We start from the raw sequence: 57,671 nt of genomic DNA, 5'->3' as shown, positions 1-57,671 counted from the left end.
CTGGTGCTGAGTTGCTGGAAGGTGCACACGTTGGTAACTTCGTTGAGATGAAAAAAGCGCGTCTGGGTAAAGGCTCGAAAGCCGGGCATCTGACTTACCTGGGCGATGCGGAAATTGGCGATAACGTTAACATCGGCGCGGGAACCATTACCTGCAACTACGACGGTGCGAATAAATTTAAGACAATTATCGGCGACGATGTGTTTGTCGGTTCCGACACTCAGCTGGTGGCCCCGGTAACAGTAGGCAAAGGCGCGACCATTGCTGCGGGTACAACTGTGACGCGTAATGTCGGCGAAAACGCCCTGGCGATCAGCCGTGTGCCGCAGACTCAAAAAGAAGGCTGGCGTCGTCCGGTAAAGAAAAAGTAATTCTGGCTGGGAAATCCGGTCATATGGGATGAGGAGATAACATAATCTCCCGCCCACAAGCAGTAACTATAAAAATAACCCCACTCTCTACAAGGCTCGGGGCGCCCGAAAAAACGGGCATACAGGTTGACCGACAACGATATAAATCGGAATCAAAAACTATGTGTGGAATTGTTGGCGCGATCGCGCAACGTGATGTAGCAGAAATCCTTCTTGAAGGTTTACGTCGTCTGGAATACCGCGGATATGACTCTGCCGGTCTGGCCGTTGTTGATGCAGAAGGTCATATGACCCGCCTGCGTCGCCTCGGTAAAGTCCAGATGCTGGCTCAGGCAGCGGAAGAACATCCTCTGCATGGCGGCACCGGTATTGCTCACACTCGCTGGGCGACCCACGGTGAACCTTCAGAAGCTAACGCGCATCCGCATGTTTCTGAACACATTGTGGTGGTGCATAACGGCATCATCGAAAACCATGAACCGCTGCGTGAAGAGTTAAAAGCGCGTGGCTATACCTTCGTTTCTGAAACCGACACCGAAGTGATTGCACATTTGGTGAACTGGGAGCTGAAACAAGGCGGTACTCTGCGTGAGGCTGTTCTGCGTGCTATCCCGCAACTGCGTGGTGCGTACGGTACAGTGATCATGGACTCCCGTCACCCGGATACCCTGCTGGCGGCACGTTCTGGTAGCCCGCTGGTGATTGGTCTGGGTATGGGCGAAAACTTTATCGCTTCTGACCAGCTGGCGTTGCTGCCGGTGACCCGTCGCTTTATCTTCCTTGAAGAGGGCGATATTGCGGAAATCACTCGCCGTTCGGTAAACATCTTCGATAAAACTGGCGCGGAAGTAAAACGTCAGGATATCGAATCCAATCTGCAATATGACGCGGGCGATAAAGGTATTTACCGCCACTATATGCAGAAAGAGATCTACGAACAGCCGAACGCGATCAAAAACACCCTTACCGGGCGCATCAGCCACGGTCAGGTAGATTTGAGCGAGTTGGGACCGAACGCCGACGAACTGCTGTCGAAGGTTGAGCATATTCAGATCCTCGCCTGTGGTACTTCTTATAACTCCGGTATGGTTTCCCGCTACTGGTTTGAATCGCTGGCAGGTATTCCGTGCGACGTCGAAATCGCTTCTGAATTCCGCTATCGCAAATCTGCCGTGCGCCGTAACAGCCTGATGATCACCTTGTCACAGTCTGGCGAAACCGCGGATACCCTGGCGGGCCTGCGTCTGTCAAAAGAGCTGGGTTACCTTGGTTCACTGGCAATCTGTAACGTTCCGGGTTCTTCTCTGGTGCGCGAATCCGATCTGGCGCTCATGACCAATGCCGGTACGGAAATTGGCGTGGCGTCCACTAAAGCATTCACCACCCAGTTAACCGTGCTGTTGATGCTGGTGGCGAAGCTGTCTCGTCTGAAAGGTCTGGATGCCTCCATTGAACATGACATCGTGCATGGTCTGCAGGCGCTGCCGAGCCGTATTGAGCAGATGCTGTCTCAGGACAAACGCATTGAAGCACTGGCAGAAGATTTCTCTGACAAACATCACGCGCTGTTCCTGGGCCGTGGCGATCAGTACCCAATCGCGCTGGAAGGCGCATTGAAGCTGAAAGAGATCTCTTACATTCACGCTGAAGCCTACGCTGCAGGCGAACTGAAACACGGTCCGCTGGCACTGATTGATGCCGATATGCCGGTTATCGTCGTTGCACCGAACAACGAATTGCTGGAAAAACTGAAATCCAACATTGAAGAAGTTCGCGCGCGTGGCGGTCAGTTGTATGTCTTCGCCGATCAGGATGCGGGTTTTGTAAGTAGCGATAACATGCACATCATCGAGATGCCGCATGTGGAAGAGGTGATTGCACCGATCTTCTACACCGTTCCGCTGCAGCTGCTGGCTTACCACGTTGCGCTGATCAAAGGCACCGACGTTGACCAGCCGCGTAACCTGGCAAAATCGGTTACGGTTGAGTAATAAATGGATGCCCTGCGTAAGCGGGGCATTTTTCTTCCTGTTATGTTTTTAATCAAACATCCTGCCAACTCAATGTGACAAACCGTCATCTTCGGCTACTTTTTCTCTGTCACAGAATGAAAATTTTTCTGTCATCTCTTCGTTATTAATATTTGTAATTAACTGAATATAAACGCTTATTTAAATCAGACTGAAGACTTTATCTCTCTGTCATAAAACTGTCATAAACCTTACATATAACTGTCACCTGTTTGTCCTATTTTGCTTCTCGTAGCCAACAAACAATGCTTTATGAATCCTCCCAGGAGACATTATGAAAGTTATGCGTACCACCGTCGCAACTGTTGTCGCCGCGACCTTATCGATGAGTGCTTTCTCTGTGTTTGCAGAAGCAAGCCTGACAGGTGCAGGTGCAACCTTCCCTGCGCCGGTGTATGCCAAATGGGCTGACACTTACCAGAAAGAAACCGGTAATAAAGTTAACTACCAGGGTATCGGTTCTTCCGGTGGCGTAAAACAGATTATCGCTAATACCGTTGATTTTGGTGCCTCTGACGCGCCGCTGTCTGACGAAAAACTGGCTCAGGAAGGCCTGTTCCAGTTCCCGACCGTGATTGGCGGCGTGGTACTGGCGGTTAACCTGCCGGGTCTGAAATCAGGCGAGCTGGTGCTGGATGGTAAAACTCTTGGTGACATCTACCTCGGCAAAATCAAGAAGTGGGATGATGAAGCCATCACCAAACTGAATCCAGGCTTAAAACTGCCGTCACAGAACATTGCTGTAGTACGCCGCGCAGATGGCTCCGGGACGTCCTTCGTCTTCACCAGCTACCTGGCGAAAGTGAACGAAGAGTGGAAAAACAACGTTGGTACGGGCTCTACCGTAAAATGGCCGATTGGTCTGGGCGGTAAAGGTAACGACGGTATCGCCGCGTTCGTTCAGCGTCTGCCGGGTGCAATTGGTTACGTTGAATATGCTTACGCGAAGCAGAACAACCTGGCGTATACCAAACTGATCTCCGCTGATGGTAAACCGGTTAGTCCGACCGAAGAAAACTTCGCTAATGCAGCAAAAGGCGCAGACTGGAGCAAAACATTCGCTCAGGATCTGACTAACCAGAAAGGCGAAGATGCATGGCCTATTACCTCAACCACGTTCATTCTGATCCACAAAGATCAGAAGAAACCAGAACAAGGCACCGAAGTGCTGAAGTTCTTCGACTGGGCATACAAAACCGGGGCTAAACAGGCGAACGACCTGGATTACGCCAGCCTGCCGGATAGCGTAGTTGAACAGGTTCGTGCTGCGTGGAAGACCAATATTAAAGACAGTAGCGGTAAGCCGCTGTACTAATAAAACTCCAGGCCGGGTACGGTGTTTTACGCCGCATCCGGCATTACAAAATGACTTTGTAAACGCGTTTAACTGAAGAGTAACTTATGGCTGCAACCAAGCCTGCTTTTAACCCACCGGGTAAAAAGGGCGACATAATTTTCAGCGTGCTGGTAAAACTGGCGGCGCTGATTGTGCTATTGATGTTGGGTGGCATTATTGTCTCTCTGATCATCTCCTCCTGGCCGAGCATTCAGAAATTTGGTCTGGCTTTCCTGTGGACCAAAGAGTGGGATGCGCCGAACGATATCTACGGGGCGCTCGTGCCGATCTACGGTACGCTGGTGACCTCGTTTATCGCGCTGCTGATCGCCGTCCCGGTGAGTTTCGGTATCGCCCTGTTCCTGACCGAGCTTGCGCCTGGCTGGCTGAAGCGCCCGCTGGGTATCGCCATTGAGCTGCTGGCAGCCATTCCAAGTATCGTTTACGGCATGTGGGGCCTGTTTATCTTTGCGCCGCTGTTCGCCGTTTACTTCCAGGAGCCGGTTGGCAATATCATGTCGAATATCCCGATTGTTGGCGCGCTGTTCTCCGGCCCGGCCTTTGGTATCGGTATCCTCGCGGCAGGCGTGATCCTCGCCATCATGATTATTCCGTACATTGCGGCGGTAATGCGCGATGTGTTCGAGCAAACCCCGGTAATGATGAAAGAGTCGGCCTACGGTATCGGTTGCACCACCTGGGAAGTTATCTGGCGTATCGTTCTTCCGTTCACCAAAAATGGTGTTATCGGCGGCATTATGCTGGGTCTGGGGCGCGCGCTCGGTGAAACCATGGCGGTGACCTTTATCATCGGTAACACCTACCAGCTCGACAGCGCCTCGCTGTACATGCCGGGCAACAGTATCACCTCTGCGCTGGCCAACGAATTTGCGGAAGCGGAATCCGGTCTGCACGTTGCCGCACTGATGGAACTGGGCCTGATCCTGTTTGTGATTACCTTCATCGTCCTCGCCGCATCGAAGTTTATGATTATGCGCCTGGCTAAGAATGAGGGGGCACGTTAATGGCTATGGTTGAAATGCAAACCACTGCGGCGCTGGCAGAATCCCGCCGCAAAATGCAGGCGCGTCGTCGCCTCAAAAACCGTATTGCACTGACGCTCTCAATGGCGACGATGGCCTTCGGCCTGTTCTGGCTGATCTGGATTTTAATGTCCACCATCACTCGCGGTATCGATGGTATGTCGCTGGCGCTGTTCACCGAAATGACGCCGCCGCCAAATACGGAAGGCGGTGGTCTGGCGAACGCCCTGGCGGGTAGCGGCCTGTTAATTTTGTGGGCCACGGTATTCGGTACGCCGCTGGGCATTATGGCGGGGATTTTTCTGGCGGAATATGGTCGTAAATCCTGGCTGGCAGAAGTGATTCGCTTCATTAACGACATTCTGCTCTCCGCACCGTCGATTGTGGTTGGTCTGTTTGTTTACACCATCGTGGTGGCGCAGATGGAGCACTTCTCCGGCTGGGCGGGCGTGATTGCGCTGGCGCTGTTGCAGGTGCCGATTGTTATCCGCACCACCGAGAACATGCTGAAACTGGTGCCAGACAGCCTGCGTGAAGCGGCTTATGCGCTGGGTACGCCGAAGTGGAAGATGATCTCCGCGATCACGCTGAAAGCGTCGGTGTCCGGGATCATGACCGGTATTCTGCTGGCGATTGCCCGTATTGCCGGTGAAACCGCGCCGCTGCTGTTTACCGCGCTCTCCAACCAGTTCTGGAGCACGGACATGATGCAGCCGATCGCCAACCTGCCGGTGACGATCTTTAAGTTTGCGATGAGCCCGTTTGCGGAATGGCAACAACTGGCCTGGGCCGGGGTGTTGATCATTACCCTGTGCGTCCTGCTGCTGAACATTCTGGCGCGCGTTGTTTTTGCGAAGAATAAACACGGTTAACACTTTGCTGGATGCGGCGTAAACGCCTGATCCGGCCTACGGTAAGCCTGATTAGCGAAGAGCATCAGGCACGATGAGGAAAAGATTGCAATGAGTATGGTTGAAACTGCCCCGAGTAAAATTCAGGTTCGTAATTTGAACTTCTACTACGGCAAATTCCATGCCCTGAAAAACATCAACCTGGATATCGCCAAAAACCAGGTTACGGCGTTTATCGGGCCGTCCGGCTGCGGTAAATCGACGCTGCTGCGTACCTTCAATAAGATGTTTGAACTGTACCCGGAACAGCGTGCGGAAGGTGAAATTCTGCTCGATGGCGACAACATCCTGACCAACTCTCAGGATATCGCCCTGCTGCGTGCGAAAGTGGGCATGGTGTTCCAGAAACCGACGCCGTTCCCGATGTCCATCTATGACAACATCGCCTTTGGTGTGCGTCTGTTTGAGAAGCTCTCCCGTGCCGACATGGACGAGCGCGTGCAGTGGGCATTGACCAAAGCCGCATTGTGGAACGAAACCAAAGATAAATTGCACCAGAGCGGTTACTCTCTCTCTGGTGGTCAGCAACAGCGTCTGTGTATTGCGCGTGGTATCGCCATTCGCCCGGAAGTGCTACTGCTCGACGAACCATGTTCGGCGCTCGACCCTATCTCTACCGGGCGTATTGAAGAGCTGATCACCGAACTGAAGCAGGATTACACCGTAGTGATCGTCACCCACAACATGCAGCAGGCTGCGCGTTGTTCCGACCACACGGCGTTTATGTACCTGGGCGAATTGATTGAGTTCAGCAACACGGACGATCTGTTCACCAAGCCAGCGAAGAAACAAACAGAAGACTACATCACCGGTCGTTACGGTTGATTCAGGAGTGCGTTATGGACAGTCTCAATCTTAATAAACATATTTCCGGCCAGTTCAATGCCGAACTGGAAAGCATCCGCACGCAGGTGATGACCATGGGCGGCATGGTGGAGCAGCAGCTTTCTGACGCGATCACCGCAATGCACAACCAGGACAGCGATCTGGCGAAGCGCGTCATCGAAGGCGACAAAAACGTCAACATGATGGAAGTGGCGATCGATGAAGCCTGTGTGCGCATTATCGCCAAACGTCAGCCGACGGCGAGCGACCTGCGTCTGGTTATGGTGATCAGTAAAACCATTGCCGAACTGGAGCGTATTGGCGATGTGGCGGACAAAATCTGCCGTACTGCGCTGGAGAAATTCTCCCAGCAGCATCAGCCGTTGCTGGTAAGTCTGGAGTCGCTGGGCCGTCATACCATCCAGATGCTGCACGACGTGCTCGACGCGTTCGCGCGGATGGACATTGACGAAGCGGTACGTATTTATCGTGAAGATAAAAAAGTCGATCAGGAGTACGAAGGTATTGTTCGTCAACTGATGACCTACATGATGGAAGATTCGCGCACCATTCCAAGCGTACTTACCGCGCTATTCTGCGCACGTTCAATCGAACGTATCGGCGACCGCTGCCAGAATATCTGTGAGTTTATCTTCTACTACGTGAAAGGTCAGGATTTCCGTCATGTAGGCGGTGATGAGCTGGATAAACTGCTGGCCGGAAAAGACCCGAAAGAGTAACGCTAACTGTAGGTCAGATAAGGCTTTTACGCCGCATCTGGCAATCAGCCCGGTCATACATAGTTACCGGGCTGATAAACTTTCTCCCTGAAATATTGCCACACAAACTCACCTCGAAACTCTCCCCAGTGCAATGCAAATATATTATTTCATTTGGATTATTTTACTTTTAATGTAGTGCCCCGCTATAAAAACATTTTTATTATTCCTTTCATTTATATCGCTGCCTGCACAGAGAATGGAAAAGAAAACAAAAACCAGGGTAAAAGCCCTATATCGAAACATAAAAAATGAGCGATTTTTTACAGTATTCATAGGTGGTTTAGTCATAATCGTAGCAAACCAACACCCAAGTATGCTTTTTTAAGACAAATCGGCAATGTGTTGTGCTCGGGCGAATAAATATTGTGTTCAGGAGAAATGATTATGGCTATATCATCATATAATACAGTTACAGATAATTTTTCTACGCTGACTAAAATGACAGATGAAAATAATAGATTACAAAAAAAGTCAGAAAAATTTTGTTTGTCTGTTGGTAATGAGGAGAAGTATTCAATAACCCATAAAGATATAACAAACCTTATAACTGGTGATAGACAATCTTTTCTTAAACTCACTCTTTGGGAATTTATACTCGATCTCTTTCCCATGTATCATATTAAGGAGGCTAAAGAAACAATTGTAGAATTTGTAACGAAAACTGAGGACAAAGTTAAGAGATTTGAGAGAATTAAATATCTCGCCATTCCAGAAGAAAAATGGCGCTTTAGTGCGACTACAGAATTTACAGTAGATGAGAATAAAGATATTATTGTTAGTAGAGTATTTAAAATAAATATTAACTCGAAAGATCATCATAATGAAGCTGAAGAAAATAAAATACATTCTGTATTTTCAGAAGTACTCAGCTTGGATATTTATAAGCATGATATACAATTTGACGAGAAGGCTTTACAATCAGGGATATTGAAAATGCAGTTCCCTAATGATAATGAAAAGCTAAGCGTATATTTAAAAAATAAAATCCCCTTTGAAAATATGACAATTGATTTATCTGCACTGAAAAAAGATGTTCTGGTATCGCTAAAACAGTGTCACTTTAAAAATATGACATTCACTGGTAATATATCTTACGAGAACCTTAATGGCCCAGTATTTGAAAATTGTTTTTTTGATAGTTGTAATTTCGAGAATGTGTCCCTTGTTGGCTTTGATAAAGTGACCTGTGAAAGCTATGACGTTCTTTGTAACGTAAGACCAAATAATAAAATACCGATTTACGGTATGTTTAAAGGGTGTTTTTTGTATCAATGCGAAATGAAAAATTTCAAGATAGAGACATCAAAAATATACTCTATAAATCAAGATCCCCAAAAAGGGGGTAAGAAAGTCGGTGCATATCTGTTTATGCAGTCATTTGTATATGAAAGCAATCTTCAAGATGGAGACTGTAAAGAAGCAAGTGTTATTGCAAGTGGATTATTATCTTGCAAGATAGCAAAGCTTAATGGTGCTGGAATGGATTTCATAGAAACTTCGTTTTATAGAAACACTAGAGATCGTTTTAGTAATAGTAATAATTTTTATGATTGTAATTTTCGTGATGTTAATATGACATGCAAACGAGATGGAATTCGTGAAGATTTACGAGATTATGATCCCAGAAAATATTTCGGAAAAAGTGAAAATAAACTTAATCTGGATAAACATCTTTTAGATGTAATCCAAGAAAATATTTTCCAAAATATGAAGACTCATTATAATATAAATGACGATATAGATAATCATCTAGAACTTAGTAATTGCTGTTTATATGGTGCTTGTTTGGGCGAGTTAACCGGTGGAAATCCATTGCATGATTGTGCTATTAATCTTTATACCAGGTTAAGTGGTAATCTTGCTGCAAACACTCAGGTTAAAATTCCTGTTTATATGTCCTATAGAGGAGCTATAGCTGAAAATGATATTTTACCTTTCATGAAAAAGTTAACGAACATTTATTCACGGATAGAAGATATTAATGAACATAGCGATAATTTGAAGAATAATTACAAAAAGGCACTAGCCGATTTACAATCCTTATTAGTTAATCTGCATAACATCATGCCTGGTGATGATGTAAAAGATTTTCAACTTAATGATGAAACTATAAAATATATTATAGATAATGTTTTGTACAATAGAAAAAAAGATATAGCTAGTGAAATAGATACTAATAAAGTGAATTTCATGCAGAAAATCTATAATAACCTTGATTGGTATAGACGTTTCGATGAAAATGGGAAAATAAAAACATATCGTTCTATTAATCCAAATGGCAATAGATTTTACTTTGATTTTAATGATTTGCAATTTCTTTACTACGATCATGAGAGGAAGAATGGTCATAAAGTGGAGGATTTTGTGAAAATGCAAAATGTTTTTTTAACGGTGAAAAACTTTAAGGCAGAAGAAAAAATAAACCAGGAGCAGTATACAGAAAAACCAGCAGATGTAGCCCGTGAAATTGCGTCATTCTTTGACATTGAACAATATTTACTGGGGGTCATTGATGACTATTATAATTATATAAATGAAGTGTTTACTTATAAAATGAAAGATTTAGCCAATCTTTCTGATGCAAGAAATACTCAACTCAAAATAAAGCTTGATTTGGACGGAAAGAAGATTAATTTAAATGATAATGATATAAAAGGAAAAGGCAAAATCCAAAATGAGATAGAGGAAATAGATGAGGAAATAAAAAAAATAGATGAGGCGATCCGGGTTCTTAATAATGAAATAGAGAGCTTTAAGTTAAACTATGAACCAGGAAATATACTTAATGATGTAATTATAGGTATCAGTCGTTGGCTAAAAGAAAATAAAAATATGGTGGAGGCTATTAAGGGAATTTTTCCAGAGGTAATAAATAAAAATATAGAAAATATAGATAAAACGGTTTGAATTCTTAATGATGTAATTTAATGTATCAGTCGTTCCTGTGACAATGATGTTATACGAAAAAGACGCTTACGCATTAGAAATCTGGTGTGCTTTAATTAAACCAGTGTAGCTGATGTGTAAGCGTTGACGTTAGGAGACGATAAAATTGTTATATCACTGCTACGCCCTTTCCAGACGGCGTATAATAGTGCAATATGTTGAGTTTTCCGAGTGAATGGTGCATTTTACTAACCGGGTCAGTTGAATGATTCAACGCAATAAAACAGACTGGAATAATAAGTCTGTATTTATTATTCATCGCAATCGCACTCTACGGTTTTATCCTGCTGAAATGAGACTGCTTCCAGCGGTTGTGGATTATCCTTGGGCGATAGTCATTGTCTGGTGTCAGGATTCACAAATGACCTGTTTCCTGACATGGGTATAAACACAACATAGAGTGCGGTAGTTAATCTGAATAATCTATAGTCGGCTATTCAACACAAAACAACACTATTGATTCTTTATAATAAAGAATCTCGCCATCATTTTTATATAAATCATTATTAAGAAAATCCAGAAGCTCTTGCCTTACACTATAAATATTAGCCTTATGATCTACCAACGACAATAAAATATCCTTGACGCCTTTTAATTTTATATCTCTATCAGATATTGTATTAAAGGTGAAGATGATATTACGTTTATTAGAACTGGAGAACCAATATTTTAGAATGTTATTCGTCCACTTTGTTGGTGTCTTAATTAGTTGCGCTGTTGTTGTTTTTACATTATTAAATGTAGAACCGCTAAAATTTGTCCCGATACATGAAATGAAATTCATTTCTGAATTGTCAAAATTGCAATTCTTTATCTCACACATATCAAGATTAACATCATGAAATGTCGAATATTTCATGTTTGCATGTGAAAATAAACATGCAATAAACGTTATATATTGCAACCTGGCATTACAAAAAGATTTATTTTTAAAATCAAAACAACAGGTTTTTTTGATTTTGAAATTGTTATTATATCTGCAATGTAAAGAAATCATGTTTTTTATTAACTGATAACACCATTGTGATGATTCTGGTAATTCATAGGGATGTAAATGGATGTTTTCATCGAATATAACCTGTGAGTTATGGTTGTTTATTGAAGATATATGGAAGCTATCATTTGTTAAAGCTATGGTTGTGCTAAAATTATGGTGGTGATCAGCGCTCATGAAATCAAATGTAACAATGTCGTTGTTTCCTTTCTTTTCTTTGTGATATGCGTTTAAAAAAGAAATATTTTCGATCTGTTCATCAGTTAATGTAAATGGCATTTCGTCATCAAAGAAAGCGTAATCGGCATTTGGGAGTGGAATACTCTCAATTGAGCATAGTTTTAATAAAAAAACATGAAAACAATGAAACATGTTTTTATGCATAAGAGAACTTAATCTCTGTTGTATCTTCTGTAGTTCTCCTTTGGGGAATAAATGCTGCTCATTTGAAAATGAGCCATCTAAAATAAATTTATATGTAAAAAGGTCCTCTCTCTGACCAGTTATCAAAAAATCGTCAGGTAATTTAGAAAAACGATTGAGATGACATAAATATTCCATTTGCTCCATGTCTATATACTTATGGGGAAGTGCGTGGTTTGGTGGTGTGCCAATAAGATTATCCATAAATCACCTTGATAAAATTTAATAAAATCTCTTTATTTTAACCTCGACAATAAAAGCGGCTATAAAAAAACGCTCATTTTCTGATGCTGCGGTTAACCCGTGGAATGTACCGTTAACCCCCTAAAAATTGCAAATCCAGGGTGAACACCCTGGGTTAAAATGGAAATAATGAGCTATTTTTTACAGTATTCACCGGTAATATAAGTAACACTTGTTGCTAACCTAACTAGCAGTACAGTTAATTAACAACATAGAAGTTATTATTTTTCAAACAAAACAACTCAATATTGCACGCCGGAGGGTTTATGGCCGTTAAATTAAAACCAGATGTTTTTGTTAATACTAATCCTTTTTTAGAAGCAATGAATAAGGAGAAACTTAATCATAAAGGATATTGTGATAAAATTGCTGTAAGTATTAATAATAAGAAATATAATGTAAACTCTAAGGATATTGAAAATATTCTTGATGGCAAAGGGGATTTATTTAAAAAACGTACGCTGTGGGAGTTTGTCCGCGATCTTTTTCCCGGCTCTCATATTAAAGAAGTTAAAGGCTTAATTTACGAATTTGTCACGAAAGTTGATAATAAAGCTGAGGTGTTCGATAAGATTAAATCTCTGGCAAAAATAGAACAACAATGGCGATTTAGTACTAAGACAGACTTCACTACAAATGAAAATAATGAAGTTATTGTGAGTAGATCCTTTAATCTCTACACGGGGGCTACTCCGAATGATGACGAAAAGAAACAGGTTTCTTCAGAGAGATTAACTCTTGATAATTATCTCGATGATTCACATTTTGATAATTCTCCCTTGAAGAGATTAACGTTTGATGATTATTCTGTAAAACTTAAGACGCTGATTAAAAATAGAATCCCTATTATTAATACAACAATCGATTTATCATCGTTGTCTAAGGATGTTTTAAATTCATTAAAATATTGTAGTTTTAAAAATGTAATTTTTTCAGGAGTGATAAACAGTCCTAACCTTGAAGGTCCGGTTTTTGAAAATTGTTATTTCGAGGATTGTCAATTCAACAATATACAGCTTTATGAGACTGTTAATAATACTGTGGGGTCCGAAAACAATAAACCAATAATAGGTATGTTTAAAGGTTGTTTTATTTCTAAATGCGAAATTGAAAATTATAGATGTGAGACGTCTAAAGTCTACAACGTTACACAACCTGTAAGTATTAATGAAAAATTAGGTTCTTATCTTTTTATGCAGTCTTTTGTTCATGATTGCATAATTCAGGGTGGATATTGTCCAGATTCGAGTATACTTTTAAGTCATTTTTATAACTGTAATATAGCAGGACTTGATGCTCATAGAATGGATTTTTTAGCAAATTCGTTCAACAAGTCTAACTATGATGAAACCAGGGAGCAGGATACCGGAACTGTCTTTTATAATTGTAATTTGAACCATATTAAAATAAACAGTGGTCTTAGTGAAGATGGTTCAGATAAATATATGTTTAACCCCGATGAGTATTTTTCTGATTATATTGAAAGAAGATCGAGAAATCTTAGGTTAGATGATAATTTTTCGAAATGTATAGATAATATAAAGAAAGGAATTAACTCTTCATTTAGCAAGAACAATACAGAGAACAATAATGTTTTCTTTAAAAATAGTAATTTGATTGGGGCAAGTTTAGGCGGTTATTACAGTAGAGATAGGTGCAAAGACTGTGCTATTGATACAAATACAAATTATTCAATAAATGGTCTTACAGCGCGAAAATACACTTATATGGATCTGGACGGAGCTATAAGTAAAGAACAGATACCTGATTTCTTAAAAAATGTAAGTGCTATCAATATCGATATAATAAATTTTTACAATTCCGAGTCAAAGGCTAATAAAAAATATAGAAACGCATTTTTAGAGTTAGAGTCGTTTTTGTCTACACTTTATGGTGAAAATAAATCGTACGAGGGAAAATATCATTTTGATAATAGTAGGGTTGATTTTTTTATTTTTAAAGATATGCAGGAAAATGCACAAAATATCATTAACAATATGATAGAAAGTGACCGGATTAAGTTTGTTGAATCTATAATAAATAAAATGATTCTGTCGCCAGATGGAACAATACTTACTGAGAATCTAAAAGAATATGTCCAAAAGCAAATAAAGGCGTCTTATAAAGAATCTGCTACAAATGTAACATTTGATTATAAGGGACTTGCATCCATTTTTGAAGGTGTTGAAGAAAAACAAATTGAAGCGCTATCAAACCAACTGGAACATATTAAATCTTTTAAGACAGATTACGACTCAAGGCTAAATAAGTTTTCTCGCGATTTTCAATATTTATCCAGTGCATTTGCAATTAACAGGCAGGATTTATTAAAAAACTATCAGGAAATAAATGCTTCCATTAAAAATTACGATGACTTATTGCGAGAAATTAAAGATTCAACCATAAGGCGTGATAAATCAGTAGATGATAAAAGGACTTTATTTGATAACAAAAGGGACAGTTGGAATACTAAAGAAGTACAGGATGAAGTAGAGGCGTTAAATAAGAAGATTGCTGACTGTGACAATGAGATACGTTCTAAGCTTACTATTGTTCGAAATAATAGACTTGAGAATCAATATAAAGATGATAAAAACATCAGTGACGCGATGCGTAATATTCTGGATTGGTTCGAACGGTATCCCGATATTGTAAAAAATATAACCCAGGCTTAACTATACTGAGGGTGGATGACAGGACGAATAACGACATAAATTATTCATAGGGAATAGACGCTTACTCATCAGACACCTGGTATTCTTTATCTCAAACCAGCGTGACTGATGTGTAAGCGTTGAAGTAAGGAGGCGATTATCGCGTTATATTCCAGCCGCGTGCCTTCCAGAGCGCAGGCAGCTGCGACAGCTCGGTAAAGGTGGTGACTTTCGGGTGAACGATCGGTTTATTGTGCGGGTCAGCGCAGAAGTAAAACACTTCCAGTCCGGCATCAATCCCTGACTGCGCGCCGGCGCTGGAGTCATCGACCAGAATGCAGTTTTCAACGTTCACATTCATCGCTTTTGCCGCATGGAACATTAACGCCGGGTCGGGCTTCCAACGCTGAATATCGTAGCCGCTGAACAGTTTTTCCGGGAAGTAGTGCAGCATATTGAGCTTACCAAGCGAATGCTGCATTTTGCTGACCGGACCGTTAGAGACGACGCACATCGGCACGTTAATGCTCGCCAGCAATTCGTTCGCTCCTGCGATGTCCTCAAGTTCGGTATCAAACAGACGTGCTACTTCTGCGCGGTAAACGTGCTCGGCATCGGCCTGGACCATCGTCACGCCCTGTTCTTTACTGATGATGTCGATGATTTCGTAGAGTTTTACGCCTTTAAAACGGGAAAAAATTTCTTCCAGGTCAACGTGAATGCCAAATTCCCTGAACATCGTGACATAGGCGCGAGAGCAAATGACCTCGCTATCGACCAGCGTACCGTCGCAGTCGAAAAATACCGCTTCTATCTGGGACATGTCTTTCCTTTATCGTTAGTTTAACGTTTTCGTCATGCCAATTCGCATCACGCAATCGTTGCCGTATAAGCAAATACAATGAAAAAAAGTTATCTTCAGCCGTCCATATTGTCTCATTTTGGTATACGATAGCGACGGATTTTCCCTCCTTGTTCGGAAATAGATAATGAGTCAACAACACACAACCCAGGCTTCTGGCCAGGGGATGCTGGAACGCGTGTTTAAACTGCGCGAACATGGCACGACGGCACGGACCGAAGTGATCGCCGGTTTTACCACCTTCCTGACGATGGTTTACATCGTTTTTGTTAACCCGCAAATTCTTGGCGTTGCTGGCATGGATACCAGCGCCGTCTTCGTTACTACCTGTCTGATTGCTGCATTCGGCAGTATTATGATGGGACTGTTTGCTAACCTGCCAGTTGCACTGGCACCCGCTATGGGCCTGAATGCGTTCTTCGCTTTTGTGGTTGTGCAGGCAATGGGCTTGCCGTGGCAGGTCGGGATGGGCGCAATCTTCTGGGGCGCGATTGGTCTGCTGTTACTGACGATTTTCCGCGTTCGTTACTGGATGATAGCCAACATTCCTGTGAGTCTGCGTGTGGGCATTACCAGCGGTATCGGTCTGTTCATTGGTATGATGGGGCTGAAAAACGCAGGTGTGATTGTCGCTAACCCGGAAACGCTGGTCAGCATCGGTAATCTAACTTCTCACAGCGTGCTGCTGGGGATCCTCGGCTTCTTCATCATCGCCATTCTGGCCTCGCGCAACATTCACGCGGCGGTGCTGGTTTCCATCGTGGTGACGACGCTGCTGGGCTGGATGCTGGGTGATGTCCACTACAATGGCATCGTTTCTGCGCCGCCGAGCGTAATGACTGTCGTGGGTCATGTAGATTTAGCCGGGTCGTTTAACCTCGGGCTGGCAGGGGTGATTTTCTCTTTCATGCTGGTCAACCTGTTTGACTCCTCCGGTACGCTGATTGGCGTGACCGATAAAGCAGGTCTGGCGGATGAGAAGGGGAAATTCCCGCGTATGAAGCAGGCGCTGTATGTCGACAGTATCTCTTCGGTGACCGGTTCGTTTATCGGTACTTCTTCTGTCACGGCGTATATTGAGTCCTCTTCCGGCGTTTCCGTTGGCGGTCGTACCGGTCTGACGGCAGTGGTTGTTGGTCTGCTGTTCCTGCTGGTTATCTTTCTGTCGCCGCTGGCGGGGATGGTGCCGGGATATGCTGCAGCTGGTGCGTTGATCTACGTTGGCGTCTTGATGACCTCAAGTCTTGCTCGCGTGAACTGGCAGGATCTAACTGAATCTGTTCCGGCGTTTATTACCGCCGTGATGATGCCGTTCAGCTTCTCGATTACCGAAGGTATCGCGCTGGGCTTTATCTCCTACTGCGTGATGAAAATCGGTACCGGACGTCTGCGTGATCTAAGCCCGTGCGTAATCATCGTTGCGCTGCTGTTTATCCTGAAGATTGTCTTTATCGACGCCCATTAAAATCGACAGCGCGTTAAAAACCCGCCATGCATGATTGCTGGCGGGTTTTTTATTTAGATCTTAACTCGCTGAATAAACTCACCAAATGCGGTCAATTGCCCGGTCAGGTGGTCCAGCGTACCCTGATCAATCACTTCTCCGGTTTGCGGCTCAACTTTGTTCTGAATCACGCCGCCCATAAATTCCGGCTTGTTCATCACCATTGCATCGAGGAAAACCAGAATCTGGCGCAGGTGATACTGACAGCGCGCGCCGCCAATCACGCCCATTGAGCTGGTCTGAATCAACACCGGTTTACCGGCCAGCGGTTGATCCGGCAAGCGGGAAAGCCAGTCGATGGCATTTTTCAGCCCGCCCGGTACCGAGTAGTTATATTCCGGCGTGACGATCACCACACCGTCAGCCTGACGGATCTGTTCCGCCAGAGCTTCAACCGTTGCTGGAAAACCGTCTTCCTGCTGTACGTCAGCGTCATACAGAGGAATGTCGGCAATGGAAGGTAACGCATTAACTTCCATGTTCGCCGGAGCAATTTTCGGCAGGGTACGTGCAACCATGCCATTAAATGAGCCTTTGCGCAGACTCCCCAGTAACGTAACCACCTTCAATTTTTCAGACATGATGACTCCTGTGGTTGTCTATCAATTTGGCGAAAAAGACTTCACGGTAGAGAGTTGGGCAAAACGCATCATCCGGCTGGTAGGATTGTTGGCGCGGCTGTGAATATCTGGTAGGCTTTTCCAGCCGTGTTTGCCATCTAACTCCCAGACACTGAGCTTTTCAATCGTGGGCGTGACCGCCACGGACCACACCAGCACGTCCTCCGCGTCGCATAACGCTTCTACATGATTTACATGAGCACATTTCAGGCGTCCGGCAATGGGCAGCAGTTGCAGATCGCGCGGATCGTCATTCAAAACATCACCGGTTAGTTTTAGCATGCTTCGGCGCAGCGTGATGAGCTGCGCCCGCGCTTCGTTTGGATCGTTTTGTTTACTGATCCATAGCGATTCATTGCTGGAAAAGGTGTGGTTATCGGGCGCGTGTGGGCTATGAAACCCGCGCGTCGCACGCTGTAGTTCCATATCGAGGCCACATTCACCTTCGGTTGTTAACGCCACGCCAACCATATTCCCGGCATAGGAAATAGAAAACGAAGGCAAATTTTTATCGCTGAAAACCGGTTTACCTTTCGGCAGGGTGACGATTTCCGGCAATTCGCCAATGCCATACAGCATGAACATCAGTTCTGCGAGTAAACCTCTGGACGCCAGAAAACGGCTTTGACGATGAGGGGGAATGTTTCGGGCTTCTTGATGACACTGGGAGGGGAGACGAACAGAAATCAGATGTCCTTCCGTTAAAATCCCTCGGGCAAAGTGAGTCGCCATTTTTCGCTCCATGCTTAATGGTCCATTATGAATACAAGAGTAATCATTTACTGGAATGATGGACAGACTAAAGCGGCTAAAAGTTCGATTCAGATAAGCTTATTACAACTTTTTTACATTTTATTGTGAAATTGGGTCGCGTTTCATACGATTCGGTTATGCCATCGACGCTTAAAGATTTTTAATGGTTTCCCGTAACCAGACGATCTTCGGATTATGGCTGTTCCGTTTATGCCACAGCAGGGTAAAAGGGACTTCCAGCTTTTTTTGCTGACTTTCGTCAAACGGGAGAGGAAGAGCAACCAACGGCAGTTGATGGAGTTGATTGTAGTACTGACAGTAGCGCGGCGCGGTCGCCAGTAGCAGATTGTCGGGTTGCGCTGCCATAAACAGTGACTGCTCGAATTCCGGCAGGCTCATAGCAATCGTGCGTTCGCGCCCCAGCTCCTGTAACACATTGTCCAGCGCCCAGGTATCGCTCTGTTCCCAGCAAATGCTGATATGCGGATAACGTAAAAAGGTGTCCAGATTCCACGTTTCATGCAGTGCCGGATGATCTTTGCGTAACCAGACGCAGGGCACATCACTAAACAGCACTTCATAATCAATGGCTAACGGTAGCGAGCTTAACAGCTCCCGCGAACGGGGATGACTTTCGCGACCGGAAAAACCAATATCCACTTCACCACGAGTAATGGCATCTAAGGAATCGTAATCCCAGTTACGTAATTTGATGGTCGCCTGCGGGTAACGTTGGTAGATCCGTTTCGACAGCGCATTAAGCATGATCATCATCAGCGGCGATTCCGCCGCTAGCTCAAACTTCAGGCCGCGCGGCGTTTCGTGGTGCGGTTTATCCAGCAGCAGGTTGCTGATTTGCATCCATTCCGCCAGATTTTGCTCCATGCTGACCATTAGCGGTGTGGGCGACAGGCCCAGCGGTGAGTTCACAAAGAGTGGGTCGTCAAACCACGCTCTTAACTTTGCCAGCGACTTACTCACCGCCGAAGGTGTCACGTTCATCCGCTTCGCCGCTTTGGTCACGCTGCGCTCCTGCATCAGCAGTTGCAGACAGAGCAGCAGATTGAGATCAAGCGTGGTGATGGATTTCTTCATGAGCGGCAACGGGGCGTCCAGGCGCGACGAACATAATCAGCAACAGGCTCACTATGCTACAGGCAATCAGAATCCCGATCAGCATATTCCATGCGCCAATACCAACCACCGCTGCCAGCCAAATCCACAGTGACGAACCGCAAACCTGCGCAATACCTAAGGTCGAGCTGGCTACGCCCGCGCGTAATGAAAACGGCCCTAACGCCTGACTCATCGCTACGCCAAAACCTACCGAGAAACCGGCGCAAATCAGCGTAATACCAAACAGAGAAACCGCATGGGAAGGTGAAACGGCAAGGGTGATCCCCGCCGCCAAGAATAACACCTGCGAGGTGATCATCAAGGTACGCGGCTTAAAGATCCCCAGGGCAAATGGTGTGGAAAATGAAACGGTCATGCTGACGCCAGCGGTCAGCGCCATAATGGTGGCGTATTCCCCGCGCTCAAAACCCATGATTTCCATCAGCAATACCGGCGACGTGTTGACGAAGGTGAGGATCACCGAAACGCTGAGGGTGGTGATAACAACACGGCTGAGGAAAAACCGGTTAAGCAGCGACTCGCTATTTTCTCGTGGTTTGTCAGAAGCTGCGGGGGCCGCAGGGCGCGTTTCTTTTAAAATAAACAAAGACAACATCAGTACCGCGATGCCCATCGTTGCCATCGTCCAGAACAGACTCTGCCACGGGAATTTAAGCATAATCAGGTGTCCGAGCACCGGCGCTAACACCGGAATGATGCAGGTAATGCCGTTGAGTAGCGACAGTACCTTTGCCCGACGTCGATCATCCAGTGTGTCGCGTAAAATGGCGAACGCCACCACGTAACAACAGCCCGCGCCCAGCCCCTGTAGAAAGCGCCCTGCAAGAAATAACGTGCTGGTTTCAGCCAGTGAACAGAACACCGAGGCGATAATAAATAGCGCCGCGCCGGGTATGGCGACAGGCTTTCTCCCTGAACGATCGGCCACTTTACCGGCAAATAACATCGCAGCTGCCATGCCCGCCAGATAAACGGAGAACGCAATATGCAACTGCGCCTCGCTGGCATTGAGATCGGCGGCGATGCGCGGTAAACCAACGAGGTACATATCAATCCCGGCGGGATAAAGTAAAACCAGGGCAAAACTACAAATCAAAAAGCGGGACATGGGCTAAAGCGTCCTGATAGTAAGGTGACGCAAAGCATACGTGGTGAAGGAGAATCAGGCGAGTTGCCATTTGGACATAAGTGATTTCCTGACAGGCAAGAAGCCAGCGAATGGCTGGCTTCTTGAAGGATTTAGCCAAATTTAGGTAACACGTTAAAGACGTTACCGAACCAGCATAAAATTACGGTTATACCAAAGAGAATGACAATCGCCGGAATAAGATTGCCGCCCCAGACCGTGAACATCTGATTGGGAAACTTCTTGCGAGCTTTGATTGCCAGCACCGCGGGGATAATGACCGCCCAGATGGTGGCACACAGTCCGGCACCGCCGATCCCGTAAATGAAGCCGTTCGGGAAGATCAGATACAACAAAGCAGGTGGCAGGAAGGTTAACAGCACGGTTTTGAAACGCCCGGCGTGGGAGTTATCAATCTTAAACAGATCCGCCAGATAATCGAACAATCCCAGCGTGACACCAAAGAACGAACTGGCAACAGCTAAGTTGGAGAACACCAGCAGGCAAAACTCGATAATGCCATGCTGTTTGGTGCCGAGGAACGATTTCACCAGCGAATCAACGTTGCCGCCTGAAGAGATAATCGCCTTAAAGCTTTCTCGCGGGATATTTCCCATGGTGCAATAGAGCCAGAAGAGATAAATCACCAGCGCCAGCAGCGAACCGAAGACCACGCTTTTGATTAGCTTATCTTTGCGTTTGCCATAGCAAATAATCAGGCTGGGAATATTGCCGTGGAAACCAAATGACGCCAGACACACCGGCAAAGCCATAAAGATATACGGGAAGTAAGACGTTCCCGCAGTGGTGCTGGTGGCATCGCGCAGAATGGAATAATCGACCTGGAAGAAGAAAGAACCAAACACGATCACAAAGGAGATAATCTTCAACCCGAGGAACAACGAGGTAATACGACTGGCGGCTAACGAACTTATCCACAATACGCTGGCAACGAAAATGGCTGTGCAGATCCCGACAATACGTGGATTAGCGTGATAACCCAAATTCATTGATATCGTTTCACTAATGATCGCACCATTAGCAGAGATATAGGCATAAGTGAGGATATAGAGAACGAAGGCAACGGTAATACCGCTGATAATGTTCCAGGTGTTACCGATTAAATCTTTGGTGATGGTGTTAAAACTGGAGCCGACGGGATAATTTAAATTTGCTTCTAATAACAATAACCCGGAATGAAGCATTGAAAACCAGGCAATGATAAGGATAAAGGCACCCCAGAAAAACCAGGCACCGGCAAGATCAACAGGTAAAGCAAACATACCTCCACCAATTACTGTACCTGCTATAACCATAACACCCCAAAATGCAGAGTGCTTTTTTTCAGCTTGATCAGTCATGATGCCACCTTTAGAGGAAGGCTATTTTTGTTATTGAGGATGTAGGGTAAGAGAGTGGCTAACATCCTTATAGCCACTCTGTAGTATTAATTAAACTTCTTTCAGTTTTGCGGTGAAGTGACGCAATACTTTCGGTTCGTAGGTAAAGGTTAACCCTTTAATATTCGCCGCGTTCTCTTTCACATGTTTAAAGGCTTCAATGATGAAGTCCATATGTGTTTGAGTATATGTTGCGCGCGGAATGGTTAAACGCAGCAGTTCAGCCGGGCATGGCAGTTGTTTACCGGTTTTCGGATCGCGGCCTAACAGGAAAGAGCCAATTTCTACCGCACGGATACCGGCGACTTTATACAGCTCGCACGCCAGCGCCTGTGCCGGGAATTGATCTGCCGGGATATGCGGTAGCAGTTTACCGGCATCAACGAATGCCGCGTGACCGCCCGCCTGCTGGCAGACAACGCCAATCTCTTCCAGGCCATCGACCAGATACTGTACCTGCGCGATACGATAAGCCAGCCAGTCCAGATTCATGCCGTCATACAGACCTACCGCCAGACGCTCCATCGCGCCGCCTTCCAGGCCGCCATATGTCGGGAAGCCTTCCTGTACCACGCAAAGGGTTCTGCATTCGGTGTACACATCAAAGAAGCTGTCGTCTTTCATGCACAGCAAGCCGCCCATCGGCACCATCGCATCTTTCTTGGCGGACATCGCCAGCATATCGGCATATTTGTAGGTTTCGCGGGTGATCTGCTCGATGGTCCAGTCTTTATATTCTGCTTCACGCTGCTTGATGAAATAGGCGTTTTCTGCAAAGCGTGCGGAATCCATTACCACCGGAATATCGTATTTCTTCGCGATGCTGTACATCGCTTTTAAGTTTGCCAGTGAAACCGGCTGACCGCCTGCGGAGTTACTGGTGATGGTTGCAACGATATACGGCACGTTATTCGGGCCAACTTCTTCAATGCCGCGTTCTAATCCCTCAAGGTCAAAGTTGCCTTTAAAGTCGTAACGCACGCCCGTATCGAAGGCTTCTTTGATATAGACGTTACGCACGGTACAGCCGTTGATCTGGCTATGGCCCTGCGTGGTATCAAAGAAATAGTTAGAGAATGCCACCATTTTGCTGCGATCCAGGCCTTTTTCCTGCTCGCGTTTTTTAATCAGTACCGGAATATAAATTTGCTCTGCGCCACGGCCCTGGTGTGTCGGAATGGTGTATTGATAACCAAAGATATTTTTCACTGACTCGGCTAAAGCATAGTAGCTGCGGCTGCCGCTGTAGGCTTCGTCGCCGCGCATCATCGCGGCCTGCATGCTCTGCGTCACCGCCCCGGTGCCGCTGTCGGTCAGTAAATCGATAAACACATCTTCGCTATCCAGCAGGAACGGGTTCATACCGGATTTAATAATTGCTTCTTCACGATAAGTGCGAGTGGTACGTTTTACTGGCTCAATAACACGAATGCGGAACGGTTCAGGGAGATGTTTAAAGTTTTCCATTACATAATCCTTCATTTATTTTAATTACAGTGATCCCTGTGAATATTACATCTGCAATATCCATTAATTCGCCAGATATATATGCAAGCACCATCATTTACTAAAATAATTAAATAAATGAGACATGAGCTTTGCAAAAGGCAAAATTAAGATATAGCAAACAAATAGATCACATTGAATCTAATCGGTTTGGCTCTGGTGATGGCTACAGAAGGGCAAATCAAGGGCGGTGATCGACAATCTTGTTGTCAATATTGAACCATTTTGAGGTCACACATATATGTAAGATATTCATAATGCACTTATCCTCGAAAGACACGAGGCTACAGTATAATACTCAAGAATTTTGTCTATTCTAAAATTGTTTAAATGTGAATCGAATCACAATTAGATATTGTCTGTGTTTGTGATGGCTGGCCCATGCAAAATATTAGCAAAAATCCATAAATGGATAAATTTTTTAATTTTTATCATTATTGTTGAAGATGATGGCATTGATTATAGGGGTTCCATTACAAGGAGCTGTTTCCCTCATTGACGTCGCGGTTTACTCACTTCATTACCAGGTTGATGACCTGATGGGGTAATGACGTAAAAAGACAAATAACTCTATAAATGAGCGAAATTTGATAGTTGGTTTTTAAATAGTAACCTTATTATTACTACAACTTTCATATGAATGAGGGGAAAGAAAATGGTTGATAACGTAACTGTTGGCAGTGTATGTGCACAATCTCCTTCTTTCATGCCTGAGTTGGATGGAGGAAAAAATAAAACTCAATTGATCATTGATGATATAGTGGCGTATCTTAAAAATCCTTCAGTTTATTCGCTTGGAAAAGAAGGTCCGTTAAATCATTTTTTTAATAATTGTAGCGAGATTGAACCATGGGTTTTAATCGGTGGTGGACTTATTATTATTGTCTCCACATCTGAGCAAGACCCTGAAAGTCTGATTGTAACTGTGGGGGATATTGAAGGAAAGTGTGCTACACAGATTCCCGTACCACCCGCGCTTACAACATCCCTCAAAGATATTTTTATTCGCCCTCATACGAACGCAGATGATGAGAGTTTTACTAAAGAGCAGATAAAAGCTAATAGTAAATATGATATTGTAGATTATAACTGTAAGGTTTATTTTTATGAAAAACCGGAAGATTTAGTCGTATGCAGGCATATTTCTCTGCAGTATTGTATAGATTCATTGAATGAAAATACAGGGAAAGTTCCATTGAAGGAATGCTATTCAACTCCAGAAGGGATACAGCAACATATTCCATACGAGCTTGATCAGCAATTTGAAAATCTAATAAACAATCCACCACCCGGTACATTCGTCGTTGCCAGTGACAAGTTTGGGGAGACATTATCTGTCTTTTTTCATAGGATGGAAAAAGAGAAGTTAACGCATATGGCGGCAATCATTAAATCTCATACACACGCTATGGCCGTCCGCTTGAGGATAAAACAAACGCCTGCAGGAGAAACAGAATATGTTGTATCCTTTTATGATCCTAATGCAACCAATACTGCAGTACGCTATAAAGCAAAAAACTGTGATTCTTTTGGGTCATTACAAACATTTATAAATATTGAGTTGGCGAATATAAAATGGGTAAAAACAGAGATTTGCTCCGAGTGTGTAGGTATAATTCCTTATCTTCCTCGAGAACAGGCCCATTTATTAAGTGGTATAGAAAATGAATTGCAACAACCATTATCACCATCAGCATTATATCTATTAATGCAAATGGGGACGTATGAAAACATTGTTCTTTTTTTCGATAAGTTGCAAAATTCCCAAGAAATGACAGTATCAAAGGTTCTTGAGATTCTTGCTGCTAAAGGACCTGGAGGAACATATGGGTTATGTATGTTACTGCAATACGATAATCTTAATAAGATTAATGAATATATAAAAAATTTAAAAGAGTTGACCAGGAAATTTAATTTTAGCCAGGAAGACCTGGAAACTCTACTCCTTGCGAAAGATAACCGTGGTGTGAGCGCGATTTCTGTAGCTTTATCAAAAAATAAAAATGAGAATGAAAGTGTCAAGGCATGGTTGTCAGCGATAGATGACTTTGAGAAAGAATTTGGGGTAAATAAAAATGAAATACTTCTTAGTATAGGAAATGAAATAGACTCAACTTATGATTTAAATAGCGCTATTAGGACCAATAATTATAATGTTGTTAATATATTGCTCGCCAATATAAAAGCCAAAATGTTTAAAAATGAAATGAATAAAGAAGATATATTGAAACTGATGGCAGCAAGAGAAAAATGGACGGGGGAGTCAGACAAATGGACGAAGGCATCAGGCTTATATTCTGCGATAGTGAAAGGGTATACGGAGATTGTTGCCGCCTGGATGGAGACAGCTGATGTGATAGCCAGCCATTATGAAAATGATAAAGATGTGGTGAGAGAACTACTGTCGCTGAGCAGAAATAATGCCGTCTGCTCTTTGCATATTGCAAGCTTTAAGAAAATGAGTAAACAGGTCATTGACGTATATCTGAATGCGGCGATTCGCCTGGCGTTGCAACACGGGTTCACTTTCGATGAAATTGTGGAGCAGTTTACCCGTGACTTTGATGGCAAGCCATTCTCTCATGTGGTAAATAACGGGGATGATATACATATGGGACTCTGGCTGAAAATATTCAAAATTGTGGTTGGTGAAAATGAAAATTACCTTAAAGATGTGATGATGCAGCTGGAAGAAAAGAATAATGAAGGTAAATCTGTAATAAGTCTGGCAAATGGCAATCCTGTACTTAAAGAACTATTCTGGAAAGCAGTAGACGAATTTAACTTTCCGCAAGAGGAGCTTAATAGGTTAAAGCAATATCGTTCTCTGTAAAGACAGGACTGCAAGGTGTTTAAAGTCGCTCCAGCCAGTAGCAAAGGCAGTTTTGGTGCAGGATGCTCATAAAAAACAAGCGCTGTTCCGTTCTGATAGTTAGTTTCCCCAGAACGGAACAGTGCCCTTTATATCAATTTAGACGAGTTACTTACCAATACAGAAGCTGGAGAAAATCCGCCCCAGCAGGTCATCAGAAGTAAATTCCCCGGTGATCTCGCTTAAGTTCTGCTGTGCCAGGCGCAACTCTTCCGCCAGCAGTTCACCTGCCCAGGCTCCCAACAGTTGCGCTTTGCCCTGTTGTAGATGTTCCGCCGCTTGTTCCAGCGCCTGTAGGTGACGACGACGCGCCAGGAAGCCGCCTTCCATGTTGGTGTCAAAGCCCATGCTCTGTTTGAGATGGTTACGCAGCACGTCCACGCCTTCGCCAGTCCTTGCCGAGAGACGAATTAACGCGTGACCGTTCACTTCACTCATTCCCAGCGTTTCGCCGGTGATATCGGCTTTATTGCGCACCACGGTGATCGGCAGTTTCGCTGGCAGACGGGCGATAAATTCCGGCCAGATCTCTGCCGGATCAACGGCGTCTGTCGTGGTGCCATCGACCATAAACAGTACGCGGTCGGCCTGTTCAATTTCCTGCCACGCACGCTCGATACCAATACGTTCCACTTCGTCACTGGCTTCACGTAGCCCGGCGGTATCGATGATATGCAGCGGCATTCCGTCAATGTGGATATGCTCACGCAGCACGTCACGTGTGGTTCCGGCGATATCAGTTACGATTGCTGCTTCACGCCCCGCCAGCGCGTTTAACAGGCTCGATTTACCGGCGTTAGGACGTCCGGCAATCACCACCTTCATCCCTTCGCGCAACAAACTACCCTGACGTGCTTCAGCACGCACTGCATCAAGATCGGCAATCACGTCATTGAGCTGGGCTTCAATTTTGCCGTCGGAGAGGAAATCGATCTCTTCATCAGGGAAATCAATTGCCGCTTCGACGTAAATGCGCAAGTGGGTGAGGGCTTCCACCAGATGGTTGACCCGTGCGGAGAATGCGCCTTGCAGCGAGTTAAGTGCCGAACGGGCCGCCTGTTCCGAACTGGCGTCGATAAGATCCGCAATCGCCTCGGCCTGGGCTAAGTCGAGTTTATCGTTAAGAAACGCGCGTTCGGAAAACTCACCAGGGCGGGCAATCCGCAGGCCGGGAATGGTCAGAATGCGTTTTAACAGCAGGTCGAGGATCACCGGACCGCCATGACCCTGCAGTTCAAGCACATCTTCGCCGGTGAACGAGTTCGGGCCAGGGAACCATAGCGCAATCCCCTGATCGAGCACGCTGCCGTCGGCGTCTTTAAACGGAAGATAATCGGCGTAGCGCGGCTTAGGCAGTTTACCCAGCACGGTTTCGGCAACTTCACGGGCTTTGAGGCCGGAGATGCGCAGGATGCCAACGCCGCCACGTCCCGGAGGCGTGGCCTGGGCTACGATAGTGTCATTATCGCTCATGATGTTCCTGTTGCTTTGTGTGGCGGATGCGCGGTGCTTATCCGCCCTACGAAAAGAAAAAAGGCGGTCAACTGACCGCCCTTATTTTAGCGAAAACTCACCGAATCAGGATTTTTTCTTCTCGCGGCTATGCAGGCCACGTTTTTCCAGACCACGGTAAATCAGCTGCTGCTGAATAATGGTTACCAGGTTGCTGACGATATAGTACAGCACCAGACCTGACGGGAACCACAGGAAGAACACGGTGAAGATGACCGGCATAAAGGTCATGATCTTCTGCTGCATCGGGTCGGTCACGGTGGTCGGCGACATCTTCTGAATGAAGAACATCGTTACGCCCATCAGGATCGGCAGGATGTAGTACGGGTCCTGTGCAGACAGGTCGTGGATCCACAGTGCAAACGGTGCCTGACGCAGTTCAACGGAACCCATCAGCATGTAGTACAACGCCAGGAAGATTGGCATCTGGATCAGCAGCGGGAAGCAGCCGCCCAGCGGGTTAACCTTCTCAGCTTTGTACAGCGCCATCATTTCCTGACTGATACGCTGTTTGTCATCGCCCAGACGCTCACGCATTGCCTGAATCTTCGGCTGCAGCATACGCATCTTCGCCATGGAGGTGTACTGCGCTTTGGTCAGCGGGTACATGATGCCACGAACGATAAAGGTGATGATGATAATGGAGAAGCCCCAGTTACCCACAAAGCTATGGATCCATTTCAGCAGTTTGAACAGCGGCTGAGAGATGAACCACAACCAACCGTAATCAACGGTCAGATCCAGGTGCGGAGCAACAGCTGCCATTTTGTCCTGGATTTCCGGGCCAACCCACAGGGTGCTGTTCATCGCGCCAGTCTGACCAGGCTGAACCAGTACCGGCTGAGACTTGTAGCCGATAGCGGCGATGCCATTACCCAGATTAGCGGTATAGAAGTTATTGGTTCCGTCGTTATGCGGGATCCACGCCGTCGCGAAATACTGTTGCAGCATTGCCACCCAACCACCTTTCGAAGAGATGTTCAGGTTTTCGTTATCGGCAATGGTATCGAACTTGTATTTCTCGTACTTCTCGTCAGGCGTGGAGTACGCCGCGCCGCGGAAGGTGTGCAGTGCGAAGTTGCTGCTTCCGGTATCGAGATGCGGTGGCAGAGTGATGGATTGCTTCAACTGACCAAAGGTGGAGATCTCCAGCGGTTTCTCGCCAGCGTTCTGCACGTTGTAGTTGACGTTGACAGCGTAATCACCACGTTTCAGGACAAACGTTTTGGTAAACGTGTTGCCTGCCGCGTCGGTATACGTCATCGGCACCTGCAGTTCGTTTTGACCTTCAGCCAGCACATAAGCGTCTTTTTCAACGTTATACAGCGGACGTGGGCCGTTAGCCGGATTATCCGGGCCATCACGACCGGTCAGACCGCTCTGTGCCTGATAAATAAACTGCGGTGAAGTTTCCAGCAGCTGGAACGGCTGGGTAGAGTTCAGCTCTTTCGGGTAAGCAGGCAGCAGAGCTTGCTCAACATCACCACCACGGGTGTTGATGGTCAGATCAAGCACGTCGGTCTTAACCGAGATCAGTTTCCCCTGGCCACTGGCCGGTACGCCCTGGTCGGCGGCGCTACCCGCTGCGGTGGTCGTTGTCTGCGTGGTCTGTTGGGCCTGAGGTTGCGGGTTTTTATCCTGCTCCCAGGCTTGCCAGATCATGAAAGACACGAACAGCAAAGCGATGACTAAAAGATTGCGTTGCGAATCCATCGTTAGTGTTCTCTGGTATCAAATGGTCCGGGCGGGACGGGATCGTCACCACCAGGGTGTAAAGGGTGGCATTTTAATACGCGTTTCACCGTCAACCAACTGCCTTTTATCACTCCAAACCTGCGCAATGCCTCAATTCCGTAGCTTGAACAGGTTGGAGTGAAACGACAATGCGGCCCGAGTAGCGGACTAATCAGGCGTTGATAGACCCGAATGAGGGCTATCAGGACCCGCGAGCCAGGCGACAGTGGCGGCGCCATAATTTTTCCAACGCTTCCGAGAGAGCACGGTTATCGAGGTCGGCAACCCCTTTTTTCGCCACCACCACGAAATCCATAGCCGGGAGTTCATGTTGGCGCAGACGGAAGCTTTCACGCGTCAGACGTTTAATCCGATTGCGTTCATGGGCGCGTCGAACGTTTTTCTTGGCGACTGTAAGACCGATACGGGGATGCCCCAGCGAATTCAGGCGGCCGAGAATGGTAATTTGCGGCGTGCCAGCCCGTTGTGGCTGCTGGAAGACGAATGTGAATTGACTGGGAGTTAACAAGCGTAACTCCCTGGGAAATGCGAGCTTAACCACTCAGGGGTTAGCTTTATTACTTAGAAACGGTCAGACGAGCGCGGCCTTTAGCACGACGACGTGCCAGAACCTGACGACCATTTTTAGTAGCCATACGAGCACGGAAGCCGTGAGAACGGTTGCGCTTCAGTACAGACGGTTGAAAAGTGCGTTTCATGGCGATTTCTACCTAAACTTGAATAAATTCAATGGCTTTATTGGATATCCGCCGAAAAATGAAACGATGGACACCGAAGCCATGGGTGATTAAAGAGGCCGGATTGTAATAATTGTACACTCCGGAGTCAATTCTCTTTCCTTATTTACCGCGCTTTTCCGCACCTTTTCGCGTGGAAAACGTACGGCCTCACACCAGTGAAAACCAGCATGGCGCGCCGGGTGGAGGATTATACGGGCTGACGGGTAAAGCGCAAGGATCGTCCTGGATCTTTATTAGATCGATTAAGCCAATTTTTGTCTATGGTCATTAAATTTTCCAATATGCGGCGTAAATCGTGCCCGCCTCGCGGCAGGATCGTTTACACTTAGCGAGTTCTGGAAAGTCCTGTGGATAAATCGGGAAAATCTGTGAGAAACAGAAGATCTCTTGCGCAGTTTAGGCTATGATCCGCGGTCCCGATCGTTTTGCAGGATCTTGATCGGGCATATAACCGCAGACAGCGGTTCGTGCGTCACCCTCATGCAGGGTCTTTTCGACGTACGTCAACAATCATGAATGTTTCAGCCTTAGTCATTATCGACTTTTGTTCGAGTGGAGTCCGCCGTGTCACTTTCGCTTTGGCAGCAGTGTCTTGCCCGATTGCAGGATGAGTTACCAGCCACAGAATTCAGTATGTGGATACGCCCATTGCAGGCGGAACTGAGCGATAACACGCTGGCCCTGTACGCGCCAAACCGTTTTGTCCTCGATTGGGTACGGGACAAGTACCTTAATAATATCAATGGACTGCTAACCAGTTTCTGCGGAGCGGATGCCCCACAGCTGCGTTTTGAAGTCGGTACCAAACCGGTGACGCAAACGCCACAAGCGGCAGTGACGAGCAACGTCGCGGCCCCTGCACAGGTGGCGCAAACGCAGCCGCAACGTGCTGCGCCTTCTACGCGCTCAGGTTGGGATAACGTCCCGGCCCCGGCAGAACCGACCTATCGTTCTAACGTAAACGTCAAACACACGTTTGATAACTTCGTTGAAGGTAAATCTAACCAACTGGCGCGCGCGGCGGCTCGCCAGGTGGCAGATAACCCTGGCGGTGCCTATAACCCGTTGTTCCTTTATGGCGGCACGGGTCTGGGTAAAACTCACCTGCTGCATGCGGTGGGTAACGGCATTATGGCGCGCAAGCCGAATGCCAAAGTGGTTTATATGCACTCCGAGCGCTTTGTTCAGGACATGGTAAAAGCCCTGCAAAACAACGCGATCGAAGAGTTTAAACGCTACTACCGTTCCGTAGATGCACTGCTGATCGACGATATTCAGTTTTTTGCTAATAAAGAACGATCTCAGGAAGAGTTTTTCCACACCTTCAACGCCCTGCTGGAAGGTAATCAACAGATCATTCTCACCTCGGATCGCTATCCGAAAGAGATCAACGGCGTTGAGGATCGTTTGAAATCCCGCTTCGGCTGGGGGCTGACTGTGGCGATCGAACCGCCAGAGCTGGAAACCCGCGTGGCGATCCTGATGAAAAAGGCCGACGAAAACGACATTCGTTTGCCGGGCGAAGTGGCGTTCTTTATCGCCAAGCGTCTACGATCTAACGTACGTGAGCTGGAAGGCGCGCTGAACCGCGTTATTGCTAACGCTAACTTTACCGGACGGGCGATCACCATCGACTTCGTGCGTGAGGCGCTGCGCGACTTGCTGGCATTGCAGGAAAAACTGGTCACTATCGACAATATTCAGAAGACGGTGGCGGAGTACTACAAGATCAAAGTCGCGGATCTCCTTTCTAAGCGTCGATCCCGCTCGGTGGCGCGTCCGCGCCAGATGGCGATGGCGCTGGCGAAAGAGCTGACTAACCACAGTCTGCCGGAGATTGGCGATGCGTTTGGTGGTCGTGACCACACGACGGTGCTTCATGCCTGCCGGAAGATCGAGCAGCTGCGTGAAGAGAGCCACGATATCAAAGAAGATTTTTCAAATTTAATCAGAACATTGTCATCGTAAACCTATGAAATTTACCGTAGAACGTGAGCATTTATTAAAACCGCTACAACAGGTGAGCGGTCCGTTAGGTGGTCGTCCTACGCTACCGATTCTCGGTAATCTGCTGTTACAGGTTGCTGACGGTACGTTGTCGCTGACCGGTACTGATCTCGAGATGGAAATGGTGGCACGCGTTGCGCTGGTTCAGCCACACGAGCCAGGAGCGACGACCGTTCCGGCGCGCAAATTCTTTGATATCTGCCGTGGTCTGCCTGAAGGCGCGGAAATTGCCGTGCAGCTGGAAGGTGAGCGGATGCTGGTGCGCTCCGGGCGTAGCCGTTTTTCGCTGTCTACCCTGCCAGCGGCAGATTTCCCGAACCTCGATGACTGGCAGAGCGAAGTCGAATTTACCCTGCCACAGGCGACGATGAAGCGTCTGATTGAAGCGACCCAGTTTTCTATGGCGCATCAGGACGTTCGCTATTACTTAAACGGTATGCTGTTTGAAACCGAAGGTGAAGAACTGCGCACCGTGGCGACCGACGGCCACCGTCTGGCAGTCTGTTCAATGCCAATTGGTCAATCTTTGCCAAGCCATTCGGTGATCGTGCCGCGTAAAGGCGTGATTGAACTGATGCGTATGCTCGACGGCGGCGACAATCCGCTGCGCGTGCAGATTGGCAGCAACAACATTCGCGCCCACGTTGGCGACTTTATCTTCACCTCGAAACTGGTGGATGGTCGCTTCCCGGATTACCGACGCGTTCTGCCGAAGAACCCGGACAAACATCTGGAAGCAGGTTGCGATCTCCTCAAGCAGGCGTTTGCTCGCGCGGCAATTCTCTCTAACGAGAAATTCCGCGGCGTACGTCTGTATGTCAGCGAAAACCAGCTGAAAATCACCGCCAACAACCCGGAACAGGAAGAAGCGGAAGAGATCCTCGACGTTACCTATAGCGGTGCGGAGATGGAAATCGGCTTCAACGTCAGCTATGTGCTGGATGTTCTGAACGCGCTGAAATGCGAAAACGTGCGCATGATGCTGACCGATTCGGTTTCCAGCGTGCAGATTGAAGATGCCGCATCACAGTCGGCTGCCTATGTTGTCATGCCAATGAGACTGTAATGTCCCTCACCCGCTTGTTGATCCGCGATTTCCGCAATATCGAAACCGCGGATCTCGCTTTATCTCCCGGCTTTAACTTTCTGGTAGGTGCCAACGGCAGTGGCAAAACCAGCGTGCTGGAAGCCATCTATACGCTCGGCCATGGTCGGGCGTTTCGCAGTTTGCAGATTGGTCGCGTCATTCGCTATGAGCAGGAGGCGTTTGTTCTCCATGGGCGATTACAGGGCGAAGAGCGCGAGACGGCGATTGGCTTAACCAAAGACAAACAGGGCGACAGCAAAGTCCGCATCGACGGTACTGACGGGCATAAAGTCGCGGAACTGGCGCACCTGATGCCAATGCAGCTGATAACGCCAGAAGGGTTTACTTTACTCAACGGCGGCCCCAAATACAGAAGAGCATTCCTCGACTGGGGATGCTTTCACAACGAACCCGGATTTTTCACCGCCTGGAGCAATCTCAAGCGATTGCTCAAGCAGCGCAATGCGGCGCTGCGCCAGGTGACACGTTACGAACAGCTACGCCCGTGGGATAAAGAACTGATCCCGCTGGCGGAGCAAATCAGTACCTGGCGCGCGGAGTATAGCGCCGGTATCGCGGCCGATATGGCTGATACCTGTAAGCAATTTCTCCCTGAGTTTTCTCTGACTTTCTCTTTCCAGCGCGGCTGGGAGAAAGAGACAGAGTACGCTGAGGTGCTGGAACGTAATTTTGAACGCGATCGCCAGCTAACCTACACCGCGCATGGCCCGCATAAAGCGGACTTACGCATTCGCGCCGACGGTGCGCCGGTGGAAGATACCTTATCGCGTGGGCAGCTTAAGCTGTTGATGTGCGCCTTACGTCTGGCGCAAGGAGAGTTCCTCACCCGTGTAAGCGGGCGGCGGTGTCTCTACCTGATAGATGATTTTGCCTCTGAGCTTGATGATGAGCGTCGCGGGCTGCTTGCCAGCCGCTTAAAAGCGACGCAATCGCAGGTCTTTGTCAGCGCGATCAGTGCTGAACACGTTATAGACATGTCGGACGAAAATTCGAAGATGTTTACCGTGGAAAAGGGTAAAATAACGGATTAACCCAAGTATAAATGAGCGAGAAACGTTGATGTCGAATTCTTATGACTCCTCCAGTATCAAAGTCCTGAAAGGGCTGGATGCGGTGCGTAAGCGCCCGGGTATGTATATCGGCGACACGGATGACGGCACCGGTCTGCACCACATGGTATTCGAGGTGGTAGATAACGCTATCGACGAAGCGCTCGCGGGTCACTGTAAAGAAATTATCGTCACCATTCACGCCGATAACTCTGTCTCTGTACAGGATGACGGGCGCGGCATTCCGACCGGTATTCACCCGGAAGAGGGCGTATCGGCGGCGGAAGTGATCATGACCGTTCTGCACGCAGGCGGTAAATTTGACGATAACTCCTATAAAGTGTCCGGCGGTCTGCACGGCGTTGGTGTTTCGGTAGTAAACGCCCTGTCGCAAAAACTGGAGCTGGTTATCCAGCGCGAGGGTAAAATTCACCGTCAGATCTACGAACACGGTGTACCGCAGGCTCCGCTGGCGGTTACCGGCGAGACTGAAAAAACCGGCACCATGGTGCGTTTCTGGCCAAGCCTCGAAACCTTCACCAATGTGACCGAGTTCGAATATGAAATTCTGGCGAAACGTCTGCGTGAGTTGTCGTTCCTCAACTCCGGCGTTTCCATTCGTCTGCGCGACAAGCGCGACGGTAAAGAAGACCACTTCCACTATGAAGGCGGCATCAAGGCGTTCGTTGAATATCTGAACAAGAACAAAACGCCGATCCACCCGAATATCTTCTACTTCTCCACCGAAAAAGACGGTATCGGCGTCGAAGTGGCGTTGCAGTGGAACGATGGCTTCCAGGAAAACATCTACTGCTTTACCAACAACATTCCGCAGCGTGACGGTGGTACTCACCTGGCAGGCTTCCGTGCGGCAATGACCCGTACCCTGAACGCCTACATGGACAAAGAAGGCTACAGCAAAAAAGCCAAAGTCAGCGCCACCGGTGACGATGCGCGTGAAGGCCTGATTGCGGTCGTTTCCGTGAAAGTGCCGGACCCGAAATTCTCCTCCCAGACCAAAGACAAACTGGTTTCTTCTGAGGTGAAATCGGCGGTTGAACAGCAGATGAACGAACTGCTGGCAGAATACCTGCTGGAAAACCCAACCGACGCGAAAATCGTGGTTGGCAAAATTATCGATGCTGCCCGTGCCCGTGAAGCGGCGCGTCGCGCGCGTGAAATGACCCGCCGTAAAGGTGCGCTCGACTTAGCGGGCCTGCCGGGCAAACTGGCAGACTGCCAGGAACGCGATCCGGCGCTTTCCGAACTGTACCTTGTGGAAGGGGACTCCGCGGGCGGCTCTGCGAAGCAGGGACGTAACCGCAAGAACCAGGCGATTCTGCCGCTGAAGGGTAAAATCCTCAACGTCGAGAAAGCGCGCTTCGACAAGATGCTCTCTTCTCAGGAAGTGGCGACGCTTATCACCGCGCTTGGTTGTGGTATCGGTCGTGACGAGTACAACCCGGACAAACTGCGTTATCACAGCATCATCATCATGACCGATGCGGACGTCGACGGCTCGCACATTCGTACGCTGCTGTTGACCTTCTTCTATCGTCAGATGCCGGAAATCGTTGAACGCGGTCACGTCTACATCGCTCAGCCGCCGCTGTACAAAGTGAAGAAAGGCAAGCAGGAACAGTACATTAAAGACGACGAAGCGATGGATCAGTACCAAATCTCCATCGCGCTGGATGGCGCAACGCTGCACACCAACGCCAGTGCACCGGCATTGGCTGGCGAAGCGTTAGAGAAACTGGTGTCTGAGTACAACGCGACGCAGAAAATGATCAACCGCATGGAGCGTCGTTATCCGAAAGCAATGCTGAAAGAGCTTATCTATCAGCCGACGCTGACGGAAGCCGACCTCTCTGATGAGCAGACCGTTACTCGCTGGGTGAACGCGCTGGTCAGCGAACTGAACGATAAAGAACAGCACGGCAGCCAGTGGAAGTTTGATGTCCACACCAATGCCGAACAAAACCTGTTTGAACCGATTGTTCGCGTGCGTACCCACGGTGTGGATACTGACTATCCGCTGGATCACGAATTTATCACCGGCGGCGAATATCGTCGTATCTGCACGCTGGGTGAGAAACTGCGTGGCTTGCTGGAAGAAGATGCATTTATCGAACGTGGCGAGCGTCGTCAGCCGGTAGCGAGCTTCGAGCAGGCGCTGGACTGGCTGGTGAAAGAGTCCCGTCGCGGTCTCTCCATCCAGCGTTATAAAGGTCTGGGCGAGATGAACCCGGAACAGCTGTGGGAAACCACTATGGACCCGGAAAGCCGCCGTATGTTGCGCGTTACCGTTAAAGATGCGATTGCTGCCGACCAGTTGTTCACCACGCTGATGGGCGACGCCGTTGAACCGCGCCGTGCGTTTATTGAAGAGAACGCCCTGAAAGCGGCGAATATCGATATTTAATGACGTTAACAATGTGAGCGTGCCTGATGCGCTACGCTTATCAGGCCTACGAGACTCGTGCAATATATTGAATTTGCATGATTTTGTAGGCCGGATCAGACGTTAACGCCGCATCCGGCAAGAAGCTATAAGAAAAGGGCGGAGATCATCTTCGCCCTTTTTATTTCTGCAATCCGCAATTATCATCCCGCAGATCTATACTTTTTGAGTCAACACGTAACGCTTTACAGGTGATTATCATGGGGCTTTTTGATGAAGTTGTCGGTGCCTTTCTGAAAGGCGATGCGGGGAAATATCAGGCCATTTTGAGCTGGGTTGAGGAGCAGGGCGGCATTCAGGTGCTGCTGGAAAAACTGCAAAGTGGCGGCTTAGGGGCCATTCTCTCAACCTGGCTGAGTAATCAACAGGGCAATCAATCGGTTAGCGGCGAGCAACTGGAATCGGCGCTCGGCACAAATGCGGTGTCCGATCTCGGGCAAAAACTGGGCGTGGATACCAGTACGGCTTCCAGTTTACTGGCAGAACAATTGCCGAAGATTATTGATGCACTCTCACCGCAAGGTGAAGTGTCACCACAAGCCAATAACGATCTGCTTTCCGCAGGCATGGAACTGCTGAAAGGGAAACTCTTCCGCTAAGCAAATGGGGAGCACGCAACGCGCGTTGCATCCCCCTTTTCCCCAGGGTGTTGTACTGATTTTTGAGCGGAATCGCGTTAGCATGGGTCAGGAACCAATCTACCTGGGGAACTCATGGCTATCAAACTCATTGCTATCGATATGGATGGCACCCTTCTGCTGCCCGATCACACCATTTCACCCGCCGTTAAAAATGCGATTGCCGCAGCTCGCGCCCGTGGCGTAAATGTCGTGCTGACGACGGGCCGCCCTTATGCAGGTGTTCATAATTACCTGAAAGAGCTGCACATGGAACAGCCGGGCGACTACTGCATTACTTATAACGGCGCGCTGGTACAGAAGGCCGCCGATGGTAGCACCGTGGCGCAAACCGCTCTCAGCTATGACGACTACCGTTTCCTGGAAAAACTCTCCCGCGAAGTCGGTTCTCATTTCCACGCGCTGGACCGCACCACGCTGTACACCGCCAACCGTGATATCAGCTACTACACGGTGCATGAATCCTTCGTTGCCACCATTCCGCTGGTGTTCTGCGAAGCGGAGAAAATGGACCCCAATACCCAGTTCCTGAAAGTGATGATGATTGATGAACCCGCCATCCTCAACCAGGCGATCGCGCGTATTCCGCAGGAAGTGAAAGAGAAATATACCGTGCTGAAAAGTGCGCCGTACTTCCTCGAAATCCTCGATAAACGCGTTAACAAAGGTACGGGTGTGAAATCACTGGCCGACGTGTTAGGTATTAAACCGGAAGAAATCATGGCGATTGGCGATCAGGAAAACGACATCGCAATGATTGAATATGCAGGTGTCGGTGTGGCAATGGATAATGCTATTCCTTCGGTGAAAGAAGTGGCGAACTTTGTCACCAAATCCAACCTTGAAGATGGCGTGGCGTTTGCCATTGAAAAGTATGTGCTGAATTAATCAGTGAATGGGCAAACGGCATGAATGCGTTTGCCCGCAGCGATTAACAATTTCTGGTCGTGCATAAAATCAGGAACTGGAGTGGTGACGTTACTATATCCAGCGTAAGAGTGACTGGCAGCAGCGCATTAACGAGGCCGCGCGGGACGCCATCTGTTGCTTTGTACTCATAAAATCCCACCGTAAAGGGTTGATGGAAAACCATCACGTTTGAGTAATCCGCTTTTTTATTTTTCTGGTGGATTGAGCCTTTCAAACCGTCCAGCATCCATGTACAACGCCGGGTATCACAAATAAAACCATATTGTGTTGCCAGTGCCTTATCTTCTTCGTTGTTCCAGTCGTAATAGAGCGTAATAGCACCAGAGAAATTCTTATTACTGCTGCTTAAAATAAATTTCGCGTTATCAGAAACGGTGATTCTTTCACCATGAATTGCCGGATCGTTCAGCATTTTAACCACCTCATCGCCGCCGGTGGTCAACAGATAGTCCAACGATTCACCAACAAAAACATAGCCTTTCGTACCGTTACTATCTTCTGCCAGCGATAAACCCTTAATCGTGTCTGACCGCCATTGCTCGGCATGTGGAGGGCTTGCGGTATTAAAAACCAGTCCTGCGGTGATACATCCGGTCAACGCAAATGCCAAAGAACACAAACCGGCAGCCTTAAAAAATCCCTTAAAATTCAACTTCATGATTAATCCTTTAAACGAGTAGCTAAGCCGTTGAAAGCATACTCTTCTTTCCCTCCTGTTTAGCGCCTGTTCTCCCTTTTCAGATTTCTGCCCGACGCATGTCATTTTTTATGCATTGTTCTTTTTGTGATCTAAATTGTAGTACAACAATATAATTTTGTACTACATTACGCACACGGCAAACGCGAACGTCATCACGCTGGTACTACAAAGTTGCCGCGTTATGCATCGATCGGGGTAAAGTAGAGAAGAACATACAGAGCACAAGGACTCTCCATGACTCTCAATAAAACCGATCGCATCGTTATTACGCTGGGTAAACAGATCGTTCACGGCAAATACGTGCCAGGCTCGCCGCTTCCGGCTGAGGCGGAACTCTGTGAGGAGTTTGCAACCTCGCGCAACATTATCCGTGAGGTGTTTCGTTCGCTGATGGCGAAGCGGCTGATTGAAATGAAACGTTATCGCGGGGCGTTTGTGGCGCCGCGTAACCAGTGGAATTACCTCGACACTGACGTACTGCAATGGGTGCTGGAAAACGACTACGACCCACGGCTTATCAGTGCAATGAGCGAAGTGCGAAATCTGGTGGAACCGGCGATTGCCCGTTGGGCAGCAGAGCGCGCGACCTCCAGCGATCTGGCGCAGATTGAATCGGCGCTGAACGAGATGATTGCCAACAATCAGGACCGCGAAGCGTTTAACGAAGCGGATATTCGCTACCACGAGGCGGTGCTGCAGTCGGTGCATAACCCGGTGTTACAGCAACTTAGCATTGCGATCAGTTCGCTGCAGCGGGCGGTTTTTGAACGAACCTGGATGGGCGATGAGGCCAACATGCCGCAAACGCTCCAGGAACATAAGGCGCTGTTCGATGCGATAAGGCATCAGGACGGCGATGCGGCAGAGCAGGCGGCGCTTACCATGATCGCCAGCTCGACACGAAGGTTAAAGGAAATCACATGACAGCTCGCTACATCGCAATTGACTGGGGATCGACCAATCTGCGCGCCTGGCTTTATCAGGGCGACCACTGCCTGGACAGCAGGCAATCAGAAGCAGGCGTCACGCGCCTGAACGGAAAATCTCCGGCTGCGGTGTTAGCAGAAGTGACGACCGACTGGCATGAAGGGAATACGCCAGTGGTGATGGCAGGAATGGTCGGCAGCAATGTCGGCTGGAAAGTTGCACCGTATTTATCCGTTCCTGCCCGTTTTTCGTCTATTGGCGAACAATTAACGTCTGTTGGCGACAATATCTGGATTATTCCCGGATTATGCGTCTCTCATGACGATAACCACAATGTGATGCGCGGCGAAGAAACACAATTGATCGGCGCGCGCACTTTGGCTCCTTCCTCTCTTTATGTTATGCCCGGAACCCATTGCAAATGGGTGCAGGCCGATAGCCAACAAATCAACGATTTTCGCACCGTGATGACCGGTGAATTACATCATTTACTGTTAAATCACTCATTGATTGGCGCAGGTTTGCCGCCGCAGGAAAACTCTGCCGATGCCTTCGCGGCTGGCCTTGAGCGTGGCCTTAATGCGCCCGCCATATTGCCGCAGCTTTTTGAAGTTCGCGCCTCGCATGTGCTGGGAACGCTTCCCCGTGAACAGGTCAGCGAATTTCTCTCTGGTTTGTTGATTGGCGCAGAGGTCGCCAGTATGCGCGACTATGTGACCCATCAACACGCCATCACCCTTGTCGCCGGAACATCGCTGACCGCGCGCTACCAGCAAGCCTTTCAGGCGATGGGGTGCGACGTGACGGCGGTAGCGGGCGACACGGCATTTCAGGCTGGTATAAGGAGCATCGCTCATGCAGTGGCAAACTAAACTCCCGCTGATCGCCATTTTGCGCGGTATTACGCCCGACGAGGCGCTGGCGCATGTTGGCGCGGTGATTGACGCCGGGTTCGACGCGGTTGAAATCCCGCTGAATTCCCCACAATGGGAGCAGAGCATTCCCGCCATCGTTGATGCGTATGGCGACAAGGCGTTGATTGGCGCAGGTACGGTACTGAAACCTGAACAGGTCGATGCACTCGCCAGGATGGGCTGCCAGCTCATCGTTACGCCCAATATCCATAGTGAAGTGATCCGCCGTGCGGTGGGCTACGGTATGACCGTTTGCCCCGGCTGCGCGACGGCGACCGAAGCCTTTACAGCGCTCGACGCGGGCGCGCAGGCGCTGAAAATATTTCCGTCATCGGCTTTTGGTCCGCAATACATCAAAGCGTTAAAAGCGGTATTACCACCGGACATCGCAGTCTTTGCCGTTGGCGGCGTGACGCCAGAAAACCTGGCGCAGTGGATAGACGCAGGTTGTGCAGGAGCAGGTTTAGGCAGCGATCTCTATCGCGCCGGGCAGACCGTAGAACGCACCGCGCAGCAGGCAGCAGCATTTGTTAAGGCGTATCGAGAGGCAGTGCAATGAAAATCACCAAAATTACCACGTATCGTTTACCTCCCCGCTGGATGTTCCTGAAAATTGAAACCGATGAAGGCGTGGTCGGTTGGGGCGAGCCCGTGATCGAAGGCCGCGCCCGTACGGTGGAAGCGGCAGTTCACGAGCTGGGTGACTATTTGATTGGTCAGGATCCATCGCGCATCAATGACTTATGGCAAGTGATGTATCGCGCCGGATTTTATCGTGGCGGTCCGATCCTGATGAGCGCCATTGCCGGGATCGACCAGGCGTTATGGGATATCAAAGGTAAAGTGCTGAACGCGCCGGTCTGGCAACTGATGGGCGGCCTGGTTCGCGACAAAATTAAAGCCTACAGTTGGGTCGGCGGCGATCGTCCGGCGGATGTTATCGACGGCATTAAAACGCTGCGCGAAATCGGCTTCGATACCTTCAAACTGAACGGTTGTGAAGAACTGGGGCTAATTGATAACTCCCGCGCGGTAGATGCGGCAGTCAACACAGTGGCACAAATTCGTGAAGCTTTTGGCAATCAGATTGAGTTTGGTCTTGATTTCCACGGTCGCGTCAGCGCGCCGATGGCGAAAGTGCTGATTAAAGAACTGGAGCCGTATCGCCCGCTGTTTATTGAAGAGCCGGTGCTGGCGGAACAGGCCGAATACTACCCGAAACTGGCGGCACAAACGCATATTCCACTGGCGGCGGGTGAACGCATGTTCTCACGCTTCGATTTTAAACGCGTGCTGGAGGCGGGCGGTATTTCGATTCTGCAACCGGATCTCTCTCATGCAGGCGGTATTACCGAATGCTACAAAATTGCCGGAATGGCAGAAGCCTATGACGTGACCCTTGCGCCGCACTGTCCTCTCGGACCGATTGCACTGGCGGCTTGTCTGCATATCGACTTTGTTTCCTATAACGCCGTACTTCAGGAACAAAGTATGGGCATTCATTACAACAAAGGCGCGGAGTTACTCGACTTTGTGAAAAACAAAGAAGACTTCAGCATGGTCGGCGGTTTCTTTAAACCATTAACGAAACCGGGCTTAGGTGTGGAAATCGACGAAGCTAAAGTTATTGAGTTCAGTAAAAATGCCCCGGACTGGCGTAATCCGCTCTGGCGTCATGAAGATAACAGCGTAGCAGAGTGGTAATTCCTGCCACGTAAGCCCCTCATCGGGCACTAAAACAGCAATACAAAAATATAACCCTCTGTAAATTACAGGGCATGGTGAGCGGCTTCGCTATGCCCAAAATCTGGAGAAAGCTCGCTATGGATATTCCCGTTAATGCAGCAAAGCCGGGGCGTCGGCGTTATCTGACGCTGGTGATGATCTTTATTACGGTGGTCATTTGTTATGTTGACCGCGCTAACCTGGCCGTGGCTTCCGCCCATATTCAGGAAGAGTTCGGTATTACCAAAGCGGAAATGGGCTATGTATTTTCGGCCTTCGCCTGGCTTTATACGCTATGCCAGATCCCCGGCGGTTGGTTTTTAGATCGCGTAGGTTCTCGCGTGACTTATTTTATTGCGATATTTGGCTGGTCAGTGGCGACTTTATTCCAGGGCTTTGCCACGGGATTAATGTCATTAATTGGTCTGCGCGCGATAACCGGTATTTTCGAAGCGCCCGCTTTCCCGACCAATAACCGGATGGTGACCAGCTGGTTCCCGGAACATGAACGCGCTTCCGCCGTTGGTTTTTATACGTCTGGTCAGTTTGTCGGTCTGGCGTTTCTGACTCCGCTGCTGATCTGGATTCAGGAAATGTTGAGCTGGCACTGGGTGTTCATTGTCACTGGTGGTATCGGCATTATCTGGTCGCTGATTTGGTTTAAGGTTTATCAGCCGCCGCGCCTGACTAAAGGTATCAGCAAAGCTGAACTGGATTACATTCGTGATGGCGGCGGTCTGGTGGATGGTGATGCGCCGGTGAAGAAAGAGGCGCGTCAGCCGTTAACAGCCAAAGACTGGAAACTGGTGTTCCATCGTAAACTGATTGGCGTCTATCTTGGGCAATTTGCGGTGGCTTCTACACTGTGGTTTTTCTTAACCTGGTTCCCGAACTATTTAACCCAGGAAAAAGGAATCACAGCGCTGAAAGCAGGATTTATGACCACGGTGCCGTTTCTTGCGGCGTTTGTCGGCGTCCTGCTCTCTGGCTGGGTCGCGGATCTGCTGGTACGTAAGGGCTTTTCACTGGGCTTTGCGCGTAAAACGCCGATTATCTGCGGCTTGCTGATCTCCACCTGCATTATGGGCGCTAACTACACCAACGATCCGATGATGATTATGTGCCTGATGGCGCTGGCATTCTTCGGCAACGGTTTTGCTTCGATTACCTGGTCGCTGGTCTCTTCTCTGGCACCGATGCGCCTGATTGGTTTAACCGGCGGCGTGTTTAACTTTGCCGGTGGTCTGGGCGGCATCACCGTTCCGCTGGTGGTGGGGTACCTGGCGCAGGGTTACGGTTTCGCACCTGCACTGGTTTATATTTCTGCCGTCGCGTTGATTGGCGCGCTCTCTTACATCCTGCTGGTGGGCGATGTGAAGCGCGTTGGCTAATCTTTCAACTGTGGAATATGCGCCACACCACTGCGCATAATCCACTTTCTTAAAGCCGGTGCGGTCAGGCATCGGCTTTTTACTATCTTGCCGAAGAGTTTTAAACGCAGTTTGCGGGTGGCGCGCCAGTAGGCGGCGTTGCTCTTCTCCGGCTGCTTCAGTAACACTGAACGCAGAATCTCTGCGCTATCCAGCGCATAGCTAATTCCCTCCAGCGAGCTGGCGCTGATAAATCCCGCTGCTTCACCAATCAGAAAGGCATTGTCCTTACCGCAGACAAAATCCTGCCAACGTGAGGGAAACAACACGGTACATTTCTCACTTTTCACCGCTTTGCCAAACTGGAACTGAAAGGCGCTCATTTTCTCTTTCAGCGTCGCGAAACGCGTCTGACCGTCTTTCATTGGATAGGCACCGCCAAAGATAAAATAACCGTCTTTGCTGATACTCCATGAGTAACAGTCAGTTATCGCATTATCAAAGATGCAGGAGTAGAACGGCACCGGATGCTTCTCTGCGAACCACTGCTGGATAGCGACATATTTACGAATTTGATGGTCCGGGTAGAGATGTCGCCGCACCATCGAGTTGGCACCATCGGCACCGACCAGATAGCGGGCGGTAATATGCTGCTCCCAACCGTCTGCACGAAAAATGACATGCCATTTATCATCCTCACGCCAGATTTTTCGACACAGGCTATCGTGGTAAACCTCAACGCTGGCGGGGATCAGCGATTTCATCCACAAGTCGAAAGCGTGGCGATTAATATTGATATAGCTTCGCTGGTAGTTACGTGTGAGCGATGCGGCGACGTCGACGGTTTTGACGCTGAAAATCTGCGGGTTGGCGATCACATCGACAGGAAGCGTCAGTCCATCGCGAATAAAAGATCGCTGCGCGTCCGGTGCCAGCAGACCGCCGCAGGGTTTGCTGAAACCTTCAGTACCATGCTGGTGCTTTTTATCCTGCGCGATCACCTGCATTTTGTCTGCTAACTTTCGCGCCAACGCCGAACCTGCTGGACCGAGGCCAATAATCGCCACGTCGAAATGTTCCATCTTTTCACTCACATTCATCACGATGGCAAAAGACTATTGTCTGAAAGTGAAGTCCTTGTGAAGTATGATGGCGGGACCCGTTTTGTATCAGGACCGCGCCATGAAACAGATAACCTTTGCTCCCCGTAATCACCTGCTCACCAATACCAATACCTGGACGCCCGACAGCCAGTGGCTGGTATTTGACGTGCGTCCTTCTGGGGCGTCGTTTACTGGCGAGACCATTGAGCGTGTGAATATCCATACCGGCGAGGTCGAGGTTATCTATCGCGCGTCACAGGGCGCACACGTCGGCGTGGTGACCGTTCATCCGAAGTCAGAGAAATATGTCTTTATTCACGGCCCGGAAAATCCTGATGAAACATGGCATTACGACTTCCATCATCGGCGCGGAGTGATTGCTGAAGGCGGCAAGGTGAGCAATCTCGATGCAATGGATATTACCGCGCCGTACACCCCAGGAGCGCTGCGCGGCGGCAGCCATGTGCATGTCTTTAGCCCGAACGGAGAAAGGGTGAGCTTTACCTATAACGACCATGTAATGCATCAACTCGATTCGGCGCTGGATTTGCGAAACGTCGGTGTTGCTGCGCCGTTTGGCCCGGTCAATGTACAAAAGCAGCATCCGCGTGAATACAGCGGTAGCCACTGGTGTGTGCTGGTGAGTAAAACCACGCCCACGCCGCAGCCTGGCAGTGATGAAATCAATCGTGCTTATGAAGAAGGATGGGTAGGAAATCACGCGCTGGCGTTTATTGGCGACACACTTTCGCCAAAGGGCGAGAAAGTGCCGGAGCTATTTATCGTTGAGTTACCGCAAGATGAAGCTGGCTGGAAAGCGGCAGGTGATGCGCCGTTAAGTGGAACGGAAACAACCCTGCCCGCGCCACCGCGTGGCGTCGTGCAGCGACGTTTAACCTTTACCCACCATCGGGCTTATCCGGGGTTAGTCAACGTCCCGCGCCACTGGGTGCGCTGTAATCCGCAGGGTACGCAAATCGCGTTTTTAATGCGTGATGATAACGGCATTGTGCAACTGTGGCTTATCTCGCCACAAGGCGGCGAGCCGCGCCAGTTAACCCATAATAAAACGGATATTCAGTCTGCATTTAACTGGCATCCGTCAGGAGAATGGTTGGGCTTTGTGCTGGATAATCGAATTGCTTGCGCCCATGCGCAAAGCGGCGAGGTTGAGTATTTAACCGAAAACCACGCCAATCCACCTTCTGCGGACGCCGTGGTCTTCTCGCCGGATGGTCAGTGGCTGGCGTGGATGGAAGGCGGCCAGCTGTGGATCACCGAAACTGATCGCTAAATCAGTTATCAGGCATTCTGGCGGGTGGAATAACCGCATTTGTGGCTTGCGCGTTGGCTTCGCTTTTTTCAACGCGTGAGCGCACCGAGCTGTCTTTGCGGAACACATCCCACGGCAGTAAAAGCGTGTCCATCACAGCGGTAAACGGCATATCGAGAATCGCCAGCGACTTAGTGCCCCAGTTGGTTTCCTCGTCGCCAATCATGGTGGCGCTGGCGCGGGTGCCGGGATACGTTCCTTCTTTCCCCCCGGTATGGGACATCACGCTGGAGCATCCTCCGAGTAATGTCATTCCGCTGCATATCATGAACGCTAACAACACATTTCTTATCATAATAAATTCATCTGTTGATCGTGGGTGTTGGCCTGATGAGTTATAGCGATCCCTTGCTGAAAATAACATCATCATTACGTCGCACTGTGGCGGCTATCGCACTTTAACGTTTCGTGCTGCCCCCTCAGTCTATGCAATAGACCATAAACTGCAAAAAAAAGTCCGCTGATAAGGCTTGAAAAGTTCATTTCCAGACCCATTTTTACATCGTAGCCGATGAGGACGCGCCTGATGGGTGTTCTGGCTACCTGACCTGTCCATTGTGGAAGGTCTTACATTCTCGCTGATTTCAGGAGCTATTGATTATGCGTAACTTTGATTTATCCCCGCTTTACCGTTCTGCTATTGGATTTGACCGTTTGTTTAACCACTTAGAAAACAACCAGAGCCAGAGTAATGGCGGCTACCCTCCGTATAACGTTGAACTGGTAGACGAAAACCATTACCGCATTGCTATCGCTGTGGCTGGTTTTGCTGAGAGCGAACTGGAAATTACCGCCCAGGATAATCTGCTGGTGGTGAAAGGTGCTCACGCCGACGAACAAAAAGAGCGCACCTATCTGTACCAGGGCATCGCTGAACGCAACTTTGAACGTAAATTCCAGTTAGCTGAGAACATTCATGTTCGTGGCGCTAACCTGGTGAATGGTCTGCTGTATATCGATCTCGAACGCGTGATTCCGGAAGCGAAAAAACCGCGCCGTATCGAAATCAACTAATTCCTTAAGGCCGCCTGGCGCGGCCTGACATCTCCATGCTCGCCGTCAGGGAGCATATGCGAATCTTCGGATTTGCAGGTACTTACTCGCTTCTTAGAAGGAGAAATGACTATGCGTAACTTCGATTTATCCCCACTGATGCGTCAATGGATCGGTTTTGACAAACTGGCCAACGCACTGCAAAACGCCGGTGAAAGCCAGAGCTTCCCGCCGTACAACATTGAGAAAAGCGACGATAACCACTACCGCATTACCCTTGCGCTGGCAGGTTTTCGTCAGGAAGATTTAGAGATTCAACTGGAAGGTACGCGCCTGAGCGTAAAAGGCACGCCGGAGCAGCCAAAAGAAGAGAAAAAATGGCTGCATCAAGGGCTTATGAATCAGCCATTTAGCCTGAGCTTTACGCTGGCTGAAAATATGGAAGTCTCTGGTGCAACCTTCGTAAACGGTTTACTGCATATTGATTTAATTCGTAATGAGCCTGAACCCATCGCAGCGCAGCGTATCGCTATCAGCGAACGTCCCGCGTTAAATAGCTAACTAGCTATTCTCTTTGCCCCGCCATTCTGGTGGGGCTTTTTTTGTCTTTCTTCTTCAACAATGCGTTAATTTTCGCCTGTTTAAGATATTTCGGCACGTTCTTTCCCGTGATAATGTGCGCTATAAGGCAAATCTGCTTCACCGATTCAGCCATAATCCGTAGCAATTAAAATGTTATCTCAAGAGAAATGGACGATGAGTGATATAGCATTAACGGTCAGTATTCTGGCTTTGGTGGCAGTCGTCGGTTTGTTTATCGGCAACGTCAAATTTCGCGGCATAGGATTAGGTATTGGCGGCGTGCTGTTTGGTGGGATCATCGTCGGCCATTTTGTTTCTCAGGCGGGGATGACATTAAGTAGCGATATGCTGCATGTTATTCAGGAATTTGGCCTGATCCTGTTCGTTTATACCATCGGGATTCAGGTGGGTCCGGGCTTCTTTGCCTCATTGCGCGTCTCCGGATTACGCCTCAACCTGTTTGCTGTTCTGATCGTCATCATCGGTGGTCTGGTTACCGCCATCCTGCATAAACTGTTTGATATTCCACTGCCGGTAGTACTGGGGATTTTCTCCGGTGCGGTAACCAATACGCCAGCACTGGGGGCAGGGCAGCAGATCTTGCGCGACCTGGGTACACCAATGGAAATGGTCGATCAGATGGGGATGAGTTACGCGATGGCGTATCCATTCGGCATTTGCGGGATTTTGTTCACCATGTGGATGTTGCGGGTTATTTTCCGCGTCAATGTCGAGACAGAAGCCCAGCAGCACGAGTCTTCACGCACCAATGGCGGCGCGCTGATCAGGACTATCAATATTCGCGTTGAGAACCCTAACCTGCATGATTTAGCCATTAAAGATGTACCGATTCTCAATGGCGACAAAATTATCTGCTCGCGTCTGAAACGCGAAGAAACCCTAAAAGTACCTTCGCCAGATACCATTATCCAACTGGGCGATTTGCTGCATCTGGTGGGGCAGCCAGCGGATTTACATAATGCGCAACTGGTGATTGGTCAGGAGGTCGATACCTCGCTGTCTACGAAAGGCACTGATTTGCGCGTCGAGCGTGTGGTGGTCACCAATGAAAACGTGCTCGGAAAACGTATTCGCGACCTGCACTTTAAAGAACGCTATGACGTTGTTATCTCGCGCCTGAACCGTGCCGGGGTCGAACTGGTAGCCAGTGGTGATATCAGCCTGCAGTTCGGCGATATTCTCAACCTGGTGGGGCGTCCGTCCGCAATTGATGCCGTTGCCAATGTGCTGGGGAATGCGCAGCAAAAACTGCAACAGGTACAGATGCTGCCGGTGTTTATTGGTATCGGGCTTGGCGTATTGTTAGGTTCTATTCCCGTCTTTGTGCCGGGATTCCCGGCCGCGTTGAAACTGGGGCTGGCGGGCGGTCCGCTGATTATGGCGTTGATCCTCGGGCGTATCGGCAGTATCGGCAAGCTGTACTGGTTTATGCCGCCAAGTGCCAACCTCGCGCTGCGGGAGCTGGGGATCGTGCTGTTCCTCTCGGTCGTTGGTCTGAAATCTGGTGGGGATTTTGTGAATACCCTGGTCAATGGCGAAGGGCTAAGCTGGATTGGATATGGTGCCCTGATCACCGCCGTTCCGCTGATTACTGTTGGTATTCTGGCGCGGATGTTAGCCAAAATGAATTACCTGACCATGTGCGGGATGCTGGCTGGCTCCATGACCGATCCACCGGCGCTGGCGTTTGCTAATAATCTTCATCCAACGAGCGGTGCGGCGGCGCTCTCTTACGCCACTGTCTATCCGTTAGTGATGTTCCTGCGCATTATCACCCCCCAATTACTGGCGGTGCTCTTCTGGAGTATCGGTTAACTCTTTTCCGGGTGGAGTCGCCGTAAATGGTACTCCACCTGGTATTCGTTGGCATTTCTGAACATCACTGAATAATTCAAAAACTCCCCGCTCTCGCTATATGACAACGAGGTGATCCGCAGCAGTGGCGTGTGTTCCGCTACCTTCATTTGCCGCGCCAGCAGTCTATCGGCGAGCACCGGCGTCAGGCTTTCATAATTACCGCCAATCAGAATCCCGCACTCTTGTTCAATATATTCAAACTTCGACCCTTCCAGATGTTGCAGCGATAGGTTGCGGAACAGTTTTACCGGCATATAGCTGTCTTCCAGCATCAGCGGTTTCCCTTCCACAAAACGAACGCGACGGGAGAAGTAGATCTGCTCGTTGATTTGAATCCGTAACTGGCTGGCAATGGCCGGAGGCGCAGGCATGATTTCAAAAATCAGCACCTGGCTGGTGACCGTTTTTCCCTGGCGTTTTAACACCTCCACCAGCCCGGTCAGGCTGGCGGTTTGATGCAATACATCTTTGCGCACCAGGTAAGTACCGCTACCGTGGCGGCGGACCACCAGCCCCCACGCCACCAGAAGGTCAATGGCTTTACGGATGGTCATCCGCGATACCGCAAACTCTTCCGCCAGCTTTTTTTCACCGGGAAGAAGGCTGTTTAGCGTGAAATCTGCGGAATTAAGTCGAATTCTTAACCGCTCCGCAATGCTTTTGTAGATCATCTCTAGATCTCTTTTTTGCCTGCAAGCCCGGGTAATGCGCCCACAAGTTCTGCTTAATCGATTGAAAAAACATCTTTTTTTTAAAGATGTGTTCGATGCTGTGTACCAGTGCTCACAGATGTCTACTTTTTTGCGAAAACGTAGATCTCTACCGCCCAACGAAAAGCATGAAAGCGATCACGAATCCCACTGGGTCGTCATGTTCTGCCGATCGCATCTTCCTATCCTCGCTCCAGGCCTGCCGCATAACCAATCAGGCTTCCTACTTACAGAATTGAGAAAAGAGGATGTGGAAATGCTCAGTCAAATTCAACGCTTTGGCGGCGCGATGTTCACGCCAGTGCTGCTGTTTCCCTTCGCCGGGATTGTGGTGGGTCTTGCCATCTTGCTGCAAAACCCGATGTTTGTCGGGGAATCACTGACCGATCCAAACAGTTTGTTCGCGCAAATCGTACACATTATTGAAGAGGGCGGTTGGACGGTATTCCGTAATATGCCGCTGATTTTTGCTGTCGGTTTACCCATTGGCCTTGCTAAGCAAGCGCAGGGGCGTGCTTGTCTGGCGGTGATGGTGAGTTTCCTGACCTGGAACTATTTCATCAACGCGATGGGAATGACCTGGGGAAGCTACTTCGGCGTCGATTTCACTCAGGACGCGGTGGCAGGTAGCGGTCTGACAATGATGGCCGGGATTAAAACCCTCGATACCAGCATTATCGGCGCAATTATCATTTCCGGCATTGTGACGGCGCTGCATAATCGTCTGTTCGATAAAAAACTGCCGGTTTTTCTCGGCATTTTCCAGGGGACGTCTTATGTGGTGATTATCGCCTTCCTGGTGATGATCCCCTGTGCCTGGCTGACATTGCTCGGCTGGCCAAAAGTACAAATGGGGATTGAATCTCTGCAAGCGTTCCTGCGTTCGGCGGGTGCGCTTGGGGTCTGGGTTTACACCTTCCTCGAACGTATTCTGATCCCAACCGGTTTACACCACTTCATCTACGGACCGTTTATCTTTGGTCCGGCAGCTGTTGAAGGCGGCATTCAGATGTACTGGGCGCAGCATCTGCAAGAGTTCAGTTTGAGCGCCGAGCCGCTGAAATCGTTGTTCCCGGAAGGCGGTTTTGCCCTGCACGGTAACTCAAAAATCTTTGGTGCCGTGGGCATTTCTTTAGCGATGTACTTCACTGCCGCACCGGAAAATCGGGTAAAAGTGGCGGGCTTGCTGATTCCCGCAACCTTAACCGCCATGCTGGTGGGAATTACCGAACCGCTGGAATTTACCTTCCTGTTCATTTCACCGTTGCTGTTTGCAGTACACGCCGTGCTGGCGGCCTCAATGTCGACCGTAATGTATCTCTTTGGTGTGGTGGGCAACATGGGCGGTGGTTTGATTGACCAGGTTTTACCGCAAAACTGGATCCCGATGTTCAGCAACCACGCGGATATGATGCTGACCCAAATCGCCATTGGGTTGTGCTTTACCCTGCTGTACTTCGTGGTTTTCCGCACCCTGATTCTGCAGTTCAACATGTGCACGCCGGGACGTGAAGATGCGGAAGTGAAACTCTACTCAAAAGCCGAATATAAAGCCTCGCGAGGCCAAACCACCGCGGCAGAGCCAAAAAAAGAGCTGGATCAGGCTGCCGGTATCCTGCAAGCCCTGGGCGGGGTCGGCAATATCTCCAGCATCAACAATTGCGCGACGCGTCTACGGATTGCACTGCATGACATGTCACAAACGCTGGATGACGAAGTCTTTAAAAAGCTGGGAGCGCACGGCGTCTTCCGTAGTGGCGATGCCATTCAGGTGATCATTGGTCTGCATGTATCCCAGCTACGTGAACAGCTCGATAGCTTAATTAATTCTCATCAATCAGCAGAAAATGTTGCCATTACGGAGGCAGTATAATGACCAAATTCTCAGTGGTTGTCGCAGGCGGTGGAAGCACCTTTACGCCAGGCATCGTGTTGATGCTCCTGGCGAATCAGGACCGTTTCCCGCTTCGTGCACTGAAATTTTATGATAACGATGGCGCGCGGCAGGAAGTCATTGCTGAAGCCTGTAAAGTCATCCTTAAAGAGAAAGCGCCGGACATTGCGTTTAGTTACACCACCGATCCTGAAGTGGCGTTCAGCGACGTTGATTTTGTCATGGCGCACATCCGCGTCGGCAAATACCCGATGCGCGAACTGGATGAAAAAATCCCGCTGCGCCACGGCGTTGTTGGACAGGAAACTTGCGGACCCGGCGGAATAGCGTACGGCATGCGTTCCATTGGCGGCGTCCTGGAACTGGTGGATTATATGGAAAAATATTCACCAAATGCCTGGATGCTCAACTACTCCAACCCGGCAGCCATTGTCGCAGAAGCCACGCGTCGTCTGCGCCCGAATGCGAAAATCCTCAACATCTGTGACATGCCAATCGGTATTGAAAGCCGGATGGCGCAAATTGTTGGGCTGCAAGATCGCAAACAGATGCGCGTGCGCTACTACGGCCTGAACCACTTTGGCTGGTGGACATCAATTGAAGATTTGCAGGGCAACGACCTGATGCCCCAGCTGCGGCAATATGTCTCTAAGCACGGTTATGTTCCACCGCAGCAAGATACACATACTGAAGCGAGCTGGAACGACACCTATGCAAAAGCGCGGGATGTCCAGGCACTGGACCCGGATACATTGCCGAACACCTATCTGAAATATTATCTCTTCCCGGATTATGTCGTTCAGCATTCCAACCCTGAACATACCCGCGCGAATGAGGTGATGGAACATCGCGAGAAACAGGTTTTCGATGCTTGCCGCGCCATTACGGCGGCAGGAAATTCAGCGGCGGGCAAGCTGGAAATTGACGAACATGCGTCATACATCGTCGATCTGGCGGCGGCAATTGCCTTCAACACTCAGGAGCGGATGTTGCTGATTGTGCCTAACAACGGGGCAATCCATAACTTTGATGATGAAGCGATGGTCGAGATCCCGTGTCTGGTCGGGCACAACGGACCAGAACCACTGGTGGTCGGCGATATCCCGCAGTTTCAGAAAGGGTTAATGAGTCAGCAAGTGGCGGTGGAAAAACTGGTCGTGGACGCCTGGGAACAGCGTTCATATCAGCACCTGTGGCAGGCGATTACGTTGTCGAAAACGGTACCGAGCGCCGCGGTCGCCAAAGCTATTCTGGATGAGTTGCTGGAGGCCAACAAAGCGTACTGGCCAGAGTTACGTTAATTGTGTGGACTGGCATCCGTTGGGTGCTGGTCCGTATTCTTCAGCACAGTTGACGGCGCATAACCAAATTTATGTTTAAAGGCTTTGCTGAAATGAAAGGAGTCGAAGAAGTTGAGCGTATCAGCGACTTCGCCAACCGAGTTCCCTTGTTGCTTTAATAGCGATAGCGCCAGATCCAGACGTGCATCGAGGTAATATTCTTTCGGCGTCTTGCCGGTATAGCGTAAAAACAGACGACGCAACCAGGCTTCGCTACAGGGGATCGTGGCAGCCATATCAGCTACGCTCCAGCGTTGTTGCAGACTGGCATGTAAAGTGGCAATTAGTTTTTCAATTTGCCGCCGTTGTGGATCTTTTTTACCGTCTGAGTACATAAGACAAATCCACTGATAAATAATTTTCGTCAGAAAAGCGACTGCCAGATTATTTTTTATTTCTTCTGGTGAAGTAATTAATTCAGCAACTTCGGTGAGTTCCTGATTATAAACTTCGCCATTATAAATAACGCTTTGCTGACCGACGGGAATATCCATCATACTGGTGGGGGTAAATTCCATCCAGTACTGTTCCCAGACTAAACCTTCACAGTGATAAGAGTGAATATCCATTGGCTTTAAAAATATAATACAGTTGCCATGCAGAGTTATTTGTTCGCCATTCTTTAAAATAATTTTCCCACATCCTTGTACGGTATACACCGCAACCCATGAGTTGGCGATAAGCGGTTTCTTCTTGTCCCGCGGCCAGATCACCCGATAATGCTCGTCGGCGTAGGTATGCCAGAGCGAGATCAGAGAAATTCCGCTGGAGATCACATTTTCGTTAATCAATAAGGGAATATTGTACGGAGTTTCGTTTTTTACATCCGAACTTTGCAATTTTCCATTCATTTTAATATCCCTCCGGCGAATTATGCTCACAACCTGAACTTAACAGAAAACAATCCGTTCAGGGATACGATGTTTGTATTTTAAGAATCTGACTGCCTGACCCGACGCATTTTACCTCTCCCTATATTCATGCGTCCGGGACATAAACATAAATAAGGGCTATGAGATGAATTCGTTACAAATCTTGAGTTTTGTCGGTTTTACGCTGCTGGTGGCGGTCATCACCTGGTGGAAGGTCCGTAAAGCAGATACCGGATCGCAACAAGGCTATTTTCTTGCCGGACGATCACTAAAAGCGCCGGTTATTGCCGCTTCGTTAATGTTAACCAACCTTTCCACGGAACAACTGGTCGGCCTTTCCGGGCAGGCCTACAAAAGCGGCATGTCGGTGATGGGCTGGGAAGTGACTTCAGCGGTGACGCTGATCTTCCTCGCGCTAATCTTTTTACCGCGCTATCTGAAGCGCGGCATTGCCACCATCCCCGATTTTCTGGAGGAACGTTATGATAAAACGACGCGTATTATCATCGACTTCTGCTTCCTCATTGCCACCGGCGTCTGCTTTCTGCCGATTGTTCTCTACTCCGGCGCGTTGGCGCTCAACAGCCTGTTTCACGTCGGGGAATCGTTACAAATTTCCCACGGCGCGGCTATCTGGCTACTGGTTATTTTGCTTGGTCTGGCGGGAATTTTGTATGCGGTAATCGGCGGACTGCGCGCAATGGCAGTGGCGGACTCCATTAACGGTATTGGGCTGGTTATTGGCGGGTTGATGGTACCGGTATTTGGCCTGATCGCGATGGGCAAGGGCAGCTTTACGCAGGGCATTGAGCAAATTACCACCGTTCACGCCGAGAAATTAAACTCAGTCGGTGGCCCGACCGATCCCTTGCCGATTGGCGCGGCATTTACCGGTTTAATTCTGGTGAACACCTTTTACTGGTGTACAAATCAGGGCATCGTGCAACGCACGCTGGCGTCAAAAAGCCTGGCGGAAGGGCAAAAGGGGGCGCTGTTAACGGCGGTGCTGAAAATGCTCGACCCGCTGGTACTGGTACTGCCAGGGTTGATTGCGTTTCATCTGTATCAGGATCTACCGAAAGCCGACATGGCCTACCCGACGCTGGTCAATAACGTTCTGCCAGTGCCACTGGTGGGTTTCTTCGGCGCGGTGTTATTTGGTGCGGTGATCAGTACCTTCAACGGCTTTCTGAATAGCGCCAGTACGTTATTCAGTATGGGTATTTACCGTCGCATCATTAACCAGAATGCCGAGCCGCAGCAGCTGGTCACCGTCGGGCGCAAATTTGGTTTCTTTATCGCCATCGTTTCGGTGCTGGTCGCGCCGTGGATCGCCAACGCGCCGCAGGGGCTGTATAGCTGGATGAAACAGCTCAACGGTATTTACAACGTGCCGCTGGTTACCATCATCATTATGGGCTTTTTCTTCCCGCGCATTCCGGCGCTGGCGGCAAAAGTGGCGATGGGGATTGGCATAATCAGCTACATCACCATCAACTATCTGGTGAAGTTCGACTTCCATTTCCTCTATGTGCTGGCCTGTACGTTCTGTATCAACGTGGTAGTGATGCTGGTGATCGGTTTTATCAAACCGCGCGCCACGCCGTTCACCTTCAAAGATGCGTTTGCGGTGGACATGAAACCGTGGAAAAACGTCAAGATCGCGTCAATGGGTATCCTGTTCGCGATGATTGGCGTCTATGCCGGGCTGGCTGAATTCGGCGGCTACGGTACGCGCTGGTTAGCGATGATCAGTTATTTCATTGCCGCCGTAGTGATTGTCTACCTGATTTTTGACAGCTGGCGGCATCGTCACGACCCAGCCGTAACCTTTACTCCCGACGCGAAGGATAGCCTATGAAACGCCCCAATTTTCTGTTCATCATGACCGATACCCAGGCCACCAATATGGTCGGTTGCTATAGCGGTAAGCCGCTGAATACGCAAAATATTGATAGTCTGGCGGCGGAAAGTATTCGCTTTAATTCCGCCTATACCTGTTCACCAGTTTGTACACCAGCGCGCGCCGGGCTGTTTACCGGTATCTACGCTAACCAGTCCGGCCCGTGGACCAACAACGTCGCGCCAGGCAAAAACATTTCCACCATGGGGCGCTACTTTAAGGATGCGGGCTATCACACCTGTTACATTGGCAAATGGCATCTCGACGGTCATGACTATTTCGGCACTGGCGAGTGTCCGCCGGAGTGGGACGCTGATTACTGGTTCGATGGGGCGAACTATCTTAGCGAACTGACGGAAAAAGAGATTAGCCTGTGGCGCAATGGCCTAAACAGCGTCGAAGATTTACAGGCGAACCATATTGACGAAACCTTCACCTGGGCGCACCGCATCAGCAATCGAGCGGTGGATTTTCTGCAACAGCCCGCGCGCGCCGAGGAACCCTTCCTGATGGTGGTTTCGTATGATGAGCCGCATCACCCGTTCACCTGTCCGGTGGAGTATTTAGAGAAATACGCTGATTTTTACTACGAGCTGGGCGAGAAAGCACAGGATGACCTGGCTAACAAACCGGAACATCACCGCTTATGGGCGCAGGCGATGCCATCGCCAGTCGGTGATGACGGGCTTTATCACCATCCGCTCTATTTTGCCTGTAATGACTTTGTTGATGACCAAATCGGACGGGTCATCAATGCCTTAACGCCAGAGCAACGTGAAAATACGTGGGTCATTTATACCTCCGATCATGGTGAAATGATGGGTGCACATAAGCTGATCAGTAAAGGAGCGGCGATGTATGACGACATCACCCGTATTCCGCTGAT

The 57,671-nt window shown here is 48.7% G+C and carries 50 protein-coding genes, 1 pseudogene and 1 other annotated feature (2 of these 52 cut by a window edge); of the genes and pseudogenes, 31 read left to right on the top strand and 20 right to left on the bottom strand.

All coding sequences use genetic code 11. From position 1 onward, the window contains the following. The 9 genes and pseudogenes from glmU to ACJHX3_RS10460 all read left to right on the top strand — a co-directional run. Positions 1–371: the final stretch of a bifunctional UDP-N-acetylglucosamine diphosphorylase/glucosamine-1-phosphate N-acetyltransferase GlmU gene (gene glmU, locus ACJHX3_RS10500; protein WP_000933736.1), read on the top strand. The gene continues 1,000 nt to the left of window position 1, outside the view; only the last 371 of its 1,371 coding nucleotides appear in the window; its start codon lies off the left edge, out of view; the stop codon is at positions 369–371. A 161-nt stretch (positions 372–532) separates the two neighbouring features. Beyond that, a complete protein-coding gene (glmS, locus tag ACJHX3_RS10495) occupies positions 533–2,362 on the top strand; it encodes a glutamine--fructose-6-phosphate transaminase (isomerizing) (RefSeq protein WP_000334086.1) in 1,830 nt (609 codons plus the stop codon). A gap of 313 nt (positions 2,363–2,675) precedes the next feature. After that, on the top strand, positions 2,676–3,716 hold the full coding sequence (pstS, locus tag ACJHX3_RS10490) for a phosphate ABC transporter substrate-binding protein PstS (protein ID WP_000867167.1): 1,041 nt from the start codon (positions 2,676–2,678) through the stop codon (positions 3,714–3,716). A gap of 86 nt (positions 3,717–3,802) precedes the next feature. Next, a complete protein-coding gene (gene pstC, locus ACJHX3_RS10485; protein ID WP_000741620.1) occupies positions 3,803–4,762 on the top strand; it encodes a phosphate ABC transporter permease PstC in 960 nt (319 codons plus the stop codon). Beyond that, positions 4,762–5,652: a phosphate ABC transporter permease PstA gene (gene pstA / locus ACJHX3_RS10480; RefSeq protein WP_094321905.1), complete on the top strand. Its 891-nt coding sequence runs from the start codon at positions 4,762–4,764 to the stop codon at positions 5,650–5,652. Before pstC ends, pstA begins: the two co-directional genes overlap by 1 nt. Before the next feature lie 90 nt (positions 5,653–5,742). After that, positions 5,743–6,516: a phosphate ABC transporter ATP-binding protein PstB gene (gene pstB, locus ACJHX3_RS10475; RefSeq protein ID WP_000063125.1), complete on the top strand. Its 774-nt coding sequence runs from the start codon at positions 5,743–5,745 to the stop codon at positions 6,514–6,516. Between the two features lie 14 nt (positions 6,517–6,530). Further along, positions 6,531–7,256 (top strand): phosphate signaling complex protein PhoU, encoded by a 726-nt coding sequence (gene phoU / locus ACJHX3_RS10470; protein ID WP_000377785.1) that lies wholly within the window; start codon positions 6,531–6,533, stop codon positions 7,254–7,256. 426 nt (positions 7,257–7,682) lie between these two features. After that, positions 7,683–7,818 (top strand): annotated as a pseudogene (locus ACJHX3_RS10465) (hypothetical protein). Further along, positions 7,785–10,205, top strand: coding sequence for a type III effector protein (locus ACJHX3_RS10460; protein ID WP_094321909.1), 2,421 nt, complete (start codon positions 7,785–7,787; stop codon positions 10,203–10,205). The pseudogene ACJHX3_RS10465 and the gene ACJHX3_RS10460 overlap by 34 nt, the downstream one beginning before the upstream one ends. A gap of 472 nt (positions 10,206–10,677) precedes the next feature. Here the strand turns inward: ACJHX3_RS10460 and ACJHX3_RS10455 are convergent, their stop codons facing one another. Further along, complete coding sequence (locus ACJHX3_RS10455) at positions 10,678–11,865, bottom strand: pentapeptide repeat-containing protein (protein ID WP_094321904.1); 1,188 nt, start codon at positions 11,863–11,865, stop codon at positions 10,678–10,680. Between the two features lie 305 nt (positions 11,866–12,170). On the opposite strand from ACJHX3_RS10455, the gene espY4 reads away from it, so the two are divergent. Next, complete coding sequence (espY4, locus tag ACJHX3_RS10450; RefSeq protein ID WP_000279310.1) at positions 12,171–14,579, top strand: T3SS effector EspY4; 2,409 nt, start codon at positions 12,171–12,173, stop codon at positions 14,577–14,579. A 136-nt stretch (positions 14,580–14,715) separates the two neighbouring features. Here espY4 and yieH read toward each other — a convergent pair whose 3' ends face one another. Next, positions 14,716–15,381 (bottom strand): 6-phosphogluconate phosphatase, encoded by a 666-nt coding sequence (gene yieH / locus ACJHX3_RS10445; protein ID WP_000078045.1) that lies wholly within the window; start codon positions 15,379–15,381, stop codon positions 14,716–14,718. Between the two features lie 166 nt (positions 15,382–15,547). Here yieH and adeP point away from each other — a divergent pair, with 166 nt between their 5' ends. Next, positions 15,548–16,885 (top strand): adenine permease AdeP, encoded by a 1,338-nt coding sequence (adeP, locus tag ACJHX3_RS10440; protein WP_000082693.1) that lies wholly within the window; start codon positions 15,548–15,550, stop codon positions 16,883–16,885. A gap of 53 nt (positions 16,886–16,938) precedes the next feature. Here the strand turns inward: adeP and yieF are convergent, their stop codons facing one another. From yieF to tnaC, 7 genes are all read right to left on the bottom strand, one after another. Further along, positions 16,939–17,505: a class I chromate reductase YieF gene (gene yieF, locus ACJHX3_RS10435; RefSeq protein WP_001291117.1), complete on the bottom strand. Its 567-nt coding sequence runs from the start codon at positions 17,503–17,505 to the stop codon at positions 16,939–16,941. A 21-nt stretch (positions 17,506–17,526) separates the two neighbouring features. Next, positions 17,527–18,276 (bottom strand): 4'-phosphopantetheinyl transferase family protein, encoded by a 750-nt coding sequence (locus ACJHX3_RS10430; RefSeq protein ID WP_001469005.1) that lies wholly within the window; start codon positions 18,274–18,276, stop codon positions 17,527–17,529. A 171-nt stretch (positions 18,277–18,447) separates the two neighbouring features. Continuing rightward, entirely contained in the window at positions 18,448–19,392 is a 945-nt protein-coding gene (gene yidZ / locus ACJHX3_RS10425) for an HTH-type transcriptional regulator YidZ (protein ID WP_094308203.1), read from the bottom strand. Beyond that, positions 19,367–20,542, bottom strand: coding sequence for a multidrug efflux MFS transporter MdtL (gene mdtL / locus ACJHX3_RS10420; RefSeq protein WP_000086006.1), 1,176 nt, complete (start codon positions 20,540–20,542; stop codon positions 19,367–19,369). The genes yidZ and mdtL overlap by 26 nt, the downstream gene beginning before the upstream one ends. Before the next feature lie 131 nt (positions 20,543–20,673). Continuing rightward, positions 20,674–21,921, bottom strand: coding sequence for a low affinity tryptophan permease TnaB (gene tnaB, locus ACJHX3_RS10415; RefSeq protein WP_000131908.1), 1,248 nt, complete (start codon positions 21,919–21,921; stop codon positions 20,674–20,676). 90 nt (positions 21,922–22,011) lie between these two features. Continuing rightward, complete coding sequence (gene tnaA / locus ACJHX3_RS10410) at positions 22,012–23,427, bottom strand: tryptophanase (RefSeq protein WP_001469007.1); 1,416 nt, start codon at positions 23,425–23,427, stop codon at positions 22,012–22,014. A gap of 220 nt (positions 23,428–23,647) precedes the next feature. Beyond that, entirely contained in the window at positions 23,648–23,722 is a 75-nt protein-coding gene (gene tnaC, locus ACJHX3_RS10405; RefSeq protein ID WP_001364348.1) for a tryptophanase leader peptide, read from the bottom strand. A gap of 399 nt (positions 23,723–24,121) precedes the next feature. Between tnaC and ACJHX3_RS10400 the strand changes: the two genes are divergently transcribed. Then, positions 24,122–26,299 carry a ShET2/EspL2 family type III secretion system effector toxin gene (locus ACJHX3_RS10400; RefSeq protein WP_094321903.1) on the top strand — a complete coding sequence of 726 codons (2,178 nt, stop codon included), beginning with the start codon at positions 24,122–24,124 and terminating at the stop codon, positions 26,297–26,299. A 147-nt stretch (positions 26,300–26,446) separates the two neighbouring features. On the opposite strand, the gene mnmE is transcribed toward ACJHX3_RS10400, so the two are convergent. The 6 genes from mnmE to ACJHX3_RS10370 form a co-directional block, all read right to left on the bottom strand. Continuing rightward, the gene (gene mnmE / locus ACJHX3_RS10395) at positions 26,447–27,811 is read right to left on the bottom strand and encodes a tRNA uridine-5-carboxymethylaminomethyl(34) synthesis GTPase MnmE (protein WP_001282361.1); all 1,365 of its coding nucleotides are present in this window, start codon (positions 27,809–27,811) and stop codon (positions 26,447–26,449) included. A 105-nt stretch (positions 27,812–27,916) separates the two neighbouring features. Beyond that, the gene (gene yidC / locus ACJHX3_RS10390; RefSeq protein WP_000378258.1) at positions 27,917–29,563 is read right to left on the bottom strand and encodes a membrane protein insertase YidC; all 1,647 of its coding nucleotides are present in this window, start codon (positions 29,561–29,563) and stop codon (positions 27,917–27,919) included. Positions 29,564–29,565: 2 nt separating this feature from the next. Beyond that, positions 29,566–29,823, bottom strand: coding sequence for a membrane protein insertion efficiency factor YidD (yidD, locus tag ACJHX3_RS10385; RefSeq protein WP_001307474.1), 258 nt, complete (start codon positions 29,821–29,823; stop codon positions 29,566–29,568). After that, the gene (gene rnpA / locus ACJHX3_RS10380; RefSeq protein WP_000239730.1) at positions 29,787–30,146 is read right to left on the bottom strand and encodes a ribonuclease P protein component; all 360 of its coding nucleotides are present in this window, start codon (positions 30,144–30,146) and stop codon (positions 29,787–29,789) included. The genes yidD and rnpA overlap by 37 nt, the downstream gene beginning before the upstream one ends. Positions 30,147–30,162: 16 nt before the next feature. Beyond that, positions 30,163–30,303: a 50S ribosomal protein L34 gene (rpmH, locus tag ACJHX3_RS10375; RefSeq protein WP_000831330.1), complete on the bottom strand. Its 141-nt coding sequence runs from the start codon at positions 30,301–30,303 to the stop codon at positions 30,163–30,165. Positions 30,304–30,532: 229 nt separating this feature from the next. Then, a complete protein-coding gene (locus ACJHX3_RS10370; RefSeq protein WP_122134670.1) occupies positions 30,533–30,613 on the bottom strand; it encodes a hypothetical protein in 81 nt (26 codons plus the stop codon). 296 nt (positions 30,614–30,909) lie between these two features. On the opposite strand from ACJHX3_RS10370, the gene dnaA reads away from it, so the two are divergent. The 6 genes from dnaA to yidA all read left to right on the top strand — a co-directional run bounded on the left by dnaA (position 30,910) and on the right by yidA (position 38,499). Further along, positions 30,910–32,313, top strand: coding sequence for a chromosomal replication initiator protein DnaA (dnaA, locus tag ACJHX3_RS10365; RefSeq protein WP_000059111.1), 1,404 nt, complete (start codon positions 30,910–30,912; stop codon positions 32,311–32,313). Between the two features lie 4 nt (positions 32,314–32,317). Continuing rightward, positions 32,318–33,418 carry a DNA polymerase III subunit beta gene (dnaN, locus tag ACJHX3_RS10360; protein ID WP_000673464.1) on the top strand — a complete coding sequence of 367 codons (1,101 nt, stop codon included), beginning with the start codon at positions 32,318–32,320 and terminating at the stop codon, positions 33,416–33,418. Beyond that, positions 33,418–34,491, top strand: a complete 1,074-nt coding sequence (gene recF / locus ACJHX3_RS10355; protein ID WP_094321902.1) for a DNA replication/repair protein RecF — start codon at positions 33,418–33,420, stop codon at positions 34,489–34,491. Before dnaN ends, recF begins: the two co-directional genes overlap by 1 nt. Before the next feature lie 28 nt (positions 34,492–34,519). Further along, on the top strand, positions 34,520–36,934 hold the full coding sequence (gene gyrB / locus ACJHX3_RS10350; protein ID WP_000072067.1) for a DNA topoisomerase (ATP-hydrolyzing) subunit B: 2,415 nt from the start codon (positions 34,520–34,522) through the stop codon (positions 36,932–36,934). 239 nt (positions 36,935–37,173) lie between these two features. Further along, positions 37,174–37,572 carry a YidB family protein gene (locus ACJHX3_RS10345; protein ID WP_000522208.1) on the top strand — a complete coding sequence of 133 codons (399 nt, stop codon included), beginning with the start codon at positions 37,174–37,176 and terminating at the stop codon, positions 37,570–37,572. Between the two features lie 114 nt (positions 37,573–37,686). After that, on the top strand, positions 37,687–38,499 hold the full coding sequence (yidA, locus tag ACJHX3_RS10340; protein WP_024216261.1) for a sugar-phosphatase: 813 nt from the start codon (positions 37,687–37,689) through the stop codon (positions 38,497–38,499). A gap of 43 nt (positions 38,500–38,542) precedes the next feature. Here the strand turns inward: yidA and ACJHX3_RS10335 are convergent, their stop codons facing one another. After that, positions 38,543–39,199, bottom strand: a complete 657-nt coding sequence (locus tag ACJHX3_RS10335; RefSeq protein WP_000772921.1) for a hypothetical protein — start codon at positions 39,197–39,199, stop codon at positions 38,543–38,545. Between the two features lie 276 nt (positions 39,200–39,475). Between ACJHX3_RS10335 and dgoR the strand changes: the two genes are divergently transcribed. From dgoR to ACJHX3_RS10310, 5 genes are all read left to right on the top strand, one after another. Beyond that, positions 39,476–40,165 (top strand): D-galactonate utilization transcriptional regulator DgoR, encoded by a 690-nt coding sequence (gene dgoR / locus ACJHX3_RS10330; protein WP_000174305.1) that lies wholly within the window; start codon positions 39,476–39,478, stop codon positions 40,163–40,165. Beyond that, positions 40,162–41,040 carry a 2-dehydro-3-deoxygalactonokinase gene (gene dgoK, locus ACJHX3_RS10325; RefSeq protein ID WP_042063768.1) on the top strand — a complete coding sequence of 293 codons (879 nt, stop codon included), beginning with the start codon at positions 40,162–40,164 and terminating at the stop codon, positions 41,038–41,040. The genes dgoR and dgoK overlap by 4 nt, the downstream gene beginning before the upstream one ends. After that, entirely contained in the window at positions 41,024–41,641 is a 618-nt protein-coding gene (gene dgoA, locus ACJHX3_RS10320; RefSeq protein ID WP_001198714.1) for a 2-dehydro-3-deoxy-6-phosphogalactonate aldolase, read from the top strand. The genes dgoK and dgoA overlap by 17 nt, the downstream gene beginning before the upstream one ends. Beyond that, positions 41,638–42,786, top strand: coding sequence for a galactonate dehydratase (dgoD, locus tag ACJHX3_RS10315; RefSeq protein WP_000705001.1), 1,149 nt, complete (start codon positions 41,638–41,640; stop codon positions 42,784–42,786). Before dgoA ends, dgoD begins: the two co-directional genes overlap by 4 nt. Before the next feature lie 74 nt (positions 42,787–42,860). Further along, the gene (locus ACJHX3_RS10310) at positions 42,861–44,198 is read left to right on the top strand and encodes an MFS transporter (RefSeq protein WP_000253455.1); all 1,338 of its coding nucleotides are present in this window, start codon (positions 42,861–42,863) and stop codon (positions 44,196–44,198) included. Here ACJHX3_RS10310 and cbrA read toward each other — a convergent pair. After that, positions 44,195–45,259, bottom strand: coding sequence for a colicin M resistance lipid reductase CbrA (gene cbrA, locus ACJHX3_RS10305; protein WP_094321908.1), 1,065 nt, complete (start codon positions 45,257–45,259; stop codon positions 44,195–44,197). The genes ACJHX3_RS10310 and cbrA overlap by 4 nt on opposite strands. Positions 45,260–45,359: 100 nt before the next feature. On the opposite strand from cbrA, the gene ACJHX3_RS10300 reads away from it, so the two are divergent. Continuing rightward, positions 45,360–46,574, top strand: a complete 1,215-nt coding sequence (locus tag ACJHX3_RS10300) for a DUF3748 domain-containing protein (protein WP_001469008.1) — start codon at positions 45,360–45,362, stop codon at positions 46,572–46,574. A 1-nt stretch (position 46,575) separates the two neighbouring features. Here the strand turns inward: ACJHX3_RS10300 and ACJHX3_RS10295 are convergent, their stop codons facing one another. Beyond that, positions 46,576–46,908 carry a YceK/YidQ family lipoprotein gene (locus ACJHX3_RS10295; RefSeq protein WP_019843073.1) on the bottom strand — a complete coding sequence of 111 codons (333 nt, stop codon included), beginning with the start codon at positions 46,906–46,908 and terminating at the stop codon, positions 46,576–46,578. A gap of 239 nt (positions 46,909–47,147) precedes the next feature. Then, positions 47,148–47,220: a sequence feature (ROSE (Repression Of Heat Shock gene Expression) occurs in the 5'-region of heat shock genes and acts as an RNA thermometer to modulate expression.), on the top strand. Between ACJHX3_RS10295 and ibpA the strand changes: the two genes are divergently transcribed. The 3 genes from ibpA to ACJHX3_RS10280 all read left to right on the top strand — a co-directional run bounded on the left by ibpA (position 47,214) and on the right by ACJHX3_RS10280 (position 50,024). Further along, on the top strand, positions 47,214–47,627 hold the full coding sequence (ibpA, locus tag ACJHX3_RS10290) for a small heat shock chaperone IbpA (protein WP_001243437.1): 414 nt from the start codon (positions 47,214–47,216) through the stop codon (positions 47,625–47,627). Its footprint overlaps the feature before it by 7 nt. 111 nt (positions 47,628–47,738) lie before the next feature. Further along, a complete protein-coding gene (gene ibpB / locus ACJHX3_RS10285) occupies positions 47,739–48,167 on the top strand; it encodes a small heat shock chaperone IbpB (RefSeq protein WP_001243431.1) in 429 nt (142 codons plus the stop codon). Positions 48,168–48,362: 195 nt separating this feature from the next. Then, positions 48,363–50,024, top strand: coding sequence for a putative transporter (locus ACJHX3_RS10280; protein WP_001279763.1), 1,662 nt, complete (start codon positions 48,363–48,365; stop codon positions 50,022–50,024). Here the strand turns inward: ACJHX3_RS10280 and ACJHX3_RS10275 are convergent. Continuing rightward, positions 50,021–50,737, bottom strand: coding sequence for a GntR family transcriptional regulator (locus tag ACJHX3_RS10275; protein WP_001309076.1), 717 nt, complete (start codon positions 50,735–50,737; stop codon positions 50,021–50,023). The genes ACJHX3_RS10280 and ACJHX3_RS10275 overlap by 4 nt on opposite strands. Positions 50,738–51,032: 295 nt before the next feature. Between ACJHX3_RS10275 and ACJHX3_RS10270 the strand changes: the two genes are divergently transcribed. Together ACJHX3_RS10270 and ACJHX3_RS10265 are read left to right on the top strand one after the other, a co-directional pair. Next, the gene (locus ACJHX3_RS10270) at positions 51,033–52,649 is read left to right on the top strand and encodes a PTS sugar transporter subunit IIB (protein ID WP_000952127.1); all 1,617 of its coding nucleotides are present in this window, start codon (positions 51,033–51,035) and stop codon (positions 52,647–52,649) included. Then, positions 52,649–53,971 (top strand): 6-phospho-alpha-glucosidase, encoded by a 1,323-nt coding sequence (locus ACJHX3_RS10265; RefSeq protein ID WP_000160110.1) that lies wholly within the window; start codon positions 52,649–52,651, stop codon positions 53,969–53,971. Before ACJHX3_RS10270 ends, ACJHX3_RS10265 begins: the two co-directional genes overlap by 1 nt. On the opposite strand, the gene ACJHX3_RS10260 is transcribed toward ACJHX3_RS10265, so the two are convergent. Beyond that, complete coding sequence (locus tag ACJHX3_RS10260) at positions 53,968–54,861, bottom strand: helix-turn-helix transcriptional regulator (protein ID WP_001469010.1); 894 nt, start codon at positions 54,859–54,861, stop codon at positions 53,968–53,970. The genes ACJHX3_RS10265 and ACJHX3_RS10260 overlap by 4 nt on opposite strands. 166 nt (positions 54,862–55,027) lie before the next feature. Between ACJHX3_RS10260 and ACJHX3_RS10255 the strand changes: the two genes are divergently transcribed. Both ACJHX3_RS10255 and ACJHX3_RS10250 read left to right on the top strand, forming a co-directional pair. Beyond that, positions 55,028–56,743 carry a solute:sodium symporter family transporter gene (locus tag ACJHX3_RS10255; protein ID WP_001087125.1) on the top strand — a complete coding sequence of 572 codons (1,716 nt, stop codon included), beginning with the start codon at positions 55,028–55,030 and terminating at the stop codon, positions 56,741–56,743. Continuing rightward, positions 56,740–57,671, top strand: partial view of a sulfatase-like hydrolase/transferase gene (locus tag ACJHX3_RS10250; protein ID WP_000828513.1) — the 5' portion only. Its footprint extends 562 nt past the window's final position; the window shows 932 of its 1,494 coding nt (coding positions 1–932); its start codon is at positions 56,740–56,742; its stop codon lies off the right edge, out of view. Before ACJHX3_RS10255 ends, ACJHX3_RS10250 begins: the two co-directional genes overlap by 4 nt.

The sequence above is a fragment of the Escherichia sp. WS1265 genome, from assembly GCF_046487585.1.
GTDB lineage: Bacteria > Pseudomonadota > Gammaproteobacteria > Enterobacterales > Enterobacteriaceae > Escherichia > Escherichia coli.
The sequence above is the reverse complement of the archived record's forward strand: the minus strand, read 5'-3'. Positions and strand labels throughout refer to the sequence as shown.

What these genes read in the sequence shown, in the direction of transcription:
- glmS (WP_000334086.1), top strand. Translation starts at nt 533, where the DNA reads ATGTGTGGAATTGTTGGCGCGATCGCGCAACGTGATGTAGCAGAAATC.
- pstS (WP_000867167.1), top strand. Translation starts at nt 2,676, where the DNA reads ATGAAAGTTATGCGTACCACCGTCGCAACTGTTGTCGCCGCGACCTTA.
- pstC (WP_000741620.1), top strand. Translation starts at nt 3,803, where the DNA reads ATGGCTGCAACCAAGCCTGCTTTTAACCCACCGGGTAAAAAGGGCGAC.
- pstA (WP_094321905.1), top strand. Translation starts at nt 4,762, where the DNA reads ATGGCTATGGTTGAAATGCAAACCACTGCGGCGCTGGCAGAATCCCGC.
- pstB (WP_000063125.1), top strand. Translation starts at nt 5,743, where the DNA reads ATGAGTATGGTTGAAACTGCCCCGAGTAAAATTCAGGTTCGTAATTTG.
- phoU (WP_000377785.1), top strand. Translation starts at nt 6,531, where the DNA reads ATGGACAGTCTCAATCTTAATAAACATATTTCCGGCCAGTTCAATGCC.
- ACJHX3_RS10455 (WP_094321904.1), bottom strand. Translation starts at nt 11,865, where the DNA reads ATGGATAATCTTATTGGCACACCACCAAACCACGCACTTCCCCATAAG.
- espY4 (WP_000279310.1), top strand. Translation starts at nt 12,171, where the DNA reads ATGGCCGTTAAATTAAAACCAGATGTTTTTGTTAATACTAATCCTTTT.
- yieH (WP_000078045.1), bottom strand. Translation starts at nt 15,381, where the DNA reads ATGTCCCAGATAGAAGCGGTATTTTTCGACTGCGACGGTACGCTGGTC.
- adeP (WP_000082693.1), top strand. Translation starts at nt 15,548, where the DNA reads ATGAGTCAACAACACACAACCCAGGCTTCTGGCCAGGGGATGCTGGAA.
- yieF (WP_001291117.1), bottom strand. Translation starts at nt 17,505, where the DNA reads ATGTCTGAAAAATTGAAGGTGGTTACGTTACTGGGGAGTCTGCGCAAA.
- ACJHX3_RS10430 (WP_001469005.1), bottom strand. Translation starts at nt 18,276, where the DNA reads ATGGCGACTCACTTTGCCCGAGGGATTTTAACGGAAGGACATCTGATT.
- yidZ (WP_094308203.1), bottom strand. Translation starts at nt 19,392, where the DNA reads ATGAAGAAATCCATCACCACGCTTGATCTCAATCTGCTGCTCTGTCTG.
- mdtL (WP_000086006.1), bottom strand. Translation starts at nt 20,542, where the DNA reads ATGTCCCGCTTTTTGATTTGTAGTTTTGCCCTGGTTTTACTTTATCCC.
- tnaB (WP_000131908.1), bottom strand. Translation starts at nt 21,921, where the DNA reads ATGACTGATCAAGCTGAAAAAAAGCACTCTGCATTTTGGGGTGTTATG.
- tnaA (WP_001469007.1), bottom strand. Translation starts at nt 23,427, where the DNA reads ATGGAAAACTTTAAACATCTCCCTGAACCGTTCCGCATTCGTGTTATT.
- ACJHX3_RS10400 (WP_094321903.1), top strand. Translation starts at nt 24,122, where the DNA reads ATGGTTGATAACGTAACTGTTGGCAGTGTATGTGCACAATCTCCTTCT.
- mnmE (WP_001282361.1), bottom strand. Translation starts at nt 27,811, where the DNA reads ATGAGCGATAATGACACTATCGTAGCCCAGGCCACGCCTCCGGGACGT.
- yidC (WP_000378258.1), bottom strand. Translation starts at nt 29,563, where the DNA reads ATGGATTCGCAACGCAATCTTTTAGTCATCGCTTTGCTGTTCGTGTCT.
- yidD (WP_001307474.1), bottom strand. Translation starts at nt 29,823, where the DNA reads ATGGCGCCGCCACTGTCGCCTGGCTCGCGGGTCCTGATAGCCCTCATT.
- rpmH (WP_000831330.1), bottom strand. Translation starts at nt 30,303, where the DNA reads ATGAAACGCACTTTTCAACCGTCTGTACTGAAGCGCAACCGTTCTCAC.
- ACJHX3_RS10370 (WP_122134670.1), bottom strand. Translation starts at nt 30,613, where the DNA reads ATGACCATAGACAAAAATTGGCTTAATCGATCTAATAAAGATCCAGGA.
- dnaN (WP_000673464.1), top strand. Translation starts at nt 32,318, where the DNA reads ATGAAATTTACCGTAGAACGTGAGCATTTATTAAAACCGCTACAACAG.
- recF (WP_094321902.1), top strand. Translation starts at nt 33,418, where the DNA reads ATGTCCCTCACCCGCTTGTTGATCCGCGATTTCCGCAATATCGAAACC.
- gyrB (WP_000072067.1), top strand. Translation starts at nt 34,520, where the DNA reads ATGTCGAATTCTTATGACTCCTCCAGTATCAAAGTCCTGAAAGGGCTG.
- ACJHX3_RS10345 (WP_000522208.1), top strand. Translation starts at nt 37,174, where the DNA reads ATGGGGCTTTTTGATGAAGTTGTCGGTGCCTTTCTGAAAGGCGATGCG.
- yidA (WP_024216261.1), top strand. Translation starts at nt 37,687, where the DNA reads ATGGCTATCAAACTCATTGCTATCGATATGGATGGCACCCTTCTGCTG.
- ACJHX3_RS10335 (WP_000772921.1), bottom strand. Translation starts at nt 39,199, where the DNA reads ATGAAGTTGAATTTTAAGGGATTTTTTAAGGCTGCCGGTTTGTGTTCT.
- dgoR (WP_000174305.1), top strand. Translation starts at nt 39,476, where the DNA reads ATGACTCTCAATAAAACCGATCGCATCGTTATTACGCTGGGTAAACAG.
- dgoK (WP_042063768.1), top strand. Translation starts at nt 40,162, where the DNA reads ATGACAGCTCGCTACATCGCAATTGACTGGGGATCGACCAATCTGCGC.
- dgoA (WP_001198714.1), top strand. Translation starts at nt 41,024, where the DNA reads ATGCAGTGGCAAACTAAACTCCCGCTGATCGCCATTTTGCGCGGTATT.
- dgoD (WP_000705001.1), top strand. Translation starts at nt 41,638, where the DNA reads ATGAAAATCACCAAAATTACCACGTATCGTTTACCTCCCCGCTGGATG.
- ACJHX3_RS10310 (WP_000253455.1), top strand. Translation starts at nt 42,861, where the DNA reads ATGGTGAGCGGCTTCGCTATGCCCAAAATCTGGAGAAAGCTCGCTATG.
- cbrA (WP_094321908.1), bottom strand. Translation starts at nt 45,259, where the DNA reads ATGGAACATTTCGACGTGGCGATTATTGGCCTCGGTCCAGCAGGTTCG.
- ACJHX3_RS10300 (WP_001469008.1), top strand. Translation starts at nt 45,360, where the DNA reads ATGAAACAGATAACCTTTGCTCCCCGTAATCACCTGCTCACCAATACC.
- ACJHX3_RS10295 (WP_019843073.1), bottom strand. Translation starts at nt 46,908, where the DNA reads ATGATAAGAAATGTGTTGTTAGCGTTCATGATATGCAGCGGAATGACA.
- ibpA (WP_001243437.1), top strand. Translation starts at nt 47,214, where the DNA reads ATGCGTAACTTTGATTTATCCCCGCTTTACCGTTCTGCTATTGGATTT.
- ibpB (WP_001243431.1), top strand. Translation starts at nt 47,739, where the DNA reads ATGCGTAACTTCGATTTATCCCCACTGATGCGTCAATGGATCGGTTTT.
- ACJHX3_RS10280 (WP_001279763.1), top strand. Translation starts at nt 48,363, where the DNA reads ATGAGTGATATAGCATTAACGGTCAGTATTCTGGCTTTGGTGGCAGTC.
- ACJHX3_RS10275 (WP_001309076.1), bottom strand. Translation starts at nt 50,737, where the DNA reads ATGATCTACAAAAGCATTGCGGAGCGGTTAAGAATTCGACTTAATTCC.
- ACJHX3_RS10270 (WP_000952127.1), top strand. Translation starts at nt 51,033, where the DNA reads ATGCTCAGTCAAATTCAACGCTTTGGCGGCGCGATGTTCACGCCAGTG.
- ACJHX3_RS10265 (WP_000160110.1), top strand. Translation starts at nt 52,649, where the DNA reads ATGACCAAATTCTCAGTGGTTGTCGCAGGCGGTGGAAGCACCTTTACG.
- ACJHX3_RS10260 (WP_001469010.1), bottom strand. Translation starts at nt 54,861, where the DNA reads ATGAATGGAAAATTGCAAAGTTCGGATGTAAAAAACGAAACTCCGTAC.
- ACJHX3_RS10255 (WP_001087125.1), top strand. Translation starts at nt 55,028, where the DNA reads ATGAATTCGTTACAAATCTTGAGTTTTGTCGGTTTTACGCTGCTGGTG.